The organism is Mycobacterium sp. NGS39 (genome assembly GCF_059812765.1).
Map to the genome: position 1 here is coordinate 1 of NZ_JCALDH010000015.1, position 55,603 is coordinate 55,603.

At 66.7% G+C, this 55,603-nt stretch carries 55 protein-coding genes and 1 tRNA gene (1 of these 56 cut by a window edge); 30 read left to right on the forward strand and 26 right to left on the reverse strand.

Annotated elements, in window-relative coordinates:
* The 4 genes from AC5Y39_RS18955 to AC5Y39_RS18970 all read left to right on the forward strand — a co-directional run.
* Positions 1–969: cell division protein PerM (locus AC5Y39_RS18955; RefSeq protein WP_500048269.1), on the forward strand; the 969-nt coding region annotated here is incomplete at its 5' end.
* A 9-nt stretch (positions 970–978) separates the two neighbouring features.
* Positions 979–1,608, forward strand: coding sequence for a phosphoribosylglycinamide formyltransferase (gene purN / locus AC5Y39_RS18960; protein WP_500019431.1), 630 nt, complete (start codon positions 979–981; stop codon positions 1,606–1,608).
* Positions 1,605–3,170, forward strand: a complete 1,566-nt coding sequence (purH, locus tag AC5Y39_RS18965) for a bifunctional phosphoribosylaminoimidazolecarboxamide formyltransferase/IMP cyclohydrolase (RefSeq protein ID WP_500019429.1) — start codon at positions 1,605–1,607, stop codon at positions 3,168–3,170. The genes purN and purH overlap by 4 nt, the downstream gene beginning before the upstream one ends.
* A gap of 71 nt (positions 3,171–3,241) precedes the next feature.
* Positions 3,242–4,798 (forward strand): FMN-binding glutamate synthase family protein, encoded by a 1,557-nt coding sequence (locus tag AC5Y39_RS18970; protein WP_500019427.1) that lies wholly within the window; start codon positions 3,242–3,244, stop codon positions 4,796–4,798.
* Between the two features lie 40 nt (positions 4,799–4,838).
* Here the strand turns inward: AC5Y39_RS18970 and AC5Y39_RS18975 are convergent, their stop codons facing one another.
* Positions 4,839–5,576, reverse strand: a complete 738-nt coding sequence (locus tag AC5Y39_RS18975; RefSeq protein WP_500019538.1) for a L,D-transpeptidase — start codon at positions 5,574–5,576, stop codon at positions 4,839–4,841.
* A gap of 218 nt (positions 5,577–5,794) precedes the next feature.
* On the opposite strand from AC5Y39_RS18975, the gene AC5Y39_RS18980 reads away from it, so the two are divergent.
* Positions 5,795–7,177, forward strand: a complete 1,383-nt coding sequence (locus AC5Y39_RS18980) for a sigma 54-interacting transcriptional regulator (protein WP_500019425.1) — start codon at positions 5,795–5,797, stop codon at positions 7,175–7,177.
* Positions 7,170–9,158 carry a VWA domain-containing protein gene (locus AC5Y39_RS18985; RefSeq protein WP_500019423.1) on the forward strand — a complete coding sequence of 663 codons (1,989 nt, stop codon included), beginning with the start codon at positions 7,170–7,172 and terminating at the stop codon, positions 9,156–9,158. Before AC5Y39_RS18980 ends, AC5Y39_RS18985 begins: the two co-directional genes overlap by 8 nt.
* Positions 9,159–9,246: 88 nt before the next feature.
* Here the strand turns inward: AC5Y39_RS18985 and AC5Y39_RS18990 are convergent, their stop codons facing one another.
* Together AC5Y39_RS18990 and AC5Y39_RS18995 are read right to left on the reverse strand one after the other, a co-directional pair.
* The gene (locus tag AC5Y39_RS18990; RefSeq protein WP_500019421.1) at positions 9,247–9,831 is read right to left on the reverse strand and encodes a DUF1707 SHOCT-like domain-containing protein; all 585 of its coding nucleotides are present in this window, start codon (positions 9,829–9,831) and stop codon (positions 9,247–9,249) included.
* Positions 9,832–9,948: 117 nt separating this feature from the next.
* Positions 9,949–10,626 (reverse strand): class I SAM-dependent methyltransferase, encoded by a 678-nt coding sequence (locus tag AC5Y39_RS18995; protein ID WP_500019419.1) that lies wholly within the window; start codon positions 10,624–10,626, stop codon positions 9,949–9,951.
* 37 nt (positions 10,627–10,663) lie between these two features.
* Here AC5Y39_RS18995 and AC5Y39_RS19000 point away from each other — a divergent pair, with 37 nt between their 5' ends.
* Positions 10,664–11,098, forward strand: a complete 435-nt coding sequence (locus tag AC5Y39_RS19000) for a MarR family winged helix-turn-helix transcriptional regulator (RefSeq protein WP_499961686.1) — start codon at positions 10,664–10,666, stop codon at positions 11,096–11,098.
* Here the strand turns inward: AC5Y39_RS19000 and AC5Y39_RS19005 are convergent.
* From AC5Y39_RS19005 to AC5Y39_RS19030, 6 genes are read right to left on the reverse strand one after another with little or no spacing between them, the layout of a single operon-like run.
* Positions 11,088–11,864 carry an enoyl-CoA hydratase family protein gene (locus AC5Y39_RS19005; protein ID WP_500019417.1) on the reverse strand — a complete coding sequence of 259 codons (777 nt, stop codon included), beginning with the start codon at positions 11,862–11,864 and terminating at the stop codon, positions 11,088–11,090. The genes AC5Y39_RS19000 and AC5Y39_RS19005 overlap by 11 nt on opposite strands.
* 10 nt (positions 11,865–11,874) lie before the next feature.
* Complete coding sequence (locus AC5Y39_RS19010) at positions 11,875–13,041, reverse strand: acyl-CoA dehydrogenase family protein (protein ID WP_500019415.1); 1,167 nt, start codon at positions 13,039–13,041, stop codon at positions 11,875–11,877.
* Positions 13,038–15,002: an acetyl/propionyl/methylcrotonyl-CoA carboxylase subunit alpha gene (locus AC5Y39_RS19015; RefSeq protein WP_500019413.1), complete on the reverse strand. Its 1,965-nt coding sequence runs from the start codon at positions 15,000–15,002 to the stop codon at positions 13,038–13,040. The genes AC5Y39_RS19010 and AC5Y39_RS19015 overlap by 4 nt, the downstream gene beginning before the upstream one ends.
* 2 nt (positions 15,003–15,004) lie before the next feature.
* Positions 15,005–16,594, reverse strand: coding sequence for an acyl-CoA carboxylase subunit beta (locus AC5Y39_RS19020; protein WP_500019536.1), 1,590 nt, complete (start codon positions 16,592–16,594; stop codon positions 15,005–15,007).
* A gap of 2 nt (positions 16,595–16,596) precedes the next feature.
* Positions 16,597–17,775 carry an acyl-CoA dehydrogenase family protein gene (locus AC5Y39_RS19025; protein ID WP_500048270.1) on the reverse strand — a complete coding sequence of 393 codons (1,179 nt, stop codon included), beginning with the start codon at positions 17,773–17,775 and terminating at the stop codon, positions 16,597–16,599.
* A complete protein-coding gene (locus AC5Y39_RS19030) occupies positions 17,772–19,457 on the reverse strand; it encodes an acyclic terpene utilization AtuA family protein (protein WP_500019534.1) in 1,686 nt (561 codons plus the stop codon). Before AC5Y39_RS19030 ends, AC5Y39_RS19025 begins: the two co-directional genes overlap by 4 nt.
* Before the next feature lie 195 nt (positions 19,458–19,652).
* On the opposite strand from AC5Y39_RS19030, the gene rpmF reads away from it, so the two are divergent.
* From rpmF to mspA, 6 genes are all read left to right on the forward strand, one after another.
* Positions 19,653–19,826, forward strand: coding sequence for a 50S ribosomal protein L32 (gene rpmF, locus AC5Y39_RS19035; protein ID WP_500019409.1), 174 nt, complete (start codon positions 19,653–19,655; stop codon positions 19,824–19,826).
* 71 nt (positions 19,827–19,897) lie between these two features.
* On the forward strand, positions 19,898–20,584 hold the full coding sequence (locus AC5Y39_RS19040) for a response regulator transcription factor (RefSeq protein WP_499906475.1): 687 nt from the start codon (positions 19,898–19,900) through the stop codon (positions 20,582–20,584).
* Positions 20,584–22,083: a HAMP domain-containing sensor histidine kinase gene (locus AC5Y39_RS19045; RefSeq protein ID WP_500019407.1), complete on the forward strand. Its 1,500-nt coding sequence runs from the start codon at positions 20,584–20,586 to the stop codon at positions 22,081–22,083. The genes AC5Y39_RS19040 and AC5Y39_RS19045 overlap by 1 nt, the downstream gene beginning before the upstream one ends.
* A gap of 50 nt (positions 22,084–22,133) precedes the next feature.
* On the forward strand, positions 22,134–23,381 hold the full coding sequence (locus AC5Y39_RS19050) for a S1C family serine protease (RefSeq protein ID WP_500019403.1): 1,248 nt from the start codon (positions 22,134–22,136) through the stop codon (positions 23,379–23,381).
* 32 nt (positions 23,382–23,413) lie between these two features.
* Complete coding sequence (locus AC5Y39_RS19055; RefSeq protein WP_499907436.1) at positions 23,414–23,953, forward strand: MogA/MoaB family molybdenum cofactor biosynthesis protein; 540 nt, start codon at positions 23,414–23,416, stop codon at positions 23,951–23,953.
* 541 nt (positions 23,954–24,494) lie between these two features.
* Positions 24,495–25,124: a porin MspA gene (gene mspA, locus AC5Y39_RS19060; RefSeq protein ID WP_500019401.1), complete on the forward strand. Its 630-nt coding sequence runs from the start codon at positions 24,495–24,497 to the stop codon at positions 25,122–25,124.
* A gap of 65 nt (positions 25,125–25,189) precedes the next feature.
* Here the strand turns inward: mspA and mscL are convergent, their stop codons facing one another.
* The 4 genes from mscL to AC5Y39_RS19080 form a co-directional block, all read right to left on the reverse strand.
* Positions 25,190–25,654, reverse strand: coding sequence for a large-conductance mechanosensitive channel protein MscL (mscL, locus tag AC5Y39_RS19065; RefSeq protein WP_500019399.1), 465 nt, complete (start codon positions 25,652–25,654; stop codon positions 25,190–25,192).
* Positions 25,655–25,701: 47 nt separating this feature from the next.
* On the reverse strand, positions 25,702–26,322 hold the full coding sequence (locus tag AC5Y39_RS19070; protein WP_500019532.1) for an SAF domain-containing protein: 621 nt from the start codon (positions 26,320–26,322) through the stop codon (positions 25,702–25,704).
* A gap of 110 nt (positions 26,323–26,432) precedes the next feature.
* Positions 26,433–26,732, reverse strand: coding sequence for an FmdB family zinc ribbon protein (locus AC5Y39_RS19075; protein ID WP_500019397.1), 300 nt, complete (start codon positions 26,730–26,732; stop codon positions 26,433–26,435).
* 79 nt (positions 26,733–26,811) lie between these two features.
* Positions 26,812–27,396: a 5-formyltetrahydrofolate cyclo-ligase gene (locus tag AC5Y39_RS19080; protein WP_500019395.1), complete on the reverse strand. Its 585-nt coding sequence runs from the start codon at positions 27,394–27,396 to the stop codon at positions 26,812–26,814.
* Between the two features lie 71 nt (positions 27,397–27,467).
* Between AC5Y39_RS19080 and AC5Y39_RS19085 the strand changes: the two genes are divergently transcribed.
* The 5 genes from AC5Y39_RS19085 (at position 27,468) to AC5Y39_RS19105 (ending at position 31,492) form a co-directional block, all read left to right on the forward strand.
* Entirely contained in the window at positions 27,468–28,376 is a 909-nt protein-coding gene (locus AC5Y39_RS19085) for a UTP--glucose-1-phosphate uridylyltransferase (RefSeq protein ID WP_500019393.1), read from the forward strand.
* Positions 28,377–28,416: 40 nt separating this feature from the next.
* Entirely contained in the window at positions 28,417–29,655 is a 1,239-nt protein-coding gene (gene glp / locus AC5Y39_RS19090) for a molybdotransferase-like divisome protein Glp (protein ID WP_500019391.1), read from the forward strand.
* 12 nt (positions 29,656–29,667) lie between these two features.
* Positions 29,668–30,321, forward strand: coding sequence for a GNAT family N-acetyltransferase (locus tag AC5Y39_RS19095; protein ID WP_500019389.1), 654 nt, complete (start codon positions 29,668–29,670; stop codon positions 30,319–30,321).
* A 106-nt stretch (positions 30,322–30,427) separates the two neighbouring features.
* Positions 30,428–31,372, forward strand: a complete 945-nt coding sequence (gene sepX, locus AC5Y39_RS19100; RefSeq protein WP_500019387.1) for a divisome protein SepX/GlpR — start codon at positions 30,428–30,430, stop codon at positions 31,370–31,372.
* A gap of 44 nt (positions 31,373–31,416) precedes the next feature.
* A tRNA-Ala gene (locus tag AC5Y39_RS19105) sits at positions 31,417–31,492 on the forward strand.
* A 117-nt stretch (positions 31,493–31,609) separates the two neighbouring features.
* On the opposite strand, the gene AC5Y39_RS19110 is transcribed toward AC5Y39_RS19105, so the two are convergent.
* Complete coding sequence (locus tag AC5Y39_RS19110) at positions 31,610–32,206, reverse strand: TetR-like C-terminal domain-containing protein (protein WP_500019385.1); 597 nt, start codon at positions 32,204–32,206, stop codon at positions 31,610–31,612.
* Between AC5Y39_RS19110 and AC5Y39_RS19115 the strand changes: the two genes are divergently transcribed.
* Positions 32,191–33,201, forward strand: coding sequence for a pyridoxamine 5'-phosphate oxidase family protein (locus tag AC5Y39_RS19115; protein WP_500019383.1), 1,011 nt, complete (start codon positions 32,191–32,193; stop codon positions 33,199–33,201). The two genes, AC5Y39_RS19110 and AC5Y39_RS19115, sit on opposite strands and share 16 nt — an antisense overlap.
* Before the next feature lie 403 nt (positions 33,202–33,604).
* Here the strand turns inward: AC5Y39_RS19115 and AC5Y39_RS19120 are convergent, their stop codons facing one another.
* Both AC5Y39_RS19120 and AC5Y39_RS19125 read right to left on the reverse strand, forming a co-directional pair.
* A complete protein-coding gene (locus AC5Y39_RS19120) occupies positions 33,605–34,105 on the reverse strand; it encodes a hypothetical protein (protein ID WP_500019381.1) in 501 nt (166 codons plus the stop codon).
* Positions 34,106–34,115: 10 nt separating this feature from the next.
* Positions 34,116–34,820, reverse strand: coding sequence for a pentapeptide repeat-containing protein (locus AC5Y39_RS19125; protein WP_500019379.1), 705 nt, complete (start codon positions 34,818–34,820; stop codon positions 34,116–34,118).
* 613 nt (positions 34,821–35,433) lie between these two features.
* On the opposite strand from AC5Y39_RS19125, the gene AC5Y39_RS19130 reads away from it, so the two are divergent.
* Entirely contained in the window at positions 35,434–35,748 is a 315-nt protein-coding gene (locus tag AC5Y39_RS19130) for a WhiB family transcriptional regulator (protein ID WP_500019377.1), read from the forward strand.
* A gap of 8 nt (positions 35,749–35,756) precedes the next feature.
* On the opposite strand, the gene AC5Y39_RS19135 is transcribed toward AC5Y39_RS19130, so the two are convergent.
* A complete protein-coding gene (locus tag AC5Y39_RS19135) occupies positions 35,757–36,452 on the reverse strand; it encodes a M15 family metallopeptidase (RefSeq protein WP_500019375.1) in 696 nt (231 codons plus the stop codon).
* 163 nt (positions 36,453–36,615) lie between these two features.
* On the opposite strand from AC5Y39_RS19135, the gene AC5Y39_RS19140 reads away from it, so the two are divergent.
* Both AC5Y39_RS19140 and AC5Y39_RS19145 read left to right on the forward strand, forming a co-directional pair.
* Positions 36,616–37,053, forward strand: a complete 438-nt coding sequence (locus AC5Y39_RS19140) for a type III secretion system chaperone family protein (RefSeq protein ID WP_500019373.1) — start codon at positions 36,616–36,618, stop codon at positions 37,051–37,053.
* A gap of 108 nt (positions 37,054–37,161) precedes the next feature.
* Positions 37,162–38,226: an amidohydrolase family protein gene (locus tag AC5Y39_RS19145; RefSeq protein WP_500019371.1), complete on the forward strand. Its 1,065-nt coding sequence runs from the start codon at positions 37,162–37,164 to the stop codon at positions 38,224–38,226.
* Here AC5Y39_RS19145 and AC5Y39_RS19150 read toward each other — a convergent pair.
* The 3 genes from AC5Y39_RS19150 to AC5Y39_RS19160 form a co-directional block, all read right to left on the reverse strand.
* Complete coding sequence (locus AC5Y39_RS19150) at positions 38,219–39,421, reverse strand: cytochrome P450 (RefSeq protein WP_500019369.1); 1,203 nt, start codon at positions 39,419–39,421, stop codon at positions 38,219–38,221. The two genes, AC5Y39_RS19145 and AC5Y39_RS19150, sit on opposite strands and share 8 nt — an antisense overlap.
* Positions 39,422–39,589: 168 nt before the next feature.
* Entirely contained in the window at positions 39,590–40,306 is a 717-nt protein-coding gene (locus AC5Y39_RS19155; protein ID WP_500048271.1) for an SDR family oxidoreductase, read from the reverse strand.
* Positions 40,307–40,316: 10 nt separating this feature from the next.
* Complete coding sequence (locus tag AC5Y39_RS19160) at positions 40,317–41,126, reverse strand: FadR/GntR family transcriptional regulator (protein WP_500019367.1); 810 nt, start codon at positions 41,124–41,126, stop codon at positions 40,317–40,319.
* 54 nt (positions 41,127–41,180) lie between these two features.
* Here AC5Y39_RS19160 and AC5Y39_RS19165 point away from each other — a divergent pair, with 54 nt between their 5' ends.
* Both AC5Y39_RS19165 and AC5Y39_RS19170 read left to right on the forward strand, forming a co-directional pair.
* The gene (locus AC5Y39_RS19165) at positions 41,181–43,475 is read left to right on the forward strand and encodes a CaiB/BaiF CoA-transferase family protein (protein WP_500019365.1); all 2,295 of its coding nucleotides are present in this window, start codon (positions 41,181–41,183) and stop codon (positions 43,473–43,475) included.
* 123 nt (positions 43,476–43,598) lie between these two features.
* Complete coding sequence (locus tag AC5Y39_RS19170) at positions 43,599–44,306, forward strand: TetR/AcrR family transcriptional regulator (RefSeq protein WP_500019363.1); 708 nt, start codon at positions 43,599–43,601, stop codon at positions 44,304–44,306.
* Here AC5Y39_RS19170 and AC5Y39_RS19175 read toward each other — a convergent pair.
* Positions 44,226–45,509: a cytochrome P450 gene (locus AC5Y39_RS19175; RefSeq protein ID WP_500019361.1), complete on the reverse strand. Its 1,284-nt coding sequence runs from the start codon at positions 45,507–45,509 to the stop codon at positions 44,226–44,228. The two genes, AC5Y39_RS19170 and AC5Y39_RS19175, sit on opposite strands and share 81 nt — an antisense overlap.
* Before the next feature lie 55 nt (positions 45,510–45,564).
* Between AC5Y39_RS19175 and AC5Y39_RS19180 the strand changes: the two genes are divergently transcribed.
* The 5 genes from AC5Y39_RS19180 to AC5Y39_RS19200 are packed head-to-tail and all read left to right on the forward strand — an operon-like array spanning position 45,565 to position 49,573.
* Complete coding sequence (locus AC5Y39_RS19180) at positions 45,565–46,653, forward strand: Rieske 2Fe-2S domain-containing protein (protein WP_500019530.1); 1,089 nt, start codon at positions 45,565–45,567, stop codon at positions 46,651–46,653.
* Positions 46,653–48,194 carry an AMP-binding protein gene (locus AC5Y39_RS19185; RefSeq protein ID WP_500019359.1) on the forward strand — a complete coding sequence of 514 codons (1,542 nt, stop codon included), beginning with the start codon at positions 46,653–46,655 and terminating at the stop codon, positions 48,192–48,194. The genes AC5Y39_RS19180 and AC5Y39_RS19185 overlap by 1 nt, the downstream gene beginning before the upstream one ends.
* A 10-nt stretch (positions 48,195–48,204) precedes the next feature.
* Positions 48,205–48,594, forward strand: a complete 390-nt coding sequence (locus AC5Y39_RS19190; protein ID WP_500019357.1) for a nuclear transport factor 2 family protein — start codon at positions 48,205–48,207, stop codon at positions 48,592–48,594.
* A gap of 53 nt (positions 48,595–48,647) precedes the next feature.
* Entirely contained in the window at positions 48,648–49,121 is a 474-nt protein-coding gene (locus AC5Y39_RS19195; RefSeq protein ID WP_500019528.1) for an FAS1-like dehydratase domain-containing protein, read from the forward strand.
* Complete coding sequence (locus tag AC5Y39_RS19200) at positions 49,118–49,573, forward strand: hotdog family protein (protein WP_500019355.1); 456 nt, start codon at positions 49,118–49,120, stop codon at positions 49,571–49,573. Before AC5Y39_RS19195 ends, AC5Y39_RS19200 begins: the two co-directional genes overlap by 4 nt.
* Here the strand turns inward: AC5Y39_RS19200 and AC5Y39_RS19205 are convergent.
* Positions 49,545–50,999: an aldehyde dehydrogenase gene (locus AC5Y39_RS19205; RefSeq protein WP_500019353.1), complete on the reverse strand. Its 1,455-nt coding sequence runs from the start codon at positions 50,997–50,999 to the stop codon at positions 49,545–49,547. The genes AC5Y39_RS19200 and AC5Y39_RS19205 overlap by 29 nt on opposite strands.
* 60 nt (positions 51,000–51,059) lie before the next feature.
* Between AC5Y39_RS19205 and AC5Y39_RS19210 the strand changes: the two genes are divergently transcribed.
* On the forward strand, positions 51,060–52,370 hold the full coding sequence (locus AC5Y39_RS19210) for a lipocalin-like domain-containing protein (RefSeq protein ID WP_500019351.1): 1,311 nt from the start codon (positions 51,060–51,062) through the stop codon (positions 52,368–52,370).
* On the opposite strand, the gene AC5Y39_RS19215 is transcribed toward AC5Y39_RS19210, so the two are convergent.
* The 4 genes in view from AC5Y39_RS19215 to AC5Y39_RS19230 are tightly spaced (at most 31 nt apart) and all read right to left on the reverse strand, a layout consistent with a single transcriptional unit that may run on beyond the window.
* A complete protein-coding gene (locus AC5Y39_RS19215) occupies positions 52,367–53,506 on the reverse strand; it encodes an aromatic ring-hydroxylating oxygenase subunit alpha (RefSeq protein WP_500019349.1) in 1,140 nt (379 codons plus the stop codon). The genes AC5Y39_RS19210 and AC5Y39_RS19215 overlap by 4 nt on opposite strands.
* Before the next feature lie 31 nt (positions 53,507–53,537).
* Entirely contained in the window at positions 53,538–54,161 is a 624-nt protein-coding gene (locus AC5Y39_RS19220) for a TetR/AcrR family transcriptional regulator (protein ID WP_500019346.1), read from the reverse strand.
* A complete protein-coding gene (locus AC5Y39_RS19225; RefSeq protein WP_500019344.1) occupies positions 54,158–55,228 on the reverse strand; it encodes a zinc-binding dehydrogenase in 1,071 nt (356 codons plus the stop codon). The genes AC5Y39_RS19220 and AC5Y39_RS19225 overlap by 4 nt, the downstream gene beginning before the upstream one ends.
* An 8-nt stretch (positions 55,229–55,236) precedes the next feature.
* A protein-coding gene (locus AC5Y39_RS19230; RefSeq protein WP_500019342.1) for a lipid-transfer protein crosses the window boundary here: on the reverse strand, positions 55,237–55,603 show its 3' end. 803 nt of this gene lie beyond the right edge of the window; only the last 367 of its 1,170 coding nucleotides appear in the window; its start codon lies off the right edge, out of view; it ends in the stop codon at positions 55,237–55,239.

A 55,603-nucleotide genomic window follows, 5' to 3' on the forward strand; every position in this document is an offset into this window, starting at 1 on the left:
CCGGCGGCAAGCTCGTGGTTCGTAATCCGCTGGATCGTCGCCTCGGCGCTTGGCGGGCCGCTGCTGATGACCGCGATCGCACTGGCGGTGATCCACGACGCCGCGTCGGTGATGACTCAGCTGCAGACGCCGAATGCGCTGCGCGCGTTCGGCGGCGTCCTGGCGGTGCATGCGATCGGCGCGGTGCTGGGCGTGGGCTCGCGGATCGGCGTGCGGCTTCTGGCCGCGTGGTCGCTGCCGCTGTGGCTGGTCGACTCGGTGCGGGCGGCGCTCACCGGTGTGCTGGCGCTGCTGGGATTGTCCGGTGCCATCACCGCGGCGTCGCTGATCGTGCACTGGGGCGCGATGCACGAGCTGTACTCGATCACCGACTCGCTGTTCGGTCAGCTGAGCCTGACGCTGCTGTCCGTGCTCTACATCCCGAACGTGGTCGTCGGCACGTCGGCGGTGGCCGTCGGGTCGAGCGCGCACGTCGGTGTCGCCACCTTCAGCGCGTTCGCGGTCTTCGGCGGCGACCTGCCCGCGCTGCCGGTGCTGGCCGCCGCGCCGACGCCCCCGCTCGGGCCGATCTGGGTGATCTGGCTGATCGCCGCCGCCGCGGCCGGGGTGGCCGTGGGCCAGCAGTGTGCACGACGGCCGCTTCCGGCACTGGCCGCATCGCTGAAGCTGCTGACGGCAGCGGCGCTCGGCGCGGTGGCGATGGCGCTGCTCGGCTACGCCGCGGGCGGGCGGCTGGGCAACTTCGGCGACGTCGGCGTGGACCAGGGCACGTTCGGGCCCGCGGTGTTTCTGTGGTTCGCCGGAATCGGGGGGCTCACCGTCGCGATGGCCGGCGGCATCGTCCGGCCCAGACCGAAGCCGAAACCGAAGGCCGACGAGGACGCCGAACCGGAGCCGGACCCAGACGCGGACACCGAGGTATTGGACGCCACACCGCCAGATCCACCCACGCTATCCGGCGACGATTAGGCTGCCAGCGTGCAACAGCCGCTCCACGTGCCGCCCACCGCGCCGGCCCGGCTCGTGGTGCTGGCGTCGGGCACCGGATCGCTGCTGGCCTCCCTGCTGACCGCCGCACGCGGCGAGTATCCGGGCCGCGTCGTGGCCGTCGGCGTCGACCGCGACTGCGCCGCCGTCGACATCGCCAAGGCTGCCGACGTGCCCGTGTTCCGGGTGCGGCTCTCGGACTATTCCGACCGCGCCGCGTGGGATGCCGCGATCACCGAGGCCACCGCCGAACACCGCCCCGACCTGATCGTCTCGGCAGGGTTCATGAAAATACTTGGACCACAGTTTCTTTCGCGGTTCATGGGTCGGATCATCAATACCCACCCCGCGCTGCTGCCGGCATTTCCCGGCGCGCATGCGGTGCCCGAATCGCTCGAGTACGGCGTCAAGGTCACCGGCTGCACTGTGCATCTGGTCGACGCCGGAACCGACACCGGACCGATCCTGGCTCAAGAAGTCGTCGAGGTGCGTGACGACGACGACGAGGCAAGCCTGCACGAACGAATCAAGGTCGTCGAAAGGCGGCTGCTGGCAGAGGTCATCGCCGACGTGGCCACGCGCGGCGTGACCTGGAGCGGACGAAAGGCAACCATAGGATGACCGCACAGTACGGGCGCAGGCCGATCCGTCGGGCGCTGATCAGCGTCTACGACAAGACCGGTCTGCTACCGCTGGCCCGCGGACTGCACGAGGCCGGGGTGGACATCGTCTCCACCGGCTCGACCGCGAAAACCATTGCGAGGACTGGCATTCCGGTGACGCCGGTGGAGTTCGTGACCGGATTCCCCGAGATTCTCGACGGCCGCGTCAAGACTCTGCATCCGATGGTGCACGCCGGACTGCTCGCCGACACCCGCAAGCCTGAGCACCTCACGGCGTTGCAACGCTTGAACATCGAGCCGTTCGACCTCGTCGTCGTCAACCTCTACCCCTTCACCGAGACGGTCGCCTCGGGCGCCGACGTCGACGAGTGCGTCGAGCAGATCGACATCGGCGGGCCGGCCATGGTGCGGGCCGCGGCCAAGAACCATCCCAGCGTCGCGGTGGTCACCGACCCGCTCGGCTACGACGGGGTGCTGGCCGCCGTTCGCGCCGGCGGCTTCACGCTGCAAGAGCGAAAGAAGTTGGCGGCGTTGGCTTTTCGGCACACTTCAGAGTACGACGTCGCGGTGGCGTCATGGATGGAGTCGACGCTGGCACCCGGCGCCGAGCCGCTGCCGCCCTGGTTCGCCGGGACGTGGCGGCGCTCGGCGGTGTTGCGCTACGGCGAGAACCCGCACCAGCAGGCGGCGCTGTACGCCGACCCGTCGGCGTGGCCCGGCTTGGCGCAGGCCGAGCAGCTGCACGGAAAAGAGATGTCCTACAACAACTACACCGACGCCGACGCCGCGTGGCGTGCGGCGTTCGACCACGAAGAGACCTGCGTCGCGATCATCAAGCACGCCAACCCGTGCGGCATCGCGATCTCGTCGGTTTCGGTGGCCGACGCGCATCGCAAGGCCCACGAGTGCGACCCGGTCAGCGCGTTCGGCGGGGTGATCGCGGCCAACACCACCGTGTCGGTAGAGATGGCCGAGACCGTCGCCGACATCTTCACCGAGGTGATCGTCGCACCTGCGTACGAAGACGGCGCAGTGGACATCCTGGCCCGCAAGAAGAACATTCGTGTGCTGGTCGCCTCCCAACCCCAGCCGGGCGGCGTCGAGTTCCGGCAAGTCAGCGGCGGGCTTTTGGTGCAGGAGCGCGACGCATTCGGAGCCGTGGGCGACGACCCGGTCAACTGGCAGCTGGTGGCGGGATCACCAGCGGACCCCGACACGCTTGCCGACCTGAAGTTCGCGTGGCGCAGTTGCCGGGCGGTCAAATCCAACGCGATCGTGATCGCGAAGGACGGCGCGACCGTCGGCGTCGGGATGGGTCAGGTGAACCGGGTCGACGCGGCCCGGCTGGCCGTCGAGCGCGGCGGCGACAGGGTGGCTGGGGCGGTCGCGGCGTCGGACGCGTTCTTCCCTTTCCCCGACGGGCTCGAGACGCTCGCGACGGCGGGGGTGACGGCGATCGTGCATCCGGGCGGATCGATCCGCGACGAGTTGGTCACCGAGGCGGCGGCCAAGGCCGGCGTGACGCTCTACGTCACCGGCGCGCGCCACTTCGCCCACTGAATCGACCGCCGAGTCGAGTTCATCCAGCCCGGTTGGTATAGGCACCGTGCCGAGGTGGGTATGGGTCTGGGGTGAAAGCGCGCTCGATGGTTGCCGCGGTAGGTGGAAGTCCGGCTGGGGTGGCAGGTTGGGATCTGCTACAGCGTCGGCACACGATCCTTCGGAACTTCCCGGTGGTGGGTCACCTGAGGTTCATTCTCGAAAGCATCGGCCCGGAGCTGCGCCAGTACATCGTCACCGACAACAACGAGGAGAAACCGTTCAGCCGCGATCAGCGGCGCTGGGTGTATGCGTCGTCGAAGCTGTCCAACCGCTACTTCGGCTTCGGCAGCGACAACGACGTGGAGAACACGCGCAACTACCTGATCCTCAAGCACGCGGCGTTTCCGGTGCTGGCGCCCGACGACGAACCGGTTCATCCCGACCCAGCGCTGCCGCTGCCGCCGGCCAAGGTGCTCGGCGGCGCGCGCAAGCGCGCCAAGGCGTTCCGTCCCCAATCGATGGTCAACATCTCGGCGATGAGCTTCGGTTCGCTGAGCGCAGCGGCGATCACCGCGCTGAACAAGGGCGCGGCGATGGCGGGCGCGCTGCACACCACCGGCGAGGGTGGGGTGTCGTCGTACCACCTCAACGGCGGTGACCTGATCTGGCAGATCGGCACCGGCTACTTCGGCTGCCGCAACGAAGACGGGTCGTTCAGCCTGCCGCGGCTGCTCGACCGGGTGGCCGAGACGCCGTCGATCCGGGCGATCGAGATCAAGCTCAGCCAGGGCGCCAAGCCCGGATTGGGCGGCATGCTGCCCGGCGCGAAGGTCAGCCAGGAGATCGCCGACATCCGCGGCATTCCGGCCGGCCAGGACTGCAAGAGCCCGGCCGCCCACACCGCTTTCCGTGACGTCGACGGGCTGCTGGAGCTGGTCGAGACCATCGCCGCCGAGACGGGGCTGCCGGTCGGGATCAAATCAGCGGTCGGGGAGGGGCAGTTCTGGCAGGAGCTGGCGGAGCGGATGGCGCGCACCGGTCGCGGCGTGGACTTCGTCACCGTCGACGGCGGCGAGGGCGGCACCGGCGCGGCGCCGCTGGTGTTCAGCGACCACGTCGCGCTGCCGTTCAAGTGGGCCTTCCCCCGCGTGTACCGCGCATTCGCGGAGCACGACCTGCACCACGACGTCGTGTTCATCGGCTCCGCCAAGCTCGGCATCATCGAGAACGCGATGCTGGCGTTGACCATGGGCTGCGACATGCTCAACGTCGCGCGCACCGCGATGTTCGCGATCGGCTGCATCCAGGCTCAGCGCTGTCACACCGGCCGCTGCCCCACCGGGGTGGCCACTCAATCGCGCTGGCTACAACACGGGCTCGATCCCGAGCTGAAGTCGGTGCGCTGCGCGAACTACCTCGCTACCGTCCGTTTCGAGCTGCTGACCTTGGCCCGCACCTGCGGCTACGTGCACCCGGCGCTGGTCCCGCTGGATGCCGTCGAATTGCTCGACACCGACCTTCAGACCGTCCCGGTGAGCAAGGTGTTCAACTACAAACCCGGTTGGGGCCTGCCGGGCCAACCCGACATCGACGCGATCACCCGCATCATGGCGGACCGGCAGCCTTGCAAGCCGCGACTGCCTTGAGGCCCTTGAGGCCCTAAAGAACCCTTGAGACCCTTTAGACCTACGCCTGGACGATCACCGGGTCGCCGATGTGGACGGTGTTGTAGTACCACTTCGCGTTGTCCGGGCTGAGGTTGATGCAGCCGTGGCTGACATTCGCGTAGCCCTGCGAATCCACTGACCACGGCGCCGAGTGGACGTAAACGCCGCCGTTGTTGATTCGCTCGGCGTAGTAGGCGGTGATCTTGTAGCCGTCCGGATCACTCAGCGGAATGCCGATGGTGCGTGAGTCCATGACGACGCTTGCTTCCCTGGACAGCACGCTGAAGTTGCCGATCGGCGTCGGCCGGCTGGGCTTGCCCATCGAAGCCGGCATCGTGCGGGCCAACTGCCCGTCGATGCTCACCGTGAACGTGTGCGCCGAGATGTCGGCGACGCCCTGGACGACCGAGCCGGTGGTGATGTCCGTCTTGAACCCGCCCACCGACAGCGGGATCACGCTGTGGGCCGGCCAGTACGTGTCGGGCTTGAACTCCAGCGTCCTGTCGTCAGGCCAAGTGAACTGACCCGATGGAGCGTTGGGCACCCCGACGGAAAACGACCGCTCCGCCGCCGCTCGGTTGGCCACCGGCTGCGCGAACGTCACAGTCACCGTTGCGGCCACGCCGACGGTTTCTCCGGCTTTCGGCGACACGTTGGCCACGGTCAGCGTCGTCGACGTCACCGCGGCCGCGCCTGGCACGGCCGTTGCGACCAGTGCCGTCGTCGCGATCGTCAGCGCCACAAGAGCGCTCTTCAACTTCAGCAAACGCATGCCTCGATTTACCCGAGCGCAAGGCAGGCCGAAACATCTGCCACCTGCACGGCTCATCAGTACACCCACCTGTCCCCCCGCACCGAATTGATGACGGACATTAATAACGATACCGACGTACGGCTGCCCGTGAGAGCCGATGAGCAAAGAAGCCGCCCGACGCGAGCCCGGAAGCAGCCGCCGTGACGCAGTAGCGTGGAGTGGTGACTCTACCTAACGATCTTCCGCGCACCGTTGGCGAGCTGCGGGCATCAGGTCATCGCGAGCGCAGCGTCAAGCAGGAGATCCGGGAGAACCTGCTCGCCGCGCTGGCTGACGGCCGCGACGTGTGGACCGGCATTTTCGGGTTCGACGACACGGTGATCCCGCAGCTCGAGCGCGCGCTGATCGCCGGCCATGACTTCGTGCTGCTCGGCGAGCGGGGACAGGGCAAGACGCGGCTGCTGCGGTCGCTGGAGGGGCTGCTCGACGAGTGGACGCCCGTGATCGCCGGCGCGGAACTGGGCGAGCACCCCTATTCCCCGATCACCCCTGAGTCCATCCGCCGGGCTGCCGATTCGGGCGACGACCTTCCCGTCGCCTGGCGCCACCGCAGCGAGCGCTACACCGAGAAACTCGCCACGCCCGACACCAGCGTGGCCGATCTCGTCGGCGACATCGACCCGATCAAGGTGGCCGAGGGCCGCAGCCTGGGCGACCCGGAGACCATTGCGTACGGGCTGATTCCGCGCGCGCACCGCGGCATCGTCGCAGTCAACGAGCTGCCCGACCTGGCCGAGCGCATCCAGGTGGCGATGCTCAACGTGATGGAGGAGCGCGACATCCAGGTCCGCGGCTACACGCTGCGCCTTCCGCTCGACGTGCTCGTCGTCGCCAGCGCCAACCCGGAGGACTACACCAACCGCGGCCGCATCATCACCCCGCTCAAGGACCGTTTCGGCGCGGAGATCCGCACCCACTACCCGCTGGAGCTGGACGCGGAGGTCGGCGTGATCCGCCAGGAGGCCCACCTGTCGGCTGAGGTTCCCGAATACCTGTTGCAGATCCTGGCCCGCTTCGCGCGCTACCTCCGGGAGTCGCGCTCGATCGACCAGCGCTCCGGGGTGTCGGCGCGGTTCGCGATCGCCGCGGCCGAGACAGTCGCCGCGTCGGCGCGGCACCGCGCCGCCGTTCTGGGCGAGCGCGACGCGGTGGCCCGGGTGATCGATCTGACCACCGTCATCGACGTGTTGCGCGGCAAGCTCGAGTTCGAGTCCGGCGAAGAGGGCCGCGAGCAGGCGGTGCTGGAGCATCTGTTGCGCCGCGCCACCGCCGACACCGCGCAGAAGTTGTTGGGCGGAATCGACGTTGGGCCCATCGTCGCTGCGGTGGAACACGGTTCGCCGGTGACGACGGGGGAGCGGGTGTCGGCGCGTGAGGTGCTGGCGGCGCTGCCCGAAGTTCCGGCGGTCGCCGCGATCCAGCGCCGGCTCGGTGCGTCGTCAGAGGGTGAGCGCGCTGCCGCCATCGAATTGGCTTTGGAGGCATTGTATTTGGCGAAGCGGATCGACAAGGTGAGCGGCGAAGGGGAGACCGTGTATGGCTAGACGCGGACGCGGCAGAGCGTCTCGCTACTCCGCCTACACCGGCGGTCCCGATCCGCTGGCGCCGCCGGTAGATCTGCGCGACGCCCTAGAGCAGATCGGCCGCGACGTGATGGACGGGACCTCGCCGCGTCGGGCGCTGTCGGAGCTGTTGCGCCGCGGCACCAAGGACTTTCGCGGTACCGACCGGCTGGCCGCGGAGGCCAACCGGCGCCGTCGAGAATTGTTGCAGCGCAACAACCTTGACGGCACGCTTCAAGAGGTCAAGCGGCTGCTCGACGAGGCTGTGCTGGCCGAGCGCAAGGAGCTCGCCAGGGCCCTCGACGACGATGCGCGGTTCTCGGAGATGCAGCTGGAGAATCTGCCGCCGTCGCCGGCCAAGGCCGTCCAGGAGCTGGCCGACTACCAGTGGCGCAGCGGCGAGGCGCGTGAGAAGTACGAGCAGATTCGCGACTTGTTGGGCCGGGAGATGCTCGACCAGCGTTTCGCGGGGATGAAGCAGGCCCTGGAGAACGCCACCGACGAAGACCGTCAGCGCGTCAACGAGATGCTCGACGATCTCAACGACCTGCTGGACAAGCACGCCCGCGGCGAGGACACCCAGCAGGACTTCGAGAACTTCATGGCCAAGCACGGCGAGTTCTTTCCGGAGAACCCGCGCAACGTGGACGAGCTGCTCGATTCGCTGGCCAAGCGCGCGGCCGCCGCCCAGCGTTTCCGCAACAGCCTCAGCCCCGAGCAGCGAGCAGAGCTGGATGCGTTGGCGCAGCAGGCCTTTGGGTCGCCGTCGCTGATGCAGGCGCTGAATCGGCTCGACGCGCACCTGCAGTCCGCGCGGCCCGGCGAGGACTGGACGGGGTCGTCGCGGTTCTCCGGCGACGATCCGCTGGGCATGGGTGAGGGCACTCAGGCCCTGCAGGACATCGCCGAGCTCGAGCAGTTGGCCGAGGCGCTGTCGCAGAGCTATGCCGGCGCGACGATGGACGACGTCGACCTCGACATGCTGGCGCGGCAGCTGGGCGACGAGGCGGCGGTGGACGCGCAGACACTCGCGGAGTTGGAGCGAGCGCTGCTGAATCAGGGCTTCCTCGACCGGGGTTCCGACGGTCAGTGGCGGCTGTCGCCCAAAGCGATGCGCCAGTTGGGCCAGACAGCGTTGCGTGACGTCGCTGCGCAGTTGTCGGGCCGGCACGGGGAGCGCGAGACGCAGCGCGCCGGCGCGGCGGGGGAGCTGACCGGTGCGACGCGGCCATGGCAGTTCGGCGATACCGAGCCGTGGAACGTCACCCGCACCCTCACGAATTCCGTTCTGCGCCAGGCGGGTACGGGCGAGGCCGGGCCGCTGCGAATCACGGTTGACGACGTCGAGGTGTCCGAGACGGAGACCCGCACGCAGGCCGCGGTGGCATTGCTCGTCGACACGTCGTTCTCGATGGTGATGGAAAACCGTTGGTTGCCGATGAAGCGCACCGCGCTGGCGCTGAATCACCTTGTCAGCACCAGGTTCCGGTCCGATGCGTTACAGATCATCGCGTTCGGCCGGTATGCGCGCACGATGAGTGCAGCCGAGCTGACCGGCCTCGAAGGCGTCTACGAGCAGGGCACCAACCTGCACCACGCGCTCGCGCTGGCGGGCCGTCATCTGCGCCGGCACCCCAGCGCGCAGCCGGTGGTGCTCGTCGTCACCGACGGTGAGCCGACCGCACACCTGGAAGGCGGATTCGGCAGCGGCGACGAGCCCGCGCAGGTGTTTTTCGACTACCCGCCGCATCCGCGCACGATCGCGCACACCGTGAAGGGTTTCGACGAGGTGGCCAAGCTCGGCGCGCAGGTGACGATCTTCCGGCTCGGCAACGACCCGGGACTGGCGCGGTTCATCGACCAGGTGGCGCGCCGCGTGCAGGGCCGCGTCGTGGTGCCCGACCTCGACGGGTTGGGTGCCGCCGTCGTCGGCGACTATCTGCGCTCCCGCCGCCGCCTCTGATCCCCGCGAGCGTGCGCGTCTGCGCGTCGACACGCCGCGTCGGCCCGTGCAACAGCGCACCCTCGCGGAGGAGCGAGAGCCGCAGCCGTCAGTGCCTGCGCGGCTTGCGCTTGACGGCGACGCTGCCGCAGAACGAGAAGCCGCGCACCACCACGTGCGGCGCCCCCGGCACCCCGTTCCCCGCCGCGCTGTGGTCGAACGAACCCATCACACCCACGCCTTCGATCTCGACGTTGACTTCCGGCGGCACCAGAATCGTCTGCCCGCCCATGATCGAGTACGCCTTGATCTCGACCTGCGGTGACGTGAAGTCGGCGTAGCGCAGGTCGACGACCCCGCCGCCCCACAGCGCGAACGTGGTCAGTCGGCCGGGAACGTTCCAGCGGCCGCGACGCTCGAAGCCGCTCATGATGGCCAGCAACACGGTCGACGGCGCCGGATGGCACGGTCTGCCCGGCTGCCGTGGCCGCAATGCTGCGCCGGGAAGGTCGGCGCTCAGCCGGTCCAGCTCCTCATACGTGCGCGCAGAGTAGACCTTGGCCAACCGGTCCTCGTACTCGTCGATGCCGAGCCTGCCCTGGGCGGCGGCGTCGGTCAGCAACTGCGCGACCTCGATGCGATCGGTGTCGGCGGCCCGCAGCTCTGTGTCTCGCTGAGGCATATTGCTGGTCATCATCGCCGAGCCTACGACGTTGTACGTGCCGCGCTCTAGAAACCCTCGAGATGGTCTCAGATGGTTCCCGACTGTGACTGCGTCGATGCGATTCTGTGCCGCAGCGGGCGCGCCGCGTCAGTCCAAGTGGGCCGTCAGCAACCACCCCGGGAGGGACTTGCGGCCGTTCGGTTCGTCCCTCAGCTCGACGTCGGCCATGGGGGCGAAGCCGTCCGGCACGATGGCGTGAATGCGCGCCGGCCGGATTTCGTCGATCGTCCAGTACTTCGAGACCACGTCGCGAAGCTCGTCGGCAGTGACGGGATTGCCGGGTCCGTTAGGCATGCCTGCGCGGTCGAAGACCAGCACGAAGTACGACGCGCCCGGTGCGGCGGCGCGCACGATCGAACGCTGATAGCCCTCGCGCGCTTCCACCGGTATCGAATGGAACAGTGTGCTGTCGACGATCGTGCCGAACCTGCCGTCGTAGCCCCCGAAGTCGCTGATGTCGGCGACCTCGAATGTCGCGTTGGTCAGCCCGCGCTTGGCGGCTTCGGCGCGAGCCAACTCGATGGCGGTGGGTGAGAGGTCCAGCCCCACGGTCGTGTGGCCCAGCTCCGCCAGCCGCAGCGCAATCGCCGCCTCGCCGCAGCCGACGTCGAGCACGTCGCCGTGGAACATGCCCTGCTCGATCAGTGCGGCCAGTTCGGGTTGCGGCTCGCCGATGCTCCACGGGGGCTTGGCACCGGGACCGAGCTCTTGAGTCTCTCCGCGGTAGAAGGCGTCGAATTCGAAGTCTTGCGGTGCAGTCGTCATGAGTCCATGCATATCAAGGCAGTTGATATACGTCAATATGGTTGATATGGCAGACGCCGACCAACCGCTGGGCTATCTCATGCATCGGCTCATGGGCGTGCTCCGCCCGGCGGTCGCCGCCGAGCTCAAGCCGCTGGACCTGGGTCTCGCTGAATTCGTCTGCCTGCGCATCTTGGCGATGTCACCCGGCCGGTCCAACGCGGAACTGGCCCGCGACACCAACGTCTCGCCGCAGGCGATGAACAACGTCTTGCGTTCGCTGGAGGACCGGGGAGCGGTCGCGCGCCCGGCATCGGTGGCATCGGGCCGGGCACTGCCCGCCGAGCTGACGGCGCACGGGCGCGCGCTGTTGAAGCGGGCCGAGGCTGCGGTTCAGCGTGCCGACGAGCAGGTGCTGGCCAACCTCAGCCGCGCCGAGCAACGGGAATTGCGAAGGCTCCTGGCGGCCGCCGCGTCGCGGCCTAGCCGCTGACCCAACGCGGCGGGCGCTTCTCGAGGAACGCGAGCATGCCTTCGCGGGCCTCCTCAGAAGCGAACAGCCGCGCCGATTGCGCGGTGAGCTTCTCGGCCCGCTCCTCGAAGCCGTCGAGGATCGCCGCCGTCGCCAGGGCTTTCGACTCGCGCAGACCCTGCGGCGACCCCTTCGCCAGCTCGGCGGTGATCGCGGCGACGGCAGCGTCCACGTCGTCAGCGGCGAGCGTCACCAGCCCGATGCGTTCGGCCTCCTCGGCACCGAACTTCTCGCCGGTGAGAAAGTAGCGCCCGACGGACCGCGGCGTCATCTTCGGCAGCAGCGTCAGCGAGATGATTGCGGGCGCGACGCCGATGCGCGCCTCGGTGAGCGCGAACGTGCTGTTTCGTCCGGCGACGACGATGTCGCAGGCGCCGACGAGGCCGAACCCGCCGGCACGTACGTGGCCGTCGATGGCGCCGACGACCGGCAGCGGCAATTCCACGATGGCCCTGAGCAATTCGGCGAGTTGGCGGGTGCGGGTATCCGGTCCGCCTTCGGAGGCCTCCGACAAATCAGCACCCGCACAGAACGTGCCGCCGGTGTGGCCGAGCACCACCGCCCGCACGTCTGGATGGGCCGCCGCGTCACGCAGCCCCTGGTGCAGCTCCGCGACGAGCCCCGACGACAGCGCGTTGCGGTTGTGCGGCGAGTTCAAGGTGACCCGCGCCGTCGAGCCGTCGACCGCGTAGTCGACGTACCTGGTGCCCTTCGCGCTAGCGCTCATCGGCCACCAGTCAGTACGAGCGCGGGAGGCCGAGGGAGGTCTGCGCCACGAAGTTCAGCACCATCTCGCGGCTCACCGGTGCGATGCGCGACAGCCGCGACGCGGTGATCGCCGCCCCGATGCCGTATTCCTTGGTCAACCCGTTGCCCCCCAGGGACTGCACGGCCTGGTCGACCGCGCGCGCCGACGCCTCGCCGGCGGCGTACTTCGCGATGTTGGCTGCCTCGGCCGCGCCGGCGTCGTCACCGCTGTCGTACAACGTGGCCGCCTTCTGCATCATCAGCCGGGCCAACTCGATCTCGATGTAGGTCTGCGCCAACGGATGAGACAAACCCTGGTGCGCACCGATCGGCGTCTTCCACACCTGGCGGGTCTTGACGTAGTCGACCGCCTTGCGAATCGCGAAGCGGCCCATACCAACTGCGCTTGCCGCACCCATGATCCGCTCCGGGTTCAGGCCGGCGAACAACTGGGCGATCGCGGCGTCCTCCGAACCCACCAGCGCATCGGCGGGCAGGCGCACGTTGTCGATGAACACCTGGAACTGCCGCTCCGGGCTGATCAGCTCCATCTCGATCGGCGTCCAGGTGAACCCGGGGGTGTCGGTGGGCACGATGAACAACGCCGGCCGCAGGTTGCCGGTCTTTGCCTCCTCGGTGCGGCCCACCACCAGAACCGCCTGCGCCTGGTCCACACCGGAGATGAACACCTTCTGGCCGTTGAGGATCCAGGCGCCGCCGTCGCGGCGGGCCGTGGTGGTGATGCGGTGTGAGTTCGAGCCGGCGTCCGGTTCGGTGATCGCGAAGGCCATGGTGATCGACCCGTCGGCGATGCCCGGCAGCCACCGCTTCTTCTGCTCCTCGGTGCCGAACTTGCTGATGATCGTGCCGTTGATCGCCGGCGACACCACCATCATAAGCAGCGCGCAACCTTGGGCGGCCATCTCCTCCATCACGATCGCCAGCTCGTACATGCCGGCCCCACCGCCGCCGTACTCTTCCGGCAGATTGACGCCGAGAAACCCGAGTTTGCCTGTCTCGTGCCACAACTCGTCGGTGTGCTGACCGGCGCGGGCCTTCTCCAGGTAGTAGTCCTGGCCGTAGTTCGCGGCCATTGCCGACACCGCCTCGCGCAGTGCCCGGCGTTCCTCGTTTTCGATGAACCCGCTGTCGGTCATGATTGCTCCTTGTCTTCGACGTCGTCGACCCGGGCGAGCACGGCGCCGAGCTCGACCTGCTGGCCAACTCCCACTAAAACCTCCGCCACCACACCGTCTTTCGGTGATGCGACGGCGTGTTCCATCTTCATCGCCTCCATCCAGACGATCGGCTGTCCGGCGGTGACGAGGTCGCCCACCGCGGCACCGAGCCGGCTCACCGCGCCCGGCATCGGCGCCACAAGGGATCCTGGCTGCAGTGCGGAGCCAGGCTCCGGAAAGCGAGGAACCACAGTGAATTCCACAGCGGCGGTGGGGGAGTCGACGTACACGCGGTCGCCGTGGCGCGCGACGCGATGAGGTCGGTCGACACCGCCGGCCCGCAGCACCACCTCGTCGGGAGTCGCCGAGACGAGCTGCACGTCGTCGTCGGGGAGCTGCAGAAGCTCGCGGTCGAACCGATACCGCACGACGTGTTCGTCACCGTCGGATGCATAGCGCTTGACCTGGAAGCCCGACGGCAGGTTGCGCCAGCCAGACGGGACGGACGCCATTGCCGTTGCGGTGGCGCGGTTGTGTGCGGCGTCGGCGAGCGCAGCGGCCAGCGCGCAGCGCCGCACGGTGTCGGAGTCGGCCAGGGCGGTGCTCAACGTCGCGAGGCCGTGGGTGTCGAAGAATGCCGTGTCGGTGTCACCGGCGAGGAACGCCGGATGCCGCAACACATTTACCAGCAGATCGCGGTTGGTGCGCACGCCGTGTACGCGGGCTCGTGCGAGCGCATCGGCGAGCAGTGCGGCGGCCTGCGTGCGGGTAAAGCCGTACGAGATGACCTTCGCGAGCATCGGGTCGTAGTGCACCGACACCTCGGAGCCGCTGACGACGCCGGCGTCCACGCGGATACCGGGCCGGGTCAGCGGGACGAAACTCAGTTGCGAGGTCGGGATCTCGAACGTGTGCAGCGTGCCGGCCTGCGGCTGCCAGCCGCGGGCGGGATCTTCGGCGTAGAGGCGCGCTTCGATCGAATACCCCTGCCCGGCAGGCGGTTCGGGGTTCAGGCGGATACCGTCGGCGACCTGCAGTTGCAGCTCGACGAGATCGCAGCCAGTGACATTTTCGGTGACCGGGTGCTCGACCTGGAGCCGGGTGTTCATCTCGAGGAAGTAGAACGACCCGTCTTCGTCAGCGAGGAACTCGACGGTTCCCGCCCCGGTGTATCCGATTGCCGAGGCCGCCTGCCGGGCCGCGTCGAACAGCTTGTCGCGCATGCCGGGAATGCGTTCGACGAGCGGCGACGGCGCCTCCTCGATCACCTTCTGGTGGCGCCGCTGGATGGAGCACTCCCGCTCGCCGACCGCCCAGACGGTGCCATGCTGGTCGGCGAGCACCTGCACCTCGATGTGCCGGCCGCGCGGCAGGTAACGCTCGCAGAACACGGTGTCGTCGCCGAAGGCAGACGCGGCTTCACGGCGCGCAGCCGCGACTTCGGCTGGTAGCGAAGACAATTCGGTGACGACGCGCATGCCCCGACCGCCACCGCCCGCGGATGCCTTGACCAGCACGGGCAGCTGCGACTCGGTGACGCTGTCGGGGTCGAGTTCGTCGAGCACGGGCACGCCGGCGGCGGCCATCATCTTCTTGGCTTCGATCTTGCTGCCCATCGCTGCCACTGCGGCGACCGGTGGACCGATCCACGTCAGACCAGCGTCCAGCACGGCGGCCGCGAAATCGGCGTTCTCCGAGAGGAATCCGTAGCCCGGGTGGATGGCGTCGGCGCCCGCGGCCTTCGCTGCGGCGACCAACGCGTCTGCCCGAAGGTATCCGTCGGTGCCGGGAAGCAGGACGCGGGCGTCGGCCTCGGCGACGTGCGGAGAGCCCGCATCCGGCTCGGTGTACACGGCGACCGTGCGCACGCCGAGGCGGCGGCACGTGGCGAACACGCGCCGCGCAATCTCTGAGCGGTTGGCAACCAGAACTGTATGCATGGTCACATCCGGAAGACGCCGAAGTTGCTGGTGCCCTCGACCGGCGCATTGGCGATGGCCGACAAGCACATTCCGAGCACCGTGCGGGTGTCGCGGGGATCGATGATGCCGTCGTCGTACAACATCCCGGACAGCACCATCGGCAGCGACTCGGCCTCGATTTGCGCTTCGACAGCGGCCTTCAGCGCTGCGTCGGCCTGCTCGTCGACCTGCTGCCCACGGGCCTCGGCGGCAGCGCGGCTGACGATCGACAGCACACCGGCCAGCTGGGCGCCACCCATCACCGCGGACTTGGCGCTGGGCCACGCGAACAAGAAGCGCGGGTCATAGGCGCGCCCGCACATCCCGTAATGGCCGGCCCCGTAGGAGGCGCCGATCAACAGCGAGATGTGCGGGACCGTCGAGTTGGAGACGGCGTTGATCATCATCGAGCCGTGCTTGATCATGCCGCCCTCCTCGTACTGCTTGCCCACCATGTAGCCGGTGGTGTTGTGCAGGAAGAGAAGCGGCGTGTTCGCCCGGTTGGCCAATTCGATGAACTGGGTCGCCTTCTGCGCCTCCTCGCTGAACAGCACACCGCGCGCATTGGCCAAGATGCCGATGGGATAGCCGTGCACGCGCGCCCAACCCGTTACCAAGGACGAGCCGTAGAGCGCCTTGAACTCGTCGAAATCGGAGCCGTCGACGACCCGGGCGATCACCTCCCGCGGGTCGAACGGGGTGCGAAGGTCGGGCGGCACGATGCCCAGCAGTTCGTCCGCGTCGAACAGTGGCTCGCTCACCGGACCCGGTGCCGGTCCGCGCTTGTGCCAGTTCAGGCGCGCGACGATCCGCCGCCCGATCCGGATCGCGTCGGGTTCGTCGACCGCGAAGTAGTCAGCCAAACCCGATGTGCGCGCGTGCATTTCGGCCCCGCCCAGCGATTCGTCGTCGGACTCCTCGCCGGTGGCCATCTTCACCAGCGGCGGGCCGGCAAGGAACACCTTCGAGCGTTCCTTGATCATCACCACATGGTCGGACATCCCGGGAATGTAGGCGCCGCCCGCGGTCGAGTTGCCGAAGACCAGCGCGATGGTCGGAATGCCCGCGGCGGAGAGCCGGGTCAAGTCGCGGAACATCTGGCCGCCGGGGATGAAGATCTCCTTCTGGGTCGGCAGGTCAGCGCCGCCGGATTCCACGAGTGAGATCACCGGTAGCCGGTTCTCGAACGCGATCTTGTTCGCGCGCAGGATCTTCCGCAGCGTCCACGGGTTGCTGGTACCGCCCTTGACGGTCGGATCGTTGGCAACCAGCAGGCACTCGACCCCGCTCACCACACCGATGCCGACGACGGCCGACGCGCCGACGGTGAAGTCGGTGCCGTATGCCGCCAGCGGACTCAATTCCAGGAACGGCGAATCGGGGTCGATAAGCAGCTCGATACGCTCGCGCGCGGTCATCTTGCCGCGGGCATGATGGCGCTCGACGTACTTCGGTCCGCCTCCGGCGAGCGCCTTTTCGAGTTCGGCGCCGATCTCGGCGAGCTTGGCCGTCATCGCAGCGACGGACTCGTCGTAGGCCGGCGCGCGGGTGTCCAGGGTCGACCGGAGCACCGTCATGACTGATACCCCAGCGTCTTGGCTGCCAGCGCAGTGAGAATCTCCGTTGTGCCGCCGCCGATTCCGAGGATCCGCATGTCGCGGTACTGCCTTTCGACTTCGCTCTCGGCCATGTACCCCAGGCCACCGAACAGCTGCACGGCTTGGTTCGCCACCCACTCGCCGGCCTCGACGGCGGTGTTCTTCGCGAAGCACACCTGCGGAATGAGATCCGTCTCGCCGGCGTTTGATGTCGCCGCCTTCGCGGCTCCGGCCAGCTGCCTCTCCACCACGTTGCGCGTGTACACCCGTGCGACGTCGACCCGGCGCGCCATTTCGGCCAGCGTGTTCTGCACCGACTGCCGCGAAATCAGCGGACGGCCAAAGGTTTCCCGGTTGCGGCACCACTCGGCGGTGATGTCCAGGCAGCGTTGCGCGCTGGAATACGCCTGCGCGGCCAGCCCGACGCGTTCTGGGACGAACGCCGCTGCGATCTGCAAGAAGCCGGTGTTCTCCGCGCCGATCAGGTTGGCCACCGGTACCCGGACGTCGGTGTAGGACAGCTCCGCGGTGTCCGACGATCGCCAGCCCATCTTGTCGAGCTTGCGGGTGACCTCGAATCCCGGTGTGCCCTTGTCGACGACCAGCAGCGACACTCCGCCCGCCCCCGGCCCGCCGGTGCGCACCGCGGTCACCACGTAGTCTGCGCGCACGCCGGAGGTGATGTAGGTCTTCGCGCCGTTGACCACGTAGTCGTCGCCGTCGCGGTGGGCGCTGGTGCGCAAGTGCCCGACGTCGGAGCCCCCTCCGGGTTCGGTGATCGCCAGCGCGCCGATCAGCTCGCCGCGCAGTGTGGGCCGGACGTACGTCTCGATCAAGCGTTCGTCGCCCGAGGCGATCATGTGCGGCACCGCGATCCCGGACGTGAACAGCGACGCGAACACCCCACCGGGTGAGCCCGAGTAGTGCATCTCCTCGCAGATGACCAACGAGTCGGCGCCGTCGCCGCCACCGCCGCCGACCGACTCGGGGAACCCGGCGCCCAGAAGTCCGGCGTCGCCGGCTTTGCGGTGCAGCTCTCGGGGCAGCTCACCGACGCGTTCCCACTCGTCGACGTGCGGCAGTACCTCGTGTTCGGCGAAGGCTCGCACGGTTTTTCGCAACTGCTCGCGTTCGGGGTTGTGCCAAATGCTCATGTCAACAGTTCTTCCGGGATGTCGATGTAGCGACTCCGAAGCCATTCGCCGAGGCCCTTGGCTTGCGGGTCGAAGCGGGCTTGGTACGCCACGCCCTCGCCGAGGATGCCGTCGATCACGAAGTTGACCGCACGCAGATTCGGCAGCACGTGACGGGTGACGGGCAGATCGGCCACCTCGGGCAGCAGCTGACGCAGCTTCTCGACCGTCAGCGTGTTGGCCAGCCACCGCCACTGGTCCTCGGTGCGCACCCAAACCCCGACATTCGCGCTGCCGCCCTTGTCGCCGCTGCGGGCGCCGGCGATCACACCGAGCGGCATCCGCCGCGTCTCGCCGAACGGCAGCGGCACGGGCAGTGCGAACGGCGGAACTGCGGCTAACTCCAAAGCTTCAGTGGCCGTGGGTATTTCGACGCGGCGCCCGTCGGCGTGCACCGCGACATGGGGAACCTGCTCGGCTGGTACGTATCCGGCGGTGAACACGCCGTACACCTGGCCGTCGCCGGGCGGTGCGGTGGTGGTGAAGCCGGGATAGCTGGCCAGCGCGAGTTCGACTGCAGCAGAGGAGAATTGGCGTCCGACGTTGGCCGGGTCGCGGTCACGGACCACACAGCGCAGCAGCGCGCTGGCGGTCTCCTCGGTGTCGGCGTCGGGATGATCGGTGCGGGCCAGGGTCCATTCGAGCTCCGCCGGCTTGACTGTCAACGCCGCCTCGAGCTGGCGGCGAACCAGCGCGGCCTTCGCGTCGATATCCAGACCGGTCAGCACGAACGTCATCGAATTGCGAAATCCGCCAACGGTGTTCAGCGACACCTTCAACGTCGGTGGTGGCGGCTCGCCGCGCACTCCGCTGATCAGCACTCGGTCGGCGCCGTCCTGGGACAGCTCGATCGTGTCCACCCGCAGTGTCACGTCGGGATTGGCGTAGCGTGCCCCGCTGATCTCGTACAGAAGCTGCGCGGTCACGGTCCCCACGGTCACTGCACCGCCTGTGCCGGGGTGCTTGGTGATCACCGACGAGCCGTCGGACCGAATCTCGGCCAGGGGAAAACCGGGATGGGTGAGGTCGTCGATCTCACCGAAGAACGCGTAGTTGCCGCCGGTGGCCTGGGCGCCGCATTCGATGACGTGGCCCGCGGCGACGGCCCCGGCGAGCTTGTCGTAGTCGGTCCGCGACCAGCCGAAGTGGGCGGCGGCCGGCCCGACGACCACCGACGCGTCGGTGACCCGGCCCGTGACGACGACGTCCGCGCCACCGTAAATACAGTCGACGATGCCCCAGGCGCCGAGATAGGCGTTCGCGGCCAGCGGTGTGCCGAAGCCGAGTTCGGCGGCGCGCGGCAGCAGGTCGTCGCCTTCGACGTGGGCGACGGTCACCGGTATGCCCAGCCGTTCAGATAGGGCTCGCACGGCGTCTGCGAGCCCGGCGGGGTTTAAACCGCCGGCGTTCGCGACGATTCGCACTCCGCGGTCGCGGGCCAGGCCGAGGCATTCCTCGAGCTGGGTGAGAAAGGTCTTCGCGTAGCCGCGGTCGGGGGATTTGGCCCGGTCGCGGGCCAAAATCAGCATGGTGAGTTCGGCAAGGTAATCGCCGGTCAGGAAGTCGAGCTCGCCACCGGTCAGCATCTCGCGCATCGCCGAGAGACGGTCGCCGTAGAAGCCCGAGCAGTTGCCGATGCGCACCGCGCCGCGTGTGTCGGCCAACGCGTCCTCCTCCCGGGCGAGTTCTCGACCAACCGGTAGGTTAGTCGATGGTTGCGCCAATCAGCAGCCAGGGCTGGGCGCCGTATGGGGCAGGCGACGCGCGCTTTTGTTTGCGGGCCAGCTCACCAGCTATTCTGAACGGCAATCCCCCCGATTAGATGGAGAAGCTCGATCATGGCTGTGCCGAAGCGCAGGATGTCGCGTGCGAACACCCGGAGCCGTCGCGCGCAGTGGAAGGCCAAGAGCCCTGAGCTCGTCAACGTCACGATCGCCGGCCAGCCTCACAAGGTGCCGCGGCGCTATCTCAAGGCCGCGCGGCTGGGTCTGATCGACTTCGACAAGCGCTGACACCCTCCATCTGCCCGTTATTCGGCGCGTCTCTCAGGTGCCTCTCAGGAGGTCCGTAGAGACTGGGGGCCGTGCGGATTCTTGTCGTTGACGACGATCGCGCCGTGCGCGAGTCGCTGCGCCGGTCCCTTTCTTTCAACGGCTACACGGTGTCGCTTGCGCAGGATGGCGTAGAGGCGCTCGACGCGATAGCCAACGAACGCCCCGACGCTGTGGTGCTCGACGTGATGATGCCGCGGCTCGACGGCCTGGAAGTGTGCCGGCAGCTGCGCAGCACCGGCGACGACCTGCCGATCCTGGTGCTCACTGCCCGTGACTCGGTGTCCGAGCGCGTGGCCGGACTGGACGCCGGCGCCGACGACTACCTGCCCAAGCCGTTTGCGCTGGAAGAGCTGCTGGCGCGGATGCGAGCGCTGCTGCGGCGCACTGTTCCGGACAACGCCGCCGAGTCCGTCGCCATGACGTTCTCCGACCTCAGCCTGGACCCGGTGACTCGCGAAGTGACCCGCGGCGAACGCCGGATCAGCCTCACCCGCACCGAGTTCGCACTGCTCGAGATGCTCATCGCCAATCCGCGCCGGGTGCTCACCCGCAGCCGCATCCTCGAAGAGGTCTGGGGCTTCGACTTCCCGACCTCCGGCAACGCGCTCGAGGTCTACGTCGGCTACTTGCGGCGCAAGACCGAGGCCGAAGGAGAGCCGCGGCTGATCCACACGGTGCGGGGCGTGGGTTATGTGCTGCGAGAAACCCCGCCCTGATGTCACCCCGCATACCGCTGTTCCGGCCGTCACGACGCGCAGCGCTTCCGGCCCGCAGCTCGTTGTCGTTGCGCTGGCGGGTGATGTTGCTCGCGATGTCGATGGTCGCGATGGTGGTGGTGCTGATCGCCGTGGCGGCCTACATCATGGTGTCGGCGGCGCTGTACCGCAACGTCGACAATCAGTTGCAGACGCGCGCGCAGTTGCTGATCGACAGCGGCGCGTTGGATGCCGATCCGGCCAAGGCGATCGAAGGTACCGCGTATTCGGACGTCAACGCGATGCTGGTGATCCCGGGCCGGGCCATCTACACCGCCAACCAGGAAGGCCAGCGGCTGCCGTTCGGGCAGCCGGAGAAGGACGTGGTCGACGGCAACCTGCTGTTGTCGTTGCGTGCCACCGGCGATCAGCGCGTGCTTGCCACGCATCTGCCCAATGGCACCACGCTGCTGATCTCCAAGAGCCTCAAGCCGACGAATCTGGTTCTGCGCCAATTGGGTTGGGTGCTGCTGGTGGTCGGCGGCGTGGGCCTGGTGATCGCCGCGGTTGCCGGCGGCATGGTTGCTCAGGCCGGGCTGCGGCCGGTGCGCAGACTCACCGAGGCGGCCGAGCGGGTAGCGCGCACCGACGACCTTCGGCCCATCCCGGTCACTGGCAGCGACGAGTTGGCAAGGCTCACAGAGAATTTCAACATGATGCTGCGCGCGCTCGCCGAATCACGGGAGCGCCAAGCACGATTGGTAACCGATGCCGGCCACGAGCTGCGCACGCCGCTCACGTCGCTGAGAACCAACGTCGAGTTGCTGATTGCGTCGATGGAGCCGGGTGCGCCGCGGCTGCCGGAAAGCGAGATGGCCGGGCTACGGGCCGACGTGCTGGCCCAGATCGAGGAGTTGTCCACGCTCGTCGGCGATCTCGTGGACCTCACCCGCGACGACGCCGGCGAGGTGGTACACGAGCCCGTCGACATGACCGAGGTCGTGGACCGAAGCCTCGAGCGAGTTCGTCGGCGCCGCAGCGATATTCACTTCGAGGCGGACGTCGCGCCGTGGCAGGTCTATGGTGACGTCGCGGGTCTGTCGCGCGCGGTGCTCAACCTGCTCGACAACGCAGCGAAGTGGAGCCCGCCCGGCGGAGCCGTCAAAGTGAGCCTGCGACAAGTCGATCCGTCGCATGCCGAGCTGGTGGTCGCAGACCACGGGCCCGGCATACCGCCGAGCGAGCGGCAGCTGGTGTTCGAGCGCTTCTATCGCTCGGCGTCGGCACGCGCGATGCCGGGTTCCGGCCTGGGTTTGGCGATCGTCAAACATGTGGTCCTCAAACACGGTGGGCTGCTTAGGATCGAAGACACCGTCCCCGGGGGTCAGCCGCCGGGCACGTCGATCTATGTGGTGTTGCCAGGCAGGCCGATGCCCGCCGCTGACGAGCCGGTCGGCCGAAAATCTGTGGATGATTCGAGGCAGCTCTCAGTGGATTCTCAGTCGAGTGTTGCACGGTAGAAGGCACCGATTGCCGCACTGAACCACTCGAGAAAGAGCGACTCAGCGAGATGACGAACCACCCGAGGTACACGCCGTCCCAGCACTCGGGGCGTTATAACGTTACGCCGCAGCAGTTCTCGTCATACGACTGGCGGTACGCAACGCAGCAGCAGTACGGTCAGCAGCCACCTCTGCCGCTGGCTCGCCAAAGCCGTTCTCGCGCAGGATTGTTCACTGCAGGCGCGGTCGCTATTGCGGTGATCTCGGCGGGAATCGGCGGCGGCGTGGCGATGGTGGTCGAGTCAGGGCATCCGAACACCACGGTCGCCACAGCGCCGGCGCCGGCCGCGGCACCCGGACAGCCCGCGGCGAGCGTCCCCGCAGGATCCGTCGAACAAGTCGCGGCCAAAGTGGTGCCCAGCGTGGTGAAGCTCGAAGTGTCGATGGGTCAGCAATCCGAGGAGGGCTCGGGCGTCATCTTGACCGCGGACGGCTTGACTCTCACCAACAATCACGTCGTCGCGGCGGCTGGCCAAGCCGGTCCGATGGGTGGTTCGCCCAAGACCACTGTGACGTTCAGCGACGGCCGTACCGCGCCGTTCAGCGTGGTCGGCGCGGACCCGTCGACTGACATCGCGGTGGTGCGCGCCCAAGGTGTGTCGGGTCTGACGCCGATCACGATCGGCTCGTCGAGCAGCCTGCGAGTGGGTCAGGACGTGGTCGCGGTCGGCTCTCCGCTGGGCCTGCAGGGCACCGTGACCACCGGCATCATCAGCGCGTTGAACCGGCCGGTGGCCACCGGTGGCGACGCCGGTGACCAGAACACCGTGCTGGACGCAATCCAGACCGACGCGGCGATCAACCCGGGCAATTCCGGTGGGGCACTGGTGAACATGAACGGCGAATTGGTGGGCATCAATTCGGCGATCGCAACGTTGGGAGAGCAGTCGAGTGGGCCGCAGAGCGGAAACATCGGCTTGGGCTTCGCGATCCCCGTCGATCAGGCCAAGCGCATCGCCGACCAGTTGATCCAGACCGGGACCGCAACGCACGCGTCGTTGGGCGTTCAGGTGAGCAACGACGCGACGACCAACGGCGCCAAGGTCATGGAAGTGATGCCCGGGGGACCGGCGGCTCAGGCCGGTCTGCCGAGCGGTGTGGTGGTGACCAAGCTCGACGACCGGGTGATCGACAGCGCCGACGCTCTGGTGGCCGCGGTCCGGTCGAAGGCGCCGGGCGACAAGGTGACGTTGACCTACGCCGCGCCGGGTGGGACGAAGACGGTGGATGTCACCTTGGGCGAGGGCAAGCGATGAGCCGGTCGGTGATGCGCAATCGGGTGGTGAGGATGGTGACGCCGGTGTCGGCGCGCGGATATACGGTGGCATCCATGGAAAAGCCGGTGGAGTTGGTGGGCCGCGCACTTGTGGTCGTCGTCGACGATCGCACCGCGCACGGCGACGAGGAAGACCACAGCGGGCCGCTGGTCACGGAGCTTCTCACGGAGGCCGGTTTCGTCGTCGACGGTGTGGTGCTGGTGTCCGCCGACGAGGTCGAGATCCGCAACGCGTTGAACACGGCGGTGATCGGCGGGGTGGACTTGGTGGTGTCGGTCGGTGGCACGGGCGTGACGCCGCGCGACGTGACGCCGGAGGCTACGCGCGACATTCTCGACCGCGAGTTGTTGGGTATCGCGGAGGCGTTGCGCGCGTCAGGATTGTCGGCGGGCATCACCGACGCCGGGCTGTCACGCGGGCTGGCCGGCATCTCCGGCAGCACGCTGGTGGTCAATCTGGCCGGCTCCAGGTACGCGGTGCGCGACGGCATGGCCACGCTGAACCCGCTGGCGACCCAAATCATCGGCGAGCTGTCGAGTCTCGAGATCTAGACGCGGCGGCCCGCTTCACAACGGCGGAACAGCCCGTTAACAGCGAGTTTGCAAACAGTTGTGACCTTAATCACACTCGGTGGCGCCATCAGTTTTGACGTTGGAGTAAGCGGCGTCCTGTAGCGAACCCTGCTGAACGCCATGTCGAGCTTTTGGAAATGTCAGCGACTGCCGCTCCGGATCGCCGTCCTTGCGGCCTATAAATCCTGGCAGAGGGGTTGCGGGCACCGTGGCGCCATGGCGGCCGGGCACGGGCGCCGATAGCCTCCCGCTGATAGTTGGACAAGGGGTTCGAAGCCGGGGAGCAAAGCGTCGTGAACCCAGTTGCACGGGAATTCGTCGTGTCCCACGCGTTGCTCAAGCGGTGGAGCCGCCGTTATGTTCCTCCTGACAACGATGAGCGATAGTTAAGGACAGCCTGAGAGCAAATCTCATTTGAGTCTCATTTGGATGTCCGACGTCGTGGTGTCAGCGGTCTGATACACCACCAAACGACACTCGGTGGTCTACTTTGATCACCGGCGACATGGCTAGGGAGAACATGAAAGTTATCGGTCGAGTACTGGTGGCTCTGATCGCTGCCGTGGCGGCGCTGTTCGTGGGTGCGGGCACGTCGCATGCGGGGCTGGACAATGAGCTGAGCGTGGTCGACGGCAAAGGCCGCACGCTGGTGATTCAGCAGTGGGACACCTTCCTCAACGGCGTCTATCCGCTGGACCGCAACCGGCTGACCCGTGAGTGGTTCCATTCGGGGCGGGCGATCTATCACGTGACCGGCCCGGGCGCGGATGCGTTCAACGGCACCTTGGAGCTCGGTTACCAGATCGGGTTCCCCTGGTCGCTGGGCGTGGGCGTGAACTTCAGCTATACGACGCCGAACCTCAACCTGGACCAGACGGAGATCGCGCCCGTGCCGGCTCTGGTGGTCACCAGCCCGCCGCTGTTCCCCGGTGCGTCGATCAGCGCGGACCTGGGCAACGGCCCCGGTATCCAGGAGGTCGCGACGTTCTCGGTGGATGTCTCCGGGCCGGACGGCGGCGTGGCCGTGAGCAATGCACACGGCACGGTGACCGGTGCGGCCGGCGGTGTGCTGCTGCGCCCGTTCGCACGGCTCATCTCCAAGGACGGTGACAGCGTCACCACCTATGGCGAACCGTGGAACATGAACTGACGCCCTAGTCGCAGAGCAATCAGCCCCCGGCCAACCGGCCGGGGGCTGATTGCATACGTCGGGTGCTACGACCTGTCGGCGCTGGTCGTCTTCGCGGTGTCCGGGCTCGGGCCGGTACCGGGCCCTGACACCGACCCGTGGCGGCCGGTGCCCTGGCCGTTGGTCGCCAGAAGGTCGCGGATCTCGGTCAGGATCGACAACTCCGTGTCCTGGGCCTGCTCCACCTCACCGCGCTTGCGGAAGGTGTTGTACGGCAGGACCACCAGGAAGTATACCACCGCCGCGACGAGCACGAAGTTGATGGCCTGGGTGACCACTGCGCTGAAGTCGACGACCTGTCCACCGCCGATGTCGATCTGGAGGAACCCATATTGCTTGTTTCCGCCGGCACCCACGCGGTTGATCAGCGGCTGCAGAACCTTGGTGGTGAACGCGGTGACCAGGGCCGTGAACGCGGTGCCGATGACCACCGCTACCGACAGATCGACGATGTTGCCCCTGGCCAGAAACTCCTTGAAACCCTTGAGCATGCGGTTCTCCTGTCGTTCGGTGAGCGGGCGTGCACCGAACAGTAGCCTCAGTGGAACGTCAACGTGACGGTCTCGGTGAGGGCCACACCCGCGACGTGATGGGCGGTGGCGGCGGGCAGCGCGACCAGCACTACTCGGTCGTTGCCGGGTCCACGTTGTGAGGGTTTCGGGGAGACCAGCACCACCACGGCGTCGGTCGCCACCACGTGCGGCGCAGAAGCGGTGTCCGGTCCGGAGTTCGATGGTCCGGCCGCTAGTACGTCGACGACGTCGCCGGCCCGCAGGACGTCGAGCACTGCCGAGTCGGCTAGGTGCAGCGGCACGATGCGGGCATCGGGACCCGCGGCGGACGTCGCCAGCCGCGGTCCCAGCAGCCGCACGTCGGTGAGAACCTCGCCACGTCGGGCCGGCCCGGCAAGCGTCGCGCCTACGACGTCGTCGACGCCGGCTCGGGCGCCGTCGGGAACCGTTGTGGCCAAACGCTTTTCGACGCGCACGTCGTCAACTGTGAGCGCGAGCCCAGGCGCCAGGTCGCGAACCGCCACCACTGCGTCGACCCGGTCACCGTCGGGGTCGGACCGATACGCCGCGACCGCGGCAAGCACTACCAGTCCCGCCGCCGCGACCCGGCGCGCCGCGACGGTGCGCGACCAGTCCGGCCGGAGCATCCGCGAAAGACGATTCAGCGCAGACGGATTGAGCGATTCCCCCACGCCGTCACGCTAGGCGCGCAGCGGCGACTCCGGGGGAGGTACGTGACCGTCCTGTGGATAACGCGTCAACTTGCGACAGCAGCGGGCGCAGGAGAGGACTTGGCCTCGCCGTTGGACTTCGACGACGACGTCTCGCTCGACGTCGACGATTCCGAGTTGGACTTGCCGTTGGACGAGCCGTTTGATGCCGCCCGGCTGTCGGTGCGGTAGAAGCCGCTGCCTTTGAACACCACGCCGACCTTCCCGAACAACTTGCGCAGCCGGCCTGAGCACTTCGGGCACTCGGTCAGGGCATCGTCGGTGAACGCCTGCACCGCGTCGAACCTGTTGTCACACTCGGTGCACGCATACGAGTAGGTCGGCACAGGAACCTCCGTTAGATCAGCTTGCTAGCACTCTACCCATTCAAGTGCCAGCGGGCCACATGCATTCCCCGAAAACCAATCAGGTCAGCGAAATCAAGCCGAAGCCCGGCGTCAGCGCATGAGTCATCGGGATGTCGTGCGGCTCCACCGGCAGCTCGTCGACCAGCTCGTCGTCGCGCACCACGGCGATCAGCCGAGCCGCCGGATCGCGGAATCCCAGCGAGCGGTCGTAGAAGCCGGCGCCGCGACCCAGCCGAGCGCCGTGCCGGTCGACGGCCAGCGCGGGCACCAGTACAGTTCGCGCGCTGGCCAGCGCGGTCGGCGGAAGCCACGGCGGGGGCGGCTCGAGCAGGCCATAGGGCGCCGCGACCAGCGGGCCGGCCCGGTACCTCGACCACTGCAGTGGCAGCGGAATGCCGTCGGGGGATGCCCGCGCGATCGGCAACAGCACCGAACCGCAGATCGCGACCACGGCGTCGGCCAGACCGGGATAGCCGGGCTCGGTCGACAGTGGGGCGTAGGCGGCGACCACTTCGTCGGAGGCGAGAATGGTCTGCAAATGCCGAACGAGAGCCGCAGTTTCGGCGCTGCGCACCTGTTCGTCGACCGTTTGCCGTGCGGCAACGCGGTCGGCCCGGATACGGTCCTTTAGCGTGAGCGCCACTGCGCAACGATGACAGGGGGTTCCGTCTATATGCCAGAGGAGTCACAGGGCGCGGCGTTAGGGTGTGTGCGATGACGCGACCAGAAGTTTCGATACCGCGCACGGCGGTCGTGCCTGCGGCGGGTCTGGGCACGCGGTTCTTGCCGGCCACCAAGACCGTGCCCAAGGAGCTGCTGCCGGTCGTCGACACGCCCGGCATCGAACTGGTCGCGGCGGAGGCGGCGGAGGCCGGCGCCGAGCGGCTCGTCATCGTCACGTCTGAGGGCAAGGACAGCGTCGTCGCCCATTTCGTCCATGACTTGGTGCTAGAAGGCACGCTGGAAGCCCGCGGTAAGACCTCCATGCTGGCGAAGGTGCGGCGGGCGCCGGCCCTGATCAAGGTGGAGTCCGTGGTCCAGCACGAGCCGTTGGGCCTGGGACACGCAGTCAGCTGCGTCGAGCCGGTGCTGTCCGACGACGAGGACGCGATCTCAGTGCTTCTGCCTGACGACCTGGTGCTGCCCACCGGCGTGCTGGAAACCATGTCGAAGGTGCGCGCCGAACACGGCGGGTCGGTGCTGTGCGCAATCGAGGTGCCGGAGTCGGAGATCAGCGCCTACGGCGTGTTCGAGGTCGAAAAGCTTTCCGACGAAAACAACCCGAATGTATTACGCGTCAAGGGCATGGTCGAAAAGCCCGACCCCGAAGATGCGCCGTCGCCGTACGCGGCTGCCGGCCGGTACCTACTGGATCGCGCGATCTTCGACGCGCTGCGCCGCGTCCCCCGCGGCGCCGGCGGCGAGATCCAGTTGACCGACGCGATCGCGCTGTTAATCGACGAGGGCCATCCGGTGCACGTCGTGGTGCACCGCGGGTCCCGACACGACCTCGGAAATCCCGGCGGCTACCTCAAGGCTGCGGTTGACTTTGCGTTGGATCGTGACGACTATGGCCCGGATTTGCGGCGCTGGTTGGTAGCGCGGTTGGGTTTGGAGCAGTAACTGCCTGCCGGCCGCTCATCGGTCTACAGGAAGGCATGCTGTGCGTTCGGTTGAAGAGCAGCAGGCGCGGGTGATGGCCGCGGCGGTCGCGCCGCGGCCGGTGCGCGTAGCGATCGCCGAAGCACAGGGCCTGATGTGCGCCGAAGAGGTGGTGACCGAGCGGCCGCTGCCCGGATTCGACCAAGCCGCCATCGATGGGTACGCGGTGCGCAGTGTCGACGTGGCCGAGGCCGACGACTCCGGCGGCATCGAAGTGCGGCTGCCGGTGGTGGGCGAGATCGACGCGGGTGCACGGACGCCGAGCCGGTTGCAGCCCCGCCAGGCCGCCCGCGTGCAGACCGGTGCGCCGATGCCTACTCTCGCCGACGCGGTGTTGCCGCTGCGCTGGACCGACGGCGGCGAATCCAAGGTGCGGGTGTTGCGCGGTGTCCGCTCGGGTGCATATGTGCGGCGCGCGGGTGACGACGTGCAGCCGGGCGATGTCGCCGTGCGCGCAGGCGCGATCATCGGTGCGGCACAGGTGGGGTTGCTCGCAGCGGTGGGGCGGGAGCGGGTGCTGGTGCATCCGCGGCCGCGGCTGTCGGTGATGAGCGTGGGCAGCGAGCTCGTCGACATCGCCCGCACGCCCGGCAACGGCCAGGTCTACGACGTGAATTCGTATGCGTTGGCAGCAGCGGGGCGTGACGCGGGAGCGGAGGTGACACGCGTCGGAATCATCAGCAGCGACCCGAAAGAACTCCGCGAAGTCGTCGAGGGTCAGCTGAACCGGGCCGAGGTGGTGGTGATCGCCGGGGCGGTCGGCGGATCCGCTGCGGAAGCCGTGCGCTCGGCGCTGGCGCCGCTCGGCGAGATGGACATCACCCGTGTGGCGATGCATCCCGGCTCGGTGCAGGGCTTCGGACAGCTGGGCCCTGAGGGGGTGCCGACGTTTCTGCTGCCGGCCAACCCGGTCAGCGCGCTGGTGGTGTTCGAAGTCATGGTGCGGCCGCTGATCAGGATGTCGCTGGGCAAGCGGCAGCCAATGCGGCGGATCGTGGAAGCTCGTACGCTGGCGCCGATTTCGTCGGTGCGCGGTCGTCGTGGATATCTGCGCGGACAGCTGATGCGCGACCAGGACACCGACGAGTACCTCGTGCAGGTGCTGGGCGGTCCGGGGGCGTCGTCGCACTTGCTGGCGACGCTGGCGGAGGCGAACTGCCTGGTGATCGTCCCCGCGGAGGCCGAACACATTCCGACCGGCGAGATGGTCAGCGTTGCGTTCTTGGCGCAGCGCGGCTGAATCCTGTTCGCAGTGAGCATTTTTCGCAGTAGTGGCGTCCATCCGGGGTGGCCGGCAACCGTCGGACCGATCCGCGTTCCCGGCGGGTCGGTGCGGCTGCGTCCGGTCCGGATGCGTGACGCCCCTCAGTGGAGCCGGATCCGGCTGGCCGACCGTGCACACCTCGAGCCGTGGGAGCCGACGACGGACACGGATTGGGTTCGGCGGCAGACAGTTTCGTCGTGGCCGTCGGTGTGTTCGGGACTGCGGGGCGAAGCGCGCAAAGGCCGCATGCTGCCGTTCGCGATCGAACTCGACGGCGAGTTCTGCGGGCAGCTGACGGTGGGCAACGTGACGCATGGTGCCTTGCGCTCGGCGTGGATCGGCTATTGGGTGGCCAGCTCCGTCACCGGGCGTGGGGTGGCAACCGGGGCGCTGGCGCTGGGTCTGGACCATTGTTTTTCAGCGGTGCGGCTGCACCGGGTGGAGGCGACGGTGCGGCCGGAGAACGCGGCGAGCCGGCGGGTGCTCGCGAAGGTCGGCTTTCGGGAAGAGGGGCTGCTGCGGCGCTATCTCGACGTCGACGGAGCATGGCGCGACCACCTGCTGGTGGCGATCACGGTCGAAGAAGTACAGGGCTCGGTGGCGTCGACGCTGGTGCGGGCCGGCCAGGCACGCTGGTCCTAGCCGACGCTCTGTTACAGATGTGACAAATGTGCCTGTCGGTGCTTGCTTGAGTCGAATTACAGGTGTGTAATTGCGCAGGTCACGTGGCGCGAAAGGAGCAGGCACCATGCCAAGCGTCCCGCAATCACTTCTGTGGATTTCTCTGGTGGTGCTCTGGCTCTTCGTCTTGGTGCCGATGCTGATCAGCAAGCGCGAGGCGGTGCGGCGCACCAGTGACGTGGCGCTGGCCACCCGGGTGCTCAACAGCGGCGCGAGCGCCAGGCTCAAGAAGCGGGGCCCGGCCGACGGGCACCGCAGCGACCCGGATTGGCAGCCGGTCGACGAGGACGATGACTTCGACGACGACGAACCCGCGGACAAGGCCGTCGTACTGAAAGCGGCAGACGCGACCGCAGAGCCGGACATCATCGACGTCGACATCGTCGAAGAGGACTCGGGGGCCTTGCCGGTCGGCGCGAGCCAAGCCGAAGCCGAAGACACTGAGCCGGAGCCGGTCGCGGCTGATGACGCCGAGGAGTTGGCCGAGGCGCCCGACGACGGCACCTCCGACGAGTACGAATACGTCGAGGACACCTCCGGTCTGGAGTCAGAGGAGGACCCGCCGACCGCAGCGACGTCGGTGCCGCCGCGCCGGCGCTTGTACGAGTCGAAGACCGCCGCGGCGGTCAGCGCCCGCAAGTACCGGTTCCGCAAGCGCGTGCTGTCGGCGATGTCGCTGATTTTGGTGGCGACGACGATCGCGGCGGTCACGGTGTGGCCGTCGGGGTGGTGGGCCTGTGGCGCCGCGGGTGTGATCACGATCCTGTACCTGGCGTATCTGCGTCGGCAGACCCGCATCGAGGAGCAGGTGCGTCGCCGCCGGATGCAGCGGATGGCGCGGTCGCGGATCGGAGTGCCGAACACCGCCGACCCTGAGTACGACGTTCCGGCGCGCGTGCGCCAGCCCGGCGCCGCCGTGCTCGAAATCGACGACGAGGACCCGATTTTCGAGCACCTGGACTACGCGCCAGGTCCGATGGAGTACCACCTGCCCAAGGCCGCTGGCCAGTAGGTTTTCTGGCCTGGGCGCCTCGGCTGGTAACCTGCTAGCGACCAGGGGCTATGGCGCAGTTGGTAGCGCGACTCGTTCGCATCGAGTAGGTCAGGGGTTCGAATCCCCTTAGCTCCACCACATCTGCGCAGGTCAAAGCCTTCGTTGGGCATCAGCCTTCTGAGGCCGTCCGCGGATCGTCCGCAGCAGCTTCAATGGCCGAGTCGAGCCGATCCGCCACGCTGTGGCGAGAGGGTCCTATCTCCGGGCGTTCGTCGTGCTGGCAGCGATAAGCGCGTCGGCGAGCTGGTTGGCGGCGGCAGCGTCGAGGGGAGCGTGGTTCAACAGCAGCCGGTACCACAGGAACCCGTAGGCAAGGTCTTCCAGTGTTGCGAGGTCGGCGTTCGGAAGCAGCTCACCGCTGCGGCGTCCGCGATCGAGCAGAGTTCGTAACGGGGCGCGTCGGATGGCGGCGAAGTCAGGTGCGATGGCCGCGACGTCCGGATCTTGCTGGGACAAGGCCATGAATCCTCGCAGGATGTTGGCATTGGACCTGGCGTCGGCGAAGGCTGCGGTCAGGAACTGGATCAGGTCGTTGCGGAAGTTGCCGGTGTCGGGTATGTCGATGACTTCCTGCGCGCGTTCGGCCAGCGCCTCGGCGATCAATGGCCCCTTACGCGGCCACCAGCGGTAGATGGTCTGTCGACCGACGCCGGCTTCGGCAGCCGCGGCCTCTACCGTGACCCCCTTGCCACCCGTTTTCTGGATCAGGGTGATGACAGCCGACAGGATCGCTCGACGCGCTTCCTCGTTGCGACGCCGACCGCTGTGCTTCCGCGGTGCCCTATTCGCCACCTACTCAACGTTACCAGCTTGACAATACACATATGTCTCGACAACAGTTGACGAGACACTTATGCATTGACAAGGCGGTGGAGTTGACCGTTCAGTGGCCGAGGGAACTCGACGAGATCCTCTGCGGTGATCAGGTTGTCGCCCTTGCGTCGGTCACCCCGGCGCATGGCGTGGTCATCGCGCCGATGACGAATTTCGCTGTCCATGAGAGAGAATCGGGGGTCGTCCGCGTCAACAGCTCCATCGGCGCTCGAAAGAAAATCGAGCGTATTTTGGCCAATCCGAACGTGGCGCTGGCGTTTCACAGTCGTGCCTACAGCGATTCCACTCGGCCCGAATACGTCGTCGTTCAAGGCGCCGCTGAAGTGTGTGCACCAGTGCGTGATTTCCCGTCGACGATCGGTCAGCGTTGGGATGAAAAGGAGGGATCGCCCCCGGGTGGATTGTGGAACTGGTGGCTGCGGGCTTACCACACCCGGATACCTGTCGATATTGCGGTGCAGCGCATCATCGTGTGGCCCGACCTCGCCGCAGCTGGCCCGGTACGCGTCTACGGGCCACCGTTGCCGCCGCCTGCGCAACCGCATAAACCGCCCAGCGGAGGCACCGATCCCCGTGTCGACGTAAGTCGAGTCGCCAATCGTGCCACCCGGCTGGCCAATGTGATCCTCGGCTGGGTTGGAGATGACGGCTTGCCCATACTCGTGCCGGTGACGATCACCGGCAGCACCGCGGACGGCCTTCGACTCGCCACCTCCGCCCCGATACTGCCCACCGGTGGCCGCCGAGCCGGACTCACCGCACACACATTCAGCCGTCACGAACACGGCGAACAGCAGCGCATCCATACCGGCTGGTTGGATGTCGAACCAAGCTGCCGCACAGCCGTCTACCGCCCCCACACGGCTTACGGTTTTCAAATGCCGCCTTCGGCGACGCTGTATCGGCTCATCATCGGCTTCGCCGCCCGACGCGGCGCCAAGACCGATCGGTAACGACAACGTGGCGCATGCATCCGGTCAACTCGACGAGTTGATGTGTCTCAATGAATTGCGACGAAGAGATGAGTTTCTCTGCGCTATCGAAATGTCCAGAGCGTTTCGTCTCAAATACGCTTCGAAACCGTGGTCAGCATATTGACTGATTCTGAGACTGTGAGACAGAAGGTGTGTGGCAACTAACACCGCTCCCGCTCTTAGCGGAACTCAGCTTGGCGACGCCCGTGTGAGCACTCGTCACCAGTTGCTCGGCGCCACCGGCGCACCGATTCCTTGGAGATTCCTTCGAGATGCCGAGTTGGCTGGCCACAGACTTGGTCGCCTCAAACTCCGATACTTCCGAGGCTTCCATCATGGTGTCCGACAACCGCAATGCACTCCACTTGCTTTTGTACCGACGTCAAGCAGGCGATGTACTGCTCGCAAAGATCTGAGCCCGATGGGCCGCAACAGAGGCTGCCCACCGCTCTATGACGCGGAAATCTGGGGCCTCAGCACTCGTCTTCAGTAGCCGTCCCGTCCAGCTCTCGGAAGCGAAAACTCCCTCGGATACGCCGAATTCAGGTGCCACCAGGACTGGCACCTGAGCTGCTACCGCCATCCCTGTCTCGGTATGCAGCCAAGGGGAAGTCAAGGTTCCGGCCACGTCAGCCTCCTCCTTCGTGCCAAGTCGCCAGCCACCCGAGTGAATCGTCAATTGCCGGAATCCCAATACCAGCACGCCGTCACATGAACCGAAGAATCGCAGTAAGTCGGGCCAGGGATCGTCGCGGTAGGACTCTCGACGAAGTTGTTCGACCGAGAAGTCGAGAGTCGACAGATAGTCATGCCACCAGTCGCTGATCTTTTGCTGAAGTGAAGTCAGCCCCGACGGCTGGCAAAGGAAAACGATAGGACTCATCGGAGCTGCCCTAGGGCACCATTGCTCCTGGTACCCCTACCAGATCGTTGTCCAGCAGGTTCGCCACTTCTTCAGGGATACCTTGCGCACCCGCAAAATTCGCTCCCTCGATCTTCGCGCCGCTGAACTTGGAGCCTGTCAACTGTGCCTCACGAAAGTCAGCGTTCTGACAATTAGCTCCCTTCAGAACCGTACCCTCAAGGATCGCCCTATAGAACACGGTGTTTATTGCAGTCACATCTCTGAAAGATGCGCCGGTGCAATTGGATTCGAACAAGTCAGCACCGGAGAGATCTACGGCTCGCTTCTCATCAGGCTTCCTCCCGATGTAGGCGTTTTCGAGGTGGCAGTTCTGCAAATCCGCTCCCACCAAGTCATTCGCGTAATGCAGGCCGTCCGCTAGCACTTTCCTGATGCGAGGTGATTTCTCGGCTCGCAGCATGCCAGCGATCACCTCTATTGCCTCTTTGATGTATGGCGTTCCCGCCGCTCCTTGTTCTGTATGTTCGTCGAAGAACCGTCGCAGCAAAACCGCTCCGGTCATCCGCACCGTTTCGTTGTCGGATGCGATTCTGTCTACAGTAAGGGCAAATGACGCCCCCACTGCAGCACGAACGTCTCTCCTGCTTCGGTAATTGAAGTACTTCAGGATTCCAAGGAGAGCGGCAAGGGTAGCTCCTACGACAGCGATTGCTCCCTGAGCGGCTTGCCACATCGAAGCCCCTTTCTGTGGAAGCGCACCACAAGCTGCAAAATAGCGGCTGTATTTCGGTTCGCGGTGATGGCGCGCCGTCGCAGAAGGCCAGACGGCGCCGTAAGCGCTCTGCGTGCGTGCAATCGCAAGCCGGACAACGGCAAGATAAATGCTGCGGAGCGCGGTTTTTCGCTAGGCCTGCACGCGCACGGTCTCGCCGTCGCGGATCGCTGACATGCGTTTCGCGGAGCACCACTGTGTCGCCCTTGATACTCGCCGAGTTCTGGCTGATCAGCGTTTAGATGTCGCCGGCACCGAAGGCTTGACGAGGTGACTTGCCCGTAGAGCACCGTCGGTGCGGCCGGCAAACCCCTTCGGTGACCACGCCGATCTGACTGCGCTGGGCTCGACTGCATCGCGATCATCGGTGGCAAACGCCTGTCGGCTCGGAGGATCGCGAGGGACCTTGGTCCCTACGACCTTGAGTACTTGTGTAGTTACGAGCCGAGCAAGCGAATTTTAGGTTTGGTGTCGGGTAGGCAAACCGTCAAAGCGGTGATCCGTCTACCGCAGCTAACTAAATTTCTGACGTGAGCGTTAATACGCCCCGTCTTGCATTGACAGAGAGCTTCGCATGACGCACTTCATCAGCCCGGCCCCCGCACCGCCCGGCGAGTGGGTGTCGAGGGCACGATGCCGATCGACCGATCCGGACGAACTCTTCGTCCGCGGAGCCGCCCAGCGCAAAGCCGCCCAGACGATCTGCCGGCACTGTCCCGTCATCGTCGAATGCGCCGCGGAAGCACTTGACAACGAGATGGAGTTCGGCGTGTGGGGCGGCATGACCGAGCGCCAGCGCAGGGCGCTGCTCAAGCAGCATCCCGAGGTGCAGTCATGGGCCGATTTCTTCGCCGCGCAGCGCAGGCGTAGCACCGGCAAATTGGCGTAGGCCGGTCGTCAGGTGACCGGCACGTCCAGGATCGGCCGCTCGACGTATGCGCCCGGCCCATCGAAGTGCCACCACTCGCCCGAGTACACCGCCAAGCCTCCGGCCTCCATCGCCGCCCGAAGTCGCACCCGATTCGCCTGCTGTGCAGTCGTCACCCCCTGCGTCGCGAAGGCCGTTGCGCGCGAAGAAAAGTCGTCGAAGTCGGTGCCCATGTCGACACCGTCGATGGTCACATCCACCGACCGCCCGGCTTCGTGGCTGCGAGCGTACGGGCCCGGTCGCGCCACCCAGGCCGGATTCGGCACGGCCGCCCACATCCGCACTTGCACGTCATGCGGCCGGTAACAGTCCCAGAACCGCAACACTTCTGGACGCAATCGCTCCGCGGCGGCTGCCAAGCCACGGGCCATCGATTCGTGCACCAGGCAGCGCGCGTCGGCGGGATACATTGGGACGCCGACGAAGTTGTCGGGCGTGGCATAGCGCAGATCGATGACGGCATCCGGCACGACGGTGCGCACGTCGACCAATCCCGCCGCGCGGGCCGCGTCGCTGACCGGCGCCAGACCTGCGATGGGCGACGTGGTCGTCGTGGCGACGGGGACGACGTCCGGTACATCCTGCGGCGGCGTCGCGCGGGGTGCGCTGCAGCCAGCGCCGACCGCAACGACGACAACAGCCACACCCAGGCGCACCGACCGCATCACTGCATTGTGCCGCCGCGATTCCTCACTCAGCCTCCGCCCGGGCACTCAACAGATTCTCACCAGATTCTTGGGAGAATGCCGTCTTGCCTCCAAGGTTTTGACAAGGCCCGGCACGCAGGATGACTCTGCCCTGCTCTCTCGCCAAACTCTTGGAGCGCTCATGAGCACCGAACCAGGCGGCACCGAGCCGATCGAACGCTATCTGCGGACCCGCAAGCTGCGGTACTTCCGCGGTCGCCACGACGCCGAATACTTCTTCGTCTTGACGGTCCGCCACGGGCGCTTCCATGTCCACTTCGAGGTGCCGCCGGGGCGCCCTGAGGTCGTCGAGATTCGAATCGCGCCGGCCTACTATTTTCCCGCTGCCGACCGTGACCGGCTGGAGGAGTTCGCGCGCCATTGGAATGCCGAACAGCGGCGGCCCCAAGCAGTGGTCCACGAATCGTCGGACCCCAACCGGCTCGGCGTCGTCGCGGAGGACTCCTGTTCCGCTTCACTTGGTGCCGACGAATTCCTGAGCTTCGCCGACCGCACTATCCGCTCCGCCGTCACGCTGTTCGCGGAGTTCGCGCCGCCGGTGTTGCTCGACGCCAGCTGATGTCGTTGTCCTATAACAACATTCGCTCGAAGGACGACGCTTCCGCCTAACATCGCTAAAATAGCGGGACACCGCATCCGCCGGACGGTGGGCGAGTGAGGGGAGCGAATGCGCATCATCGACGCCGACGGCCACGTTGCCGAGGGCGCTTCGCTTGCGGTGGAAGCCCTGCAGCGCTGGCCTGACCTCGTCAAGCCGCGCCCCGACGGCCGCGGGCTGGTGATCGAAGGCCGCAACTACCCCGAAGACAGCGGGCCAGGAGCAGGTTGTCCGACCGAGCATGGGCGCAGCGCGGCTCCCGGTATCAACTGCAGGTCCGCCGAGGGTGTACTCGGTGACGCGGACCGCGACCAGATCGACACGATGGTGTTGTATCCGAGCCTGGGTCTGTGCACACCTACCCTCGAAAATCCGGAATTCGCAGCAGGATTCGCTCGCCTGTACAACCAGTGGATTGCCGACTACTGCGCATCGTCAGGTGGCCGGCTGCGTGGCGTGGCTGTCACGCCGATCGAACACGGCGACGTCGCAATCGACGTCATGCGAGAGGCGAAGGACCTCGGCCTGGTGGCCACCCACATTCCGCCCGCACTCAAGACACGCAATCTGGACCATCCCGACCTCGACCCGTTCTACGCCGCCGCCGTCGACCTCGACATGCCGTTGGGCATCCATGGCGCACCCGGCATCCATCTGCCGAAGATCGGCGTGGACCGATTCACCAACTACATTCATGTGCACTGCATCAGCTTTCCGTTCGACCAAATGACCGCGATGACGGCACTGGTGTCCGGCGGAGTTTTCGACCGGCATCCGGCGCTTCGCGTGGCGTTTCTGGAAGCCGGCGCCGGCTGGGTGCCGTTCTTCGTCGACCGGCTGCACGAGCACTTCGAGAAGCGCGGCGATTGGATCGACGGTGGCTGGCAGCGCGACCCACACGACTATCTGGCCGCCGGGAACATCTGGACAACCTGTGAGCCCGAGGAACCGATCCTGCCCGGAGTGGTCGACGTACTCGGCGACGACTTCATCATGTTCGCCAGCGACTATCCGCACTGGGACGGTGAGTGGCCGGAAAGCACCAAGCCGCTGCGGACCCGTGCAGACATCGGTGAGGACACCCGCGCGAAGATCGCCGCCGGTAACGCGCAGCGGTTCTACGGCCTTACGTAGGCGGCCGCTGCCGAAACGTTACGGGAAGCTTCGTCGGCGAGCGGAACGGCATACCGGTGATCTTCGTGTCCTCGTCGGGCACCAGTTCGAGGTTGGTGACGCGATCGAAGAGGCTGTTGAGCATCGCGCTGGTCTCCACGCGCGCCAGATGCATGCCCAAGCACATGTGAATGCCACCAGCGAATGCGATGTGCGGCAATCTTTTTCGGTGGATGTCGAAGACGTCCGCGTGTTCCCATCGGGTTTCGTCGCGGTTCGCCGAGCCGGTGCACAGGTTGACTGCGGCGCCGGCCGGAATCGTCACACCATGCATCTCGACATCGCGGGTGGTGGTGCGCGGCACGCTGATCAGCGGGGTCTCGTAGCGCAAACCCTCCTCGATCGCGGCAGGAATCAGCGACCGGTCGGTTTGCACCGCATGGAGCTGCTCGGGGTGCGTCAGCAGGAGATAGAGAAGATTGCCCGACGAGCGGTAGGTGGTTTCCAGCCCGGCGGGCAGCAGGAGCCGCAGAAACGAAATGATCGCCTCGTCAGTGAGCTTTTCTCCGTCGATCTCGGCGGCCACCAAGTCTCCGATGACGTCGTCGGTCATCGTCTTTCGCCGCTGCTCCACCTGTTCCAGGAAGTAGTCGTGCAACTTGACCGATGCTATGAGGCCCGCTTCGATGTCCTGCGCGATCGAGATCAAGTCGAACGACAGCCGGCGGAACATGTCGAGGTCCTCGCGCGGCAAGCCCAGCAGCGCCGCGGTGACGCGCGTCGGGAACTCGAACGTGACCGACGCGACGAGGTCCGCGGTGCCGCGGTTCTTGATCTCGTCGACGAGCTCGTTGCAGATCGGGTCGATGACGGCGGGTTCCCAGCGCTCGAGCGCACTGGCCCGGAACGCCTTGGCGACCAGACTGCGATGGTCGTGATGCTGCTTTCCGTGCATGGCCAAGATCGTCGGCCCGATCACCAGCCCGATGGTCTGGTCGTAGCCGTGTGAGCTGAAGACCTCGTCGTCACGGAATGCGCGAAAGACACTGTCGTAGTCGAACAGCGTCCACTCTTCGTCGGGAATCAGTTCGGGGGGCGCCTTCGAATGATCCATCACGGTTCCGCGCCACACCGGTTCGGTCTTGCGCTTGTGCTCGAAGAACGGGTACGGATCGCCCGAGGGGTCCAGCGTGATCGCATCGGTGCTGACCGTCACCGCACCTCCCTGCAGAGCCTCCGTCGCCCTATCTTTACTATTTTAATGAAACGGGGTCAAGGCGCTGCGCCGTTTATGGGGCCAGGCGGTCCAGACGGTAATGGCCGCGGGAAAGTGCGAGAACGGGCCACGCGGAATACCGTTTCGGCGGCTGCCGCGGAGGCACCCTCAGCTGCGGCGGGCGCGGCGCTCCACCTCGAGCGGCACCACCGGCTCGCGAGCCGACGGCCCACGCGTGACGGCGTGCAGCCGGATCTCCGGCACGTCGACCGAGGGGTCCATGGTGTCCAGCCACGCCACCGCCTCGGCCACATCGGCCGCCCGAATCGCATACATCTCGAACGGCACGTCCTGCAGCATGTCGGTCTCCACAGGGCCGGGGGTGACGACGTGGACGTTGATGCCGTCGCGGTCGACCTCCAGCGCGAGCGCGCGTGCGAACGCGTTCACCCCGGCCTTCGACGCGGAGTACGCCGTTCGCGCCCGCATGGGCTCGTGCGCGGCCGACGACGAGATGAATACAAACCTCGACCCGGCCGTCATGTTCTGTAAGGCCGCAGAGGTGACCACGAAGCACGAGTCGAGATTGGCCGCCATCGTCGCACGCCACTGCTCGAAAGTCTGCTTGCGCGCGTAGGTTCCGCCCAGTACCCCTGCCGCATGCACGAGCAGGTCGATGCGCCCGGTCGCCGATACCGCCGGCTCGAACAGTTCCGGACGTGACGCATCGGCGACCACGTACCGCGCGCCCATTTCGTCGGCGGCGGCGCGCAGCGGTTCTTCACGGCGAGCCGTCAACACCACGTCGTAGCCGAGCATCGAAAGCTTGCGCCCGCACGCCTTGCCGATGCCGCCACTGCCGCCGGTGATCAATGCTGTTCGCACGCCGCGCCTCTCAGCGCCGACGCGGCGTCATCGCCTGCGGCGACAGCGCGACGATCCGCTGGTTGGGATCGGCCGCCAAGAAGTAGGTCCGGGTGTCGGCCAGGTGTCGGGCAGCCAGCCGGCGGGCACGCTCGTCGTCGCCGGCCTCGATCGCGTCGGTCATCTTGTGGTGCACCCGCAAAGCGACGCGCCGCTTGCTCATCGACGGGTACTCGCCGCGGGCCGCGGTCTCGTCGGCCCACTGCTGAAGGTGGCTGCTCCACAACGTCTCGAGACTGCCCACCACCGCGATCATGGTGTGGTTCCCGCAGCCGCGCACAACCTCGTCGTGGAATTGATTGCCGAACTCGGTGAACCGTGCGCCTTCGTCGATGTATTGCGCCATCGCGTCGTTGATCTCCCGCAGCCGCGGCACCAGCTTGTCGCCGCGGTCGGGCCGCCGGGCCGCCAACGCCGCGCAGATCGGTTCGAGTTCCTGCAGCGCGGTGCCGAGATCACCCAGCGGCACGTAATCGCTTTGCAGCAGCAGGCCAAGCATGTAGGCGGCGCTCGCCTTGGCCGGTGCATGCACCACGGCGCCTCCGCGATTGCCCCGGCGCACTGACACCAAGCCTTCGGTTTCCAGGATTCGCAACGCTTCCCGCAACGACACCAAGCTGACGTTGAACTGCTCGACCAGTACTTCCTGGCGGGGCAGGAGGTCACCGTCGACGAGTTCGCCGTCGATGATCTGTCTGCGCAGTTCGTCGGCGACGATCTCGGCGGTCCGCCGCGCCGACAGCCGACGGCGGGCTTCCAGGCCAATTCCACGCGTAGTCATTGCCTTTCATGCTAACAGTCGCCCATTGCGCCAAAGTAGCTAAGATAGCTGTTCGTGGCTCGCACCCCGCTGACGGATCTGCGCGTGGTCGAGGTCAGCGACCGGATCGCCGGCGACTACTGCGGCAAGATCCTGGTCGACGCCGGCGCCGACGTGGTCAAGGTCGAACCGCCTCAGGGCAGTCCATTGCGTCGCTACACGGTTACCGGCGCCACGCCGGCGCCGGGCGCAGACGCCCCGCTGTTCAGCTATCTCAACGCCGGAAAGCGAAGTACTGCAACGCTTTCCGACGACCTCGTGACGCGGGCCGACGTCGTCGTCGTCACGGGGACCCGCGCGGCGGCCGCCCGAGCCGGCATCGATCCGCAGCGGCTGCTCGAGTCCGCCCCGGGATGCATCGTCGTCACGATCTCCGACTTCGGCTGGACCGGGCCGTGGGCGCAGCGCACTGCGACCGAGTTCACGCTGCAGGCCTGGTCGGGCTGCACCGGATTCCGCGGCGATCCCGACGGGCCGCCGATTTCGATCGGCGGAGAACTGGGGGAATACATGGCGGGCGTGTTCGCCGCATTCGGTGCGCTCGCGGTGCGGCGGCGCGTGCGCCGCGGCGGACCGGGCGAGCATCTGGACCTTTCGGTGCTGGAAGCCACGACGTTGATGCAGAGCTGCGAGTGGCTGCACGCGCAGCTCATGGGTGTGCCGCCGATCCGCCGCTCCCTCGAGGTGCCGTCGATCGAGCAGGCGAAGGACGGTTACGTCGGCTTCACCATGGTCACCGGCCAGCAGTGGCTCGACTTCGCGGCGATGGTCGATTGTCCCGAACTCGCCGAAAAACCGGAGCTGCGTTTTCAATTGGGCCGCTGGGCACATCGCGACTGGATCCGCGAGTGCATCGGCGGGTGGCTGCGTGAGCGCACCGTCGCGGAAATTGTCGAACTCGGGCAGCTCTTCCGGTTGCCCGTGGCGCCGCTGGGCAACGGCGCCACGATCCCCGACATGGAGTACATGCGCGCACGGGGAGTGTTCATTCCTCATCCGGCCGGATTTCACCAGCCACGCGCCCCATGGTTGATGTCCGGCGTGACACCGGCGCCCGTGCGTGCGGCTCCTGCCTCTGGCGGTGACGAAATCGCTTGGCGGCCAAGGCCGCAGCGCACCCGCGAAGCCGCAGGCTTGCCGCTCGACGGCGTTCGGATCGTCGACCTGACCGCGTTCTGGGCCGGCCCGTCGGCGACCCATGCGCTCGCCGCGTTCGGCGCCGACGTCATCAAGGTGGAATCGATCCAACGCCCCGACGGGATCCGGTACTCCGGCGGAATGCGCACCGACGTCGACGACTGGTGGGAATACGGCTGGTTGTTCCAGGGCGTGAACACCAACAAACGGTCGGTGACGCTGAATCTTCAATCGCCGGAAGGCCTTCGGCTGTTCAAGACGCTGGTAGCACAGGCTGATGCGGTGATCGAGAACTTCTCGCCGCGAGTGCTGGATCAGTTCGGCCTGGGCGGTGACGCGCTGCTGACACTGAACCCTCGGCTGGTGCTGGTCCGGATGCCTGCGTTCGGATTGGACGGCCCGTGGCGGGACCGGGTGGGATTTGCGCCGACGATGGAACAGATCGCGGGTCTGGCGTGGGTCACCGGCATGCCCGACGGGCCGCCCGTCGCGCCCCGCGGTGCGTGCGATCCGCTGGCGGGCGTGCATGCCGCGGTCGCTCTGCTCGCGGCGCTGGAGTACGCCGACGACACGGGCCGCGGCCAGCTTGTCGAGTTGCCGATGATCGAAACCGTGCTCAACGTCACCGCTGCCCAACCGATCGAGTACGAGGTCTACGGAATCATATTGCAGCGCAACGGCAATCGCGGCCATCCCAGCGTGATGCAGAACCTCTATCGCTGCGCTGGCGACGACGACTGGATTGCGGTGACCATCGGCGACGACGCCGAGGAGCAGGCGCTGCTGCGAGTGATGGGCCGGGGCGCGCCTCCCGACGACGAGGCGCTGGCCGAGTGGTTCTCCATGCAGCATCTCGACGACGTCGTCGAACGCCTGGCACAAGCGGGGGTGCCCGCGGCGGCCGTGGTGTCGCCGTCGGCGGTGACCGAAAACCCGCAACTTCGCGACCGGGGTTTCTTCGAAGCGCTCGAACACCCCCGCACCGGGCCCGGCTGGTATCCATGCCCGCCGTTCGCGCGGCTGGCGGGAATGCAGCGGTGGCTGACCCGCCCGGCGCCCACCTTGGGCCAGCACAACCGAGAAGTCCTGACGCACATGTGCGGGTTGACCGACGCCGATCTCGATGAGCTGTCCGCGAACGCGGTGATCGGCACCCGCCCCAAAGGCCTCTGACCCCGCGAGCAGTCGCACAATCGCATTACCGGCCCGCCATTTATGCGATTTCGCGTCTGCTCACCGGCGAGGACGTGGGTAACCTGGTCACGCCGATGTCTCGAGCGAACGGGAGGTGTGGCTGTGGCGAGCCGACGGGCCGACCCGCGACCGGCACTGTCGCGCGCGCGCCTGCTCGACGCCGCGACGTCGCTCCTGAGCGCCGGCGGCCCCAGCGCCGTCACCGTCGATGCCGTCACCCGCGCCGCCAACGTCGCCCGCGCCACCCTGTACCGCCACTTTCCCAGCGGCAACGACCTGCTCGCCGCAGCGTTCCACTCGTTGATCCCGCCCGCCCCGACGCCCCCAGCGGAGGGATCGCTGTCCGAGCGGCTGACCACGCTCGTGCAGGCGTGGGCGGAGTCGATGGCCGAGGCCCCCGCGGCGCTGTCGGCGATCTCGTGGTTGTCCTTGGGCGGCGGCATCGACCAGCTGCCCAGCGAACGCGCCCGCGTCGCCCGCGACAGCGTCGAGATCCGGACATTGCGCGAGCGGATCGCCCAGCAGTACTCCGCGCCGTTCGACGCGATCTTCGACAGCCCGCAAGCCAAGGCGGAGCTGGGCGAAGTGAACCGCGAGCAGGCGATCGCACTGCTGCTCGGGCCGATTCTGCTGGGCAAGCTCAGCAAGCTCGCCGACTTCGACTACCGCGAATGCGCGCGGGCGGCGGTCGCAGGGTTTCTGGCCACCCACGCCAAGACAGCGGGTGGCTCAGCGGCGAGTGAGCGAGATCGGCATCTCGTCGAAGATGTACATGTTGGTGACCAGGCTCGGGTAGGCGACCTTCGCTGACCCCAGCGTGATGTGGTCGGCGCCAAGCAGCAATTCGTCGAACACCGCGCGGATTTCGGCGCGAGCCAGCATCGCACCCAAGCAATGGTGCGGGCCGCCGCCGCCGAACGCGACATGCGGGTTGGGATCGCGACCGATGTCGAAACTGAACGGGTCGACGAACACGTCCTCGTCGCGGTTCGCCGACCGCAGCATCGACACCACGCGATCGCCCTTCGGGATGGTGTGCCCGTCCATCTCGACGTCGACCTTGGCTGTGCGCGTCCAGTACGTGACCGGCGTGGCCCACCGCAGCACCTCTTCGACTGCGGAGGTCCGAACTGCCTCGTCGTCGCGGTACCGCTCGATCTGCTTCGGGTTGGCGACGAACGCTTGCAGCCCGGCGGCCAACGCGTTCTTCGTGGTGTCGCTGCCGGCGAAGGCCAGCACGAAAAAGAAGATCTCCAACTCGTCGGCGGGCAGAGACAGCTGCTCGCCGTCCTCACCGGTGATCACCGCCGACGCGAGCGTGCTCCAGATGTCGTCGGCGGGATTGCGTCGCTTCTCGGCCGTCAGCTCCAGCGCGTACGAGAAGATCGTCGCGTAAAGACCCGCCTCCTCTTCTTCAGACAGCCGGGCCTGCGGCGAGCGCGCTTTGAGGATCCGGTCGAAGCACTCGAAGATGCGGGGGCGGTCGGCCTCCGGCATGCCGATGATGTCGCCGATCACCGTCATCGGCAGCAGGTCGGCGACGTCGCCTATCCAGTCGCCGCCGCCGTTGGCCAGCAGTGTGCCGACCATCGCCGCGGCCCGCTGCCGGATGCCGTCCTCCAGCTTGGCGATCGCGCGCGGGGTGAACGCGCTGGCAATCACGCGACGCCGCTTGGTCACCTCGGGCGGATCCATGTTGATCAAGGTCGGGTACGACGAGAACGTGTCCATGGCCTGGATCAGTGGCCCGTCGACCGCGGTGAACGAGTCGGCGTCGCGGTGGATGCGCACGGCGTGGTGGTGTTTGGTGGTCATCCAGAAGTCGCGGCCCACCACCTTCGCGACACCAGGGGTGAGCTCGTGGTGAAAGATCGGCCGGTCGCGCCGCAACGCGGCGAACAGCTCATCAGGAAAACCGTTGCGCCACAACCCAAAATCCGACAAGTCGGGATTTCGGTGCGCAAACGTGCGCTGAGCGACGGTTTGCGCACCGAAATCGCGAGCTTGACCCATATCCTTAAAATACTAAAGATAGGGCTGTGCCGGAACGGAGGACGCAGTGACCACGATGGATCCGTCGGAACTCGAGTTCGGCCCCAGCGGTATCGGCCTGTCTCCGTATCGGTTTCCGACGGGGTGGTTCGTCGTGGCGTTCGCGTCCGACGTGGCCGCCGGCCAGGTGAAGCGCGCCCACTACTTCGGCGAAGAGCTGGTGATTTTCCGGACCGCCTCTGGTCAGGTCAACGTCCTCGACGCGTACTGCCAGCACCTCGGCGCGAACATGGGCGTCGGCGGCACCGTGGAGGGCGAGCACATCGTCTGCCCATGGCACGGCTGGCACTGGACAGGAGACGGGGCCAACGCGCTCATCCCGTACAGCAAGATCGGCTGCAAGAACAACGTCCGCATCCGCAGCTATCCGAGCATGGAGTGGTACGGCTTCATCCTGGTCTGGCACGAGCGCCACGGCCGCGCACCGTATTGGCAGCCGCCGGTGCTGCCTGAGCTCGAGACCGGCGAGTATTACCCGCTGCATCCGCACAGCCGCATGGTCAACCGGGTCAAAGTGCATCCGCAGATGATCATCGAGAACGCCGCCGATCCCTACCACGTGCAGTACGTGCACAAGGCGGCAAATCCCGCGAACACCGCCTCCTTCGAGGTGAGCGGCTATCACCTGCACGCGACCGTGAACGCGAATTTCGGTGGGGGACGGGCGAAGACGTGGCTGACGCCCGACGGGCCGGTCGACGCGAAGATCATCTACGACAACTACTCGCTGGGCCTGGGCATCGTCCGGTTCCCGTCGGACCTCGTCCCGACGGTCCAAGTGACCGGGCAGACGCCGGTGGACGAGGACTACACCGACTACTTCTACACCCAGGCCTCGGTGCGAGAACCCGGCGACGACGGCGACAAGCCCACCGGACGGGCCGCGAAGTTCCTGCAACTGCAGCAGGAAGTTATCAAGCAGGACTTCTTCACGTGGGAGAACATGAAATACCTGGAGAAGCCGAACCTGGCGCCGGAAGAGGCCCGCGACTACGCCGCCCTGCGCCGATGGGCGCACCGCTTCTATCCCGGACCGCAGCCGTCGCCGGAAGATTTCGGCTACACCGCTGACGGCACCCCCGACCCGGCGGCGGCCGGCGGGTAATGCCGGAGCCCCGTCCGTCGGTGACATCGCTGCTCGACGCCCGAGCCGACAAGTGCGGCGATCGAGTGATGATGTCGATCGCCGGCACGGCGGTGACGTACGCACAGATGCGCGAAATGTCCTGCGCTGCCGCCAATCTGCTCACCGAACACGGTGTGCGGCGCGGCGACACGGTGGCATTGTTCACCGGCACGTGCCCGGAGTGGGTGTACTTCTGGCTGGGCGCAGCCCGGATCGGCGCGGTGATCGCAGCCGTCAATGCCGCCAACAAGGGGGAGTTCCTGTCCCATGCGCTGCGGCTGTCCAAAGCCAAAGTGGTGATCACTGACACCGAGCGGCTCGAACGACTGGACGATATCAAGTGGCGGTGCTCTGTTCTCGTGCAGGGTGATTCGCTCACCGCGCTGCTGTGTGCCCGGGCGAATCAGCCTGAGGGCACGCCCGCCGCACTCGACGACTTGGGTGCTCTGTTTTTCACCTCAGGCACTACCGGGCCGTCGAAGGCGGTGGCCACAACCTGGCGGTATCTGCTGACTGTCGCCGCCACCGTCGCGTCGGCGTGGGAGTTGCGCGAGGGTGAAGTGCTGTGGACCGCGATGCCGCTGTTTCACCTCAGTGCAGCACCGACCGTGCTGGCGCCGATGCTCGTCGGTGGCACAAGCGTGGTCGCGGCCGCCTTCCATCCCGCTCAGGTCTGGGACGACGTACGGGCCTGCGGCGCAGTGGGTTTCGCCGGGGCGGGCGCGATGGTATCGATGCTGTGGAACCAGCCGCCCGACCCCCGCGACGCCCAGCTCGGCTTGCGGTTCATCTCAGCTGCGCCGATAGCGGCCGACCTGTACCGCGCGATCGAGGACCGCTACAACTGCCGCGTAGTGACGATGTACGGCCTCACCGAGGCGTTTCCGCTGGCGGTCAAGGCGGTGTCCGACGAGGGTGTGCCCGGGACGTCGGGCACGGTGAACCCGGCATTCGATGTGCGCATTGTCGACGACCACGGGACACCGGTGCCCACTGGCAGCACTGGGGAGATCGTTTGCCGCCCGAAGCATCCGCACGTGATGAGCCAGGGATACGTGTCCTCTGGCAAAGCTTTCCGGGTACGCCCGCATCCGGAGTGGTTTCACACCGGCGACCTGGGCAGGCTGGACGACGCCGGCAATCTGACCTATGTCGACCGCGTGAAGGACTGCCTGCGCCGCCGCGGTGAGAACGTGTCGTCGGTGGAGATCGAGACGACGGTGATGCGCCACCCCGCTGTGTCGGAGGCCGCGGTGGTAGGCGTTGCGAGCGAGTTGGGCGAAGACGACATCCTCGTCGTCGTCACGCAGGCACCCGGCGCAAAGGTGAGTCCCGTTGAGCTACTTGACTTTTGCTCCCAACGAATGCCGTACTTCTGCGTGCCGCGATACGTCGACGTGGTCGAAGAGATACCGAAGACCGTGATCGGCCGTGTCCGCAAAGACGTGCTGCGCGAGAGAGGTGTGCGAGCCACGACGTGGGACCGCGAGGCGCACGGCTACACACTCAGTCACCGATAGTGGGAGAGAGATGACGCTGACGTATCAACAGCAGTACGTGCTCGACGGGCTGGCTGCCCGGGCGGCCATTCTCAACCTGAACGCCCGGCACAACCGGCTGTACTCGGCGGGAGACCTCGCCGGCTGGGTGACGACGTTTCGCCATTCGGGTGCCACGTATGTCCGTTCGGGAGAGACGTTCAGTGATCTGGCGGGAGCATTCGACGGCGGCAATGGGCAACGATTGACAACCGTCGACCACGACATCGCCGTCGACGGCGTGGACGCGACACAGCGCTGTGTCGCGTTACTGTTCCGGGGCGCTGCGCTGCGCGCTACCGGAACCTTTTGCGATCGGCTGGTTTACGAGCGCGGAGGGTGGTACTTCACGTCCCGTGACCTCGAATGGGACACCGCGTGACCATCGAGATCAGCTACGAGTTCGCGTTCGGTAGCTACGAGGACGCGCTGAGGATGGTGGGCGCTCGCAGCGGCCCGCGATTCGCGGGCATGGCAGTCAGCATCGACCGGATCCAGCACTTCGCCGCGATGATCCGCGACGGCAATCCGTCCTTCTGGGACAAGGACTTTGCGGAACCAATCTGGGGTGGGCTGGTGGCACCGCCGGCACTTCTCATGGGTCTGCTGATACCGCCGCCGTGGCTGCCGACGGGTGCGCCGCGCGCGGCGTCGATCGCACTTCGCGTCCCGCTACCCGGTCCGGCGTTCGTCAACGCCGCCAACGACGCGGAGTTCTTGCAGCCGATCCTGGCCGGTGACCGGCTCAGCGTCGTCGAAGAAGTGGTGGCGGTGTCGCCGGAGAAGACCACGCAACTGGGCGTCGGTCACTTCGTCGAGACGTGCGAGGCTTACCACCGCGACGACGGCACGCTGGTGGCCGTCAACCGCAACACCTTGTTCCGGTACTGCCCGGTGGATTCGGCATGACGTACGACGAAATCACGGTGCCCGCAGAGCTTCCCGAGGTCGTCGACGAGATCAGCTATCAGCGGGTGGTGATGAACACCGGCGCCACGTGGGACTACCACCCCGGTCACTACGATCCGGTCTACGCCCGAAAACACGGGCATCCGACGATTTTCGTGAACACAATGCACATCGCCGGCTTCGTTGATCGCATCGCCACCAGCTGGGCCGGCCCGTACAGCCGCGTGGTGCGGCGCAGGATGCAAATCACCGGGTCGATCTACGCCGGCGATTGGATGGTGGGCCGCGGCCGCGTGCTCAGGAAGCATTGTGAAGCAGCGCAAGGCATTACGCGGTACCTCGTGGACCTCGAGGTGACGGTGTCCAACCAGCGCGGTGAGCTGTGCTGCCCCGCGGAAGTGACACTCGAGCTGTACGGGGACGCTACAGGGCAGGCAGCTTGCGCGCGCTGACCGTCGACTGAAGCTCGACGTATTCCGCCATCCCCTCGGCGCCGAACTCCCGTCCGATGCCGGACTGCTTGAATCCGCCGAACGGACAGCTGGTGTCGAGTGTGTACATGTTGATGCCGTAGGTGCCGGTGCGGATCTGCTCGGCGATTTCCAGGCCGTGCGCGGTGTCGTCGGTCCACACCGAACCCGCGAGGCCGTAGTCGCTGTCGTTGGCAATCCGCACTGCCTCGCGCTCGTCGGAGTACGTCAGCACCGTCACCACCGGGCCGAAGATCTCTTCGCGGGCGATCCGCATCTGGTTGGTCGCATCAGTGAACAACGTCGGCCGCACGTACCAGCCGCGCTCGTAGGGGGCGTCCGGGCTGCCGACGACGATTCGCGCCCCTTCGTCGAGACCCGCCTTGATGTATCCCTGCACTCGATGCTGCTGCCGTTGCGCCACAAGGGGACCCACGTCGGTCGCCTCGTCGGTGGGGTCACCGACCCGCAGGGCCGACATCATCTCCGCGAGCGCGTCTACCACCTCGTCATGGCGCCGCCGGCTGACCAGAACGCGGGTCTGCGCCACGCAGGCCTGGCCGTTGTTCATCAGGCTGGCCGTCTTGAGTCCCCGGACGGTGTGGTCGAGGTCGGCGTCGTCCAGAATGATTGCCGCCGACTTGCCGCCGAGCTCCAGACTCACCCGCTTGAGTTGTTCACCGCACAGCGCCGCGATCCGCCGGCCTGTAGCCGACGAGCCGGTGAACGAGATCTTGTCCACGCCGGGATGGCGCACCAGGCTTTCGCCGGTCTCGCGGCCGCCCGGCAGGATCGACACCACACCCTCGGGCAGGTCGATCTGCTCGAGCATCTCGGCCAGCCACAGCGCATCCAGCGGCGTCTCCGGTGCAGGCTTCACCACGACGGTGCAACCGGCGAGCAGCGCCGGAATGAGCTTCGGCATGATCAGGAACTGCGGCACGTTCCACGGCACAATCGCGCCGACGACCCCGACGGGTGCCCGGCGCAGATGCACCTCACCGAACAAGCCGGGGCGGCGCTCCACCCACGGGAACTCGCGCGCAGTAGCCATGGCCAGGTGCATCTGCGCCAGCGCACCCGCGGCCTGGCCCAGCCGGCTGAAGCTACGCGGGCTGCCCATCTCCGCGGTGATGAGGTCGGCGATCTCGTCGACGTGGCCGGCGTAGAGCTGCGTGAGCTTGTCGACGTACGCCATCCGCTCGGCCACCGACAGCCGCGGCCACGGACCGGTGTCGAACGCGTGCCGTGCCGAGGCGACCGCCCTGTCCACATCCTCAGGCGACGCCTCCGGAGTCTGTCCGATGGGCTGTTCGGTGTGGGGCGAGATCACCGCGAGCATCTGGTCGGTGGCGGGCGCCTGCCAGCGGCCGCCGATGAAAAGTTGTTCGTAGTCAAGGCTTTTCATGTCGGCCACCGCCTTATCGCCCGTGATGTGCAGGTCGCTATTGCTGCTAACATAGCAAAGATGGGTGCTGATCTGGATCGGTGGCGCCGTTATCCCTTCCAGCTTGTCGCCGAGGATCCGCAGTTCTGCTTTCCGGCCGCCGAGGCCGAGCATCCCGACTTCGAATCGGACACCTGGTTTTTGGCTGGTGAGCTCACCGGCGAAGCCAGCGGGCGCAGGTTCGCGTTCCTGACGATCGTCAACAAGAACCGGCCCGGCCACGCCGTCACCGCCGACTTCTACACCTTTGCGCTGTTCGATCTCGACAACGGCACCTATGGCACCTACACCGACTACGACATGCCGCCGGCCAACCTGCGACCTGACGCACACCACAAGCTATCGACCGCCGACAGTCGTCTCGACATCAGATACGAGAGCGACGCCGGCGCCGTGGTGTGGCAGACGCGTCGCGACGGCGACGGCCAGTTGATCCCGTACACCTACGACATCGCGCTCGTCGGTACCGACAGGGCCGGCGTCCCGATGGCCCTGCAACTGCACGTGACGCCGACCCGGCCGCCGGTACCACTCGGTGCGTCAACTTACGACGGCAAGATCGCGTGCTTCGGCCAGGACGACACCTACTCGTACTTCCAGACCGGCATGGTCATGACCGGCACCCTGCAATGGGGACCTATCACCGAAACGGTCAGCGGCGCAAGGGGCCACATCGATCGGCAATGGTTTCCGCGGTACGCCGGTGGTGGCGGCACCGACGGTGATCCAGGCGCCCGCTCCCACGAGTGGCGCACGATCAACCTCGACAACGGCCTCGATCTGAGCATCTGGCGCCAGTTCGACCGGACGAATCGCAATGCGCTGCAATCCTTCTCGGGCGCAACCACCTGCCCGGCCCAGGGCATGCCTCGCTGCGTCGAAGATGTCGAGGTGAGCATCCAAAGCTATGTGCGCTGGCCCGCGGACGTGCGGCCACTGGTACCGCCGTTGGCCGACGCCCGCTACCTGCCGGACCGCCATCGCCTCTGGTCACGTCAGCTCGACCTGGATCTGGTCGGCGAGCCGCTGGTAGCCGCACCCGCCCATGCACTACCGATCGAGTACATGGAGGGTCCCTACCGGTATCGCGGCACGATGGCCGGGGAACCGGTGAGCGGCTTCGCGTTCTACGAACGCTCGCTTGCGCTGTACCGGGATTGGGAGCTGGTCGACGTGCTGGCAGCCAGAATCGACGGGGCCATGCCCGCCCGTGTGCGAGCGTTGATCGACGCCGGCCGCCGCGACGATGCGGTCCGGCTCCTCAGTGACTTTCGGGCGCCCACGGCCGCGGCCGCCGAAATCGTGGCCGACCTGATCGCCGCGCTGCGTTAGCTTTTCGCGATCGCCTCTGCCCAGGTGGCATGGCGATGCTGCAGTCCCGGCTCATTGCGGCCGAACACCAGATGCGGGCGAACCCCGGACTCGAGATTGGCCTGCAGCGCTTCGACAAGTCGATAGTCCTCGTCGCGCACTGTGGCGTGGGCATAGTCGAACACCGCATGTGCGCCCGCTGCGGCTGATTCGGTCGAGATGTCGAGCGGGGTTGCGTTCTGGTGCACCGTGATCGACCGGCCCGGCACGTCGCCGGGATACACGCGGAACAGTTCACCGTTGGCGACCGTGGCCGACAGCACAATATTCGGGAACAGCGCGTAAATGACGACCATGTGCTGCAGCGGCTCCCATTGCCGCTCATCGACACCGTCCAGATCGCAGATGCCGTTGAGCGGAAAGACCAGCCGGTGATGTGGGCCGATCGCGTCGAATACGGTGCAGTTGCTTCTGGCGATGGTCGCGAACGTGGTCTTGTGCACGGTGGCGAAGTGGTAGTTCTCGGCGAACGTGTCGATCGCAAGCTTCCAGTTGATCGGGGCGTCGAGCACCTTCTCGCCAAGCGGCGACCACCGCCCGATGCCCCACGACTCGAGCTCGCCGGCAAGCGGTCCCAGATGCGCGGGCACGTCGAGTGGCAGCTGCGGGTCCAAAGAGATCCACAGGAATCCCGCGCACTCGGCGGCTGGCAGCTCCGTCAAACGCCTTGGCTGCGAGGCGGATTCAGGGAATCCATCTCTACCGGGAACACCCGCGAGGTTGCCGTCGAGGTCGTAGGTCCACGCGTGGTAGGGGCACGACAGCCGACGCGCTTTGCCGCAGCCGGATGCGATCTGCGACTGGCGGTGCAGACACACGTTGGCGAACGCCTTCACCGAACCGTCCGGGCCGCGGGTCAACAGGATCGAGCGTCCCATCACGGTTTTGGTGCAGTACGTGCCAGAGGCGGGCAGCTCAGATGCGTAGCCGACCAGCTGCGGGCTGCGCAGCAGCATCTCCCTGTCGCTGGCATGGCGCTCTGCGGCCGTGTAGTCAGAGGCCGCGACCGTGTATTCCGAAGGGGCGAGGTCCGTGGTCTTGTCGCGCGCCAACTTCAGCGCCCGGCGGGTGAGGTCGATCAGGTGGTCGCGATCCATCCTGCATTCCTCCAAGCGCAAGGGTGATCCGCTATTTTTGCAATGATAGCGTTCGCCGCGGTGACGGCGATCGGTCGTTCGCGAAGCCGCGCACGACGTGTGCGCGCACGAAATCGGCAACGACGTCGTCGTCGTTCATATCCAGCACTGATGACGGTGTGCTGAACAGCGAGAACAGCATGCGCGCGAACCACTCGCCCGCGGCCGGGACGTCGAGGTCTTTGCGCACCTCGCCGGTCAACTTCGCCGCGCTGAGATAGGGGGCGAAGAACTCACTGCACTCCTGCAGCAGGACTGCCGCGTCCTTGGTCAGCAGCAGGCCGACCGCGTCCGCGTCGAAGTACTTTTCCGGCTCGATCGTGCGCCGCGCTCTGGTGACGAACACTGCCGCACGCGTCAGCTTGTCCTCCAGCGACGTGCCTGGCTCCATCGCCCTGGTCATCTCGCGATAGAATTGCTGCGACGTGTGCTCTGCGGTCGCTTCGACCAGCGCGGCTTTGTCGCGGAAGTATTCGTAGACGGTGCTGCGTGATACCTGGGCGGTGCGCGCCACGTCGACGATCGTGGTTTTACGCAGCCCGTGCCTGCGGAAGCATGCGAGCGCCGAGGCGATGATCACGTCGCGGGTATCGGATGCGGTCAACGGTACTGTCACGGCACCAGCGCGCCTCTCGGCACCGTTGCAGCGTCTGCCGATTCAAACGCTGCATTGATGTCGGCAAGGTGGTAGGGCTTTGGCATCAGGCGGTCGAACGGGTATCGGCTGGATTGCAAAAACCTCAAGCCGATTTCCAGAGTCGCCGGCTCATAGAGCATCACACCGCACATTGTCTTGTTGCCGTACACCAGCACACTGGGATCAAGCTGAAATGTTCGGCCGATGCCCACGTTTCCGACCTCGAGCAGCGTGCCACCGTTGTTGAGGAAGCCGACACCCTCGGGGATCACGCCAGGCGCGCCGACGACTTCGAGCACCCAATCGGCGCCGATGCCGTCGGTATGCGCCTTGACCTGCTCGGTCAACTCGTGAGCTGTGAGACTGCTGGCGTCGATGCAGTGTGTGGCACCGAAATCAGCTGCGAGGTGGAGCCGCTCGGGGATCATGTCGATCACGACCACCCGAGCTGCGCCGGCACTGCGCGCCACCGCCGCGGCGTTGATGCCGAGCCCGCCCGCGCCCTGGATCACGACGGTGTCGCCCAAGCGCACTTCGCGAAGCGCGAACAACACTTGGGCAAGAGCACAATTCAGCGGTGCCACCTGTTCGTCGCTGAGGTCTTCGGGCACCTTGTACAACGGCTGGCGTCGATGGGTGTAGTAGTACTCGGCGTGCGCACCGACGAAATGCGGTGGGTCGTGGTGCATCCGGTATTCGCCGGCCATCAGGTTCTGACATGCGTGTGTCCGTCCGCGCGAACAGGCATGGCACTGCCCGCAGGTCCAGAAGTACGGGGTGACCACCCGGTCACCGACTGCCAGTGGCGTTCCGGTCGCGTCGGCAGTCACCCCGTCGCCGAGTTCCACCACCTCGCCGACCATTTCGTGGCCCATCGGGTACGGGTAGAACAGCGGCAGCTCGCCGCGAAAGATGTGCAGGTCTGATCCGCAGATCCCGGCCATCCGCAGCTTCAGCGCAGCGGTGCCCGGCGCCGGTGCGGTCAGCGGGTATTCGGCCAGTTCGATCGGTCCTCCGACCGCAGTCAGCAGTGCGAGCTTGGGCACGATCCTCCTCAGTCGTCCGGCGCGAGGACGAGCGCGCTGGTGGGAACGCCGGTGCCCGATGTCACCAGGACGTGTTCGACGTCGTCGACTTGGTTGTACGACGTGCCGCGGATCTGGCGGACGCCTTCGGTGACGCCGTTCATGCCATGAATGTATGCCTCACCCAACAACCCGCCGTTCGTGTTGATCGGCAGGGCTCCGCCGATCGAAAGGTTCTCCACCGTCGCGAAATCCTTCGCCTCGCCCCGGCCGCAGAAGCCCAACTCCTCCAGCTGTGTGAACACGAACGGTGTGAAGTGGTCGTAGAGAAACGCGGTCTGGATGTCGCTGGGCTTGAGTCCCGTTTCGCGCCATAGCTTTTCGGCCACCACACCC

What these genes read in the sequence shown, in the direction of transcription:
- purH (WP_500019429.1), top strand. Translation starts at nt 1,605, where the DNA reads ATGACCGCACAGTACGGGCGCAGGCCGATCCGTCGGGCGCTGATCAGC.
- AC5Y39_RS18985 (WP_500019423.1), top strand. Translation starts at nt 7,170, where the DNA reads ATGGCTAGACGCGGACGCGGCAGAGCGTCTCGCTACTCCGCCTACACC.
- AC5Y39_RS18990 (WP_500019421.1), bottom strand. Translation starts at nt 9,831, where the DNA reads ATGACCAGCAATATGCCTCAGCGAGACACAGAGCTGCGGGCCGCCGAC.
- AC5Y39_RS18995 (WP_500019419.1), bottom strand. Translation starts at nt 10,626, where the DNA reads ATGACGACTGCACCGCAAGACTTCGAATTCGACGCCTTCTACCGCGGA.
- AC5Y39_RS19000 (WP_499961686.1), top strand. Translation starts at nt 10,664, where the DNA reads ATGGTTGATATGGCAGACGCCGACCAACCGCTGGGCTATCTCATGCAT.
- AC5Y39_RS19005 (WP_500019417.1), bottom strand. Translation starts at nt 11,864, where the DNA reads ATGAGCGCTAGCGCGAAGGGCACCAGGTACGTCGACTACGCGGTCGAC.
- AC5Y39_RS19010 (WP_500019415.1), bottom strand. Translation starts at nt 13,041, where the DNA reads ATGACCGACAGCGGGTTCATCGAAAACGAGGAACGCCGGGCACTGCGC.
- AC5Y39_RS19015 (WP_500019413.1), bottom strand. Translation starts at nt 15,002, where the DNA reads ATGCATACAGTTCTGGTTGCCAACCGCTCAGAGATTGCGCGGCGCGTG.
- AC5Y39_RS19025 (WP_500048270.1), bottom strand. Translation starts at nt 17,775, where the DNA reads ATGAGCATTTGGCACAACCCCGAACGCGAGCAGTTGCGAAAAACCGTG.
- rpmF (WP_500019409.1), top strand. Translation starts at nt 19,653, where the DNA reads ATGGCTGTGCCGAAGCGCAGGATGTCGCGTGCGAACACCCGGAGCCGT.
- AC5Y39_RS19045 (WP_500019407.1), top strand. Translation starts at nt 20,584, where the DNA reads ATGTCACCCCGCATACCGCTGTTCCGGCCGTCACGACGCGCAGCGCTT.
- AC5Y39_RS19050 (WP_500019403.1), top strand. Translation starts at nt 22,134, where the DNA reads ATGACGAACCACCCGAGGTACACGCCGTCCCAGCACTCGGGGCGTTAT.
- AC5Y39_RS19055 (WP_499907436.1), top strand. Translation starts at nt 23,414, where the DNA reads ATGGTGACGCCGGTGTCGGCGCGCGGATATACGGTGGCATCCATGGAA.
- mspA (WP_500019401.1), top strand. Translation starts at nt 24,495, where the DNA reads ATGAAAGTTATCGGTCGAGTACTGGTGGCTCTGATCGCTGCCGTGGCG.
- mscL (WP_500019399.1), bottom strand. Translation starts at nt 25,654, where the DNA reads ATGCTCAAGGGTTTCAAGGAGTTTCTGGCCAGGGGCAACATCGTCGAT.
- AC5Y39_RS19070 (WP_500019532.1), bottom strand. Translation starts at nt 26,322, where the DNA reads ATGCTCCGGCCGGACTGGTCGCGCACCGTCGCGGCGCGCCGGGTCGCG.
- AC5Y39_RS19085 (WP_500019393.1), top strand. Translation starts at nt 27,468, where the DNA reads ATGACGCGACCAGAAGTTTCGATACCGCGCACGGCGGTCGTGCCTGCG.
- sepX (WP_500019387.1), top strand. Translation starts at nt 30,428, where the DNA reads ATGCCAAGCGTCCCGCAATCACTTCTGTGGATTTCTCTGGTGGTGCTC.
- AC5Y39_RS19120 (WP_500019381.1), bottom strand. Translation starts at nt 34,105, where the DNA reads ATGAGTCCTATCGTTTTCCTTTGCCAGCCGTCGGGGCTGACTTCACTT.
- AC5Y39_RS19125 (WP_500019379.1), bottom strand. Translation starts at nt 34,820, where the DNA reads ATGTGGCAAGCCGCTCAGGGAGCAATCGCTGTCGTAGGAGCTACCCTT.
- AC5Y39_RS19130 (WP_500019377.1), top strand. Translation starts at nt 35,434, where the DNA reads ATGACGCACTTCATCAGCCCGGCCCCCGCACCGCCCGGCGAGTGGGTG.
- AC5Y39_RS19135 (WP_500019375.1), bottom strand. Translation starts at nt 36,452, where the DNA reads ATGCGGTCGGTGCGCCTGGGTGTGGCTGTTGTCGTCGTTGCGGTCGGC.
- AC5Y39_RS19140 (WP_500019373.1), top strand. Translation starts at nt 36,616, where the DNA reads ATGAGCACCGAACCAGGCGGCACCGAGCCGATCGAACGCTATCTGCGG.
- AC5Y39_RS19145 (WP_500019371.1), top strand. Translation starts at nt 37,162, where the DNA reads ATGCGCATCATCGACGCCGACGGCCACGTTGCCGAGGGCGCTTCGCTT.
- AC5Y39_RS19160 (WP_500019367.1), bottom strand. Translation starts at nt 41,126, where the DNA reads ATGACTACGCGTGGAATTGGCCTGGAAGCCCGCCGTCGGCTGTCGGCG.
- AC5Y39_RS19175 (WP_500019361.1), bottom strand. Translation starts at nt 45,509, where the DNA reads ATGGGTCAAGCTCGCGATTTCGGTGCGCAAACCGTCGCTCAGCGCACG.
- AC5Y39_RS19180 (WP_500019530.1), top strand. Translation starts at nt 45,565, where the DNA reads ATGGATCCGTCGGAACTCGAGTTCGGCCCCAGCGGTATCGGCCTGTCT.
- AC5Y39_RS19185 (WP_500019359.1), top strand. Translation starts at nt 46,653, where the DNA reads ATGCCGGAGCCCCGTCCGTCGGTGACATCGCTGCTCGACGCCCGAGCC.
- AC5Y39_RS19190 (WP_500019357.1), top strand. Translation starts at nt 48,205, where the DNA reads ATGACGCTGACGTATCAACAGCAGTACGTGCTCGACGGGCTGGCTGCC.
- AC5Y39_RS19195 (WP_500019528.1), top strand. Translation starts at nt 48,648, where the DNA reads ATGGTGGGCGCTCGCAGCGGCCCGCGATTCGCGGGCATGGCAGTCAGC.
- AC5Y39_RS19200 (WP_500019355.1), top strand. Translation starts at nt 49,118, where the DNA reads ATGACGTACGACGAAATCACGGTGCCCGCAGAGCTTCCCGAGGTCGTC.
- AC5Y39_RS19205 (WP_500019353.1), bottom strand. Translation starts at nt 50,999, where the DNA reads ATGAAAAGCCTTGACTACGAACAACTTTTCATCGGCGGCCGCTGGCAG.
- AC5Y39_RS19210 (WP_500019351.1), top strand. Translation starts at nt 51,060, where the DNA reads ATGGGTGCTGATCTGGATCGGTGGCGCCGTTATCCCTTCCAGCTTGTC.
- AC5Y39_RS19215 (WP_500019349.1), bottom strand. Translation starts at nt 53,506, where the DNA reads ATGGATCGCGACCACCTGATCGACCTCACCCGCCGGGCGCTGAAGTTG.